The organism is Nocardia yamanashiensis NBRC 100130, from assembly GCF_001613325.1.
Lineage (GTDB): Bacteria > Actinomycetota > Actinomycetes > Mycobacteriales > Mycobacteriaceae > Nocardia > Nocardia yamanashiensis.
Genome location: NZ_BDCD01000022.1, coordinates 1 through 57,091, shown reverse-complemented (window position 1 = coordinate 57,091; position 57,091 = coordinate 1). Strand labels below are relative to the sequence as shown.

Annotated in this window: 52 protein-coding genes, 1 tRNA gene and 1 pseudogene (1 of these 54 cut by a window edge); 26 read left to right on the top strand and 28 right to left on the bottom strand. The window is 67.7% G+C overall.

Features of this window, described 5'->3' with window-relative positions; all coding sequences use genetic code 11:
- Both NY1_RS25790 and NY1_RS25785 read left to right on the top strand, forming a co-directional pair.
- On the top strand, positions 1–714 hold the 3' portion of the coding sequence (locus tag NY1_RS25790) for a DUF8017 domain-containing protein (protein WP_067718545.1). It extends 339 nt beyond the left edge of the window; 714 of the gene's 1,053 nt are visible here — the last part of the coding sequence; the start codon falls outside the window, past its left edge; the stop codon is at positions 712–714.
- 65 nt (positions 715–779) lie between these two features.
- Positions 780–853, top strand: a tRNA-Pro gene (locus NY1_RS25785).
- A 135-nt stretch (positions 854–988) separates the two neighbouring features.
- On the opposite strand, the gene NY1_RS25780 is transcribed toward NY1_RS25785, so the two are convergent.
- The 3 genes from NY1_RS25780 to NY1_RS25770 form a co-directional block, all read right to left on the bottom strand.
- Positions 989–1,411: a hypothetical protein gene (locus NY1_RS25780; RefSeq protein ID WP_067718542.1), complete on the bottom strand. Its 423-nt coding sequence runs from the start codon at positions 1,409–1,411 to the stop codon at positions 989–991.
- A gap of 188 nt (positions 1,412–1,599) precedes the next feature.
- Positions 1,600–3,369, bottom strand: coding sequence for a TerD family protein (locus tag NY1_RS25775; RefSeq protein ID WP_233434484.1), 1,770 nt, complete (start codon positions 3,367–3,369; stop codon positions 1,600–1,602).
- A 174-nt stretch (positions 3,370–3,543) separates the two neighbouring features.
- The gene (locus NY1_RS25770; protein WP_218028424.1) at positions 3,544–4,587 is read right to left on the bottom strand and encodes an Lrp/AsnC family transcriptional regulator; all 1,044 of its coding nucleotides are present in this window, start codon (positions 4,585–4,587) and stop codon (positions 3,544–3,546) included.
- Between the two features lie 87 nt (positions 4,588–4,674).
- On the opposite strand from NY1_RS25770, the gene NY1_RS25765 reads away from it, so the two are divergent.
- Positions 4,675–5,838: an alpha-hydroxy-acid oxidizing protein gene (locus NY1_RS25765; protein WP_067718539.1), complete on the top strand. Its 1,164-nt coding sequence runs from the start codon at positions 4,675–4,677 to the stop codon at positions 5,836–5,838.
- Between the two features lie 83 nt (positions 5,839–5,921).
- On the opposite strand, the gene NY1_RS25760 is transcribed toward NY1_RS25765, so the two are convergent.
- The gene (locus NY1_RS25760; protein WP_067718536.1) at positions 5,922–6,743 is read right to left on the bottom strand and encodes a crotonase/enoyl-CoA hydratase family protein; all 822 of its coding nucleotides are present in this window, start codon (positions 6,741–6,743) and stop codon (positions 5,922–5,924) included.
- A gap of 141 nt (positions 6,744–6,884) precedes the next feature.
- Here NY1_RS25760 and NY1_RS25755 point away from each other — a divergent pair, with 141 nt between their 5' ends.
- Positions 6,885–8,489 carry a succinic semialdehyde dehydrogenase gene (locus NY1_RS25755; protein ID WP_067718533.1) on the top strand — a complete coding sequence of 535 codons (1,605 nt, stop codon included), beginning with the start codon at positions 6,885–6,887 and terminating at the stop codon, positions 8,487–8,489.
- Positions 8,490–8,603: 114 nt separating this feature from the next.
- Positions 8,604–9,440 (top strand): hypothetical protein, encoded by an 837-nt coding sequence (locus NY1_RS25750; protein WP_067718529.1) that lies wholly within the window; start codon positions 8,604–8,606, stop codon positions 9,438–9,440.
- Here NY1_RS25750 and NY1_RS25745 read toward each other — a convergent pair.
- A complete protein-coding gene (locus tag NY1_RS25745; RefSeq protein ID WP_067718526.1) occupies positions 9,437–10,123 on the bottom strand; it encodes a GntR family transcriptional regulator in 687 nt (228 codons plus the stop codon). The two genes, NY1_RS25750 and NY1_RS25745, sit on opposite strands and share 4 nt — an antisense overlap.
- A gap of 151 nt (positions 10,124–10,274) precedes the next feature.
- Here NY1_RS25745 and NY1_RS25740 point away from each other — a divergent pair, with 151 nt between their 5' ends.
- On the top strand, positions 10,275–10,718 hold the full coding sequence (locus NY1_RS25740; RefSeq protein WP_233434483.1) for a hypothetical protein: 444 nt from the start codon (positions 10,275–10,277) through the stop codon (positions 10,716–10,718).
- A 26-nt stretch (positions 10,719–10,744) separates the two neighbouring features.
- Here NY1_RS25740 and NY1_RS25735 read toward each other — a convergent pair whose 3' ends face one another.
- From NY1_RS25735 to NY1_RS25695, 9 genes are all read right to left on the bottom strand, one after another.
- A complete protein-coding gene (locus NY1_RS25735) occupies positions 10,745–12,526 on the bottom strand; it encodes an ABC transporter ATP-binding protein (RefSeq protein ID WP_233434482.1) in 1,782 nt (593 codons plus the stop codon).
- Positions 12,527–12,714: 188 nt separating this feature from the next.
- The gene (locus NY1_RS25730; RefSeq protein ID WP_067718524.1) at positions 12,715–13,485 is read right to left on the bottom strand and encodes an SDR family NAD(P)-dependent oxidoreductase; all 771 of its coding nucleotides are present in this window, start codon (positions 13,483–13,485) and stop codon (positions 12,715–12,717) included.
- Entirely contained in the window at positions 13,482–14,186 is a 705-nt protein-coding gene (locus tag NY1_RS25725; RefSeq protein ID WP_067718521.1) for an acetoacetate decarboxylase family protein, read from the bottom strand. Before NY1_RS25725 ends, NY1_RS25730 begins: the two co-directional genes overlap by 4 nt.
- 99 nt (positions 14,187–14,285) lie before the next feature.
- Positions 14,286–15,881, bottom strand: a complete 1,596-nt coding sequence (locus NY1_RS25720; protein ID WP_067718517.1) for an acyl-CoA synthetase — start codon at positions 15,879–15,881, stop codon at positions 14,286–14,288.
- Positions 15,882–15,898: 17 nt separating this feature from the next.
- Positions 15,899–17,149 carry a hypothetical protein gene (locus tag NY1_RS25715; RefSeq protein WP_067718514.1) on the bottom strand — a complete coding sequence of 417 codons (1,251 nt, stop codon included), beginning with the start codon at positions 17,147–17,149 and terminating at the stop codon, positions 15,899–15,901.
- A complete protein-coding gene (locus tag NY1_RS25710) occupies positions 17,143–17,691 on the bottom strand; it encodes a nuclear transport factor 2-like protein (protein WP_067718512.1) in 549 nt (182 codons plus the stop codon). The genes NY1_RS25715 and NY1_RS25710 overlap by 7 nt, the downstream gene beginning before the upstream one ends.
- Before the next feature lie 6 nt (positions 17,692–17,697).
- Entirely contained in the window at positions 17,698–17,907 is a 210-nt protein-coding gene (locus NY1_RS25705) for a ferredoxin (protein ID WP_067718509.1), read from the bottom strand.
- Positions 17,904–18,704, bottom strand: coding sequence for an SDR family oxidoreductase (locus tag NY1_RS25700; RefSeq protein WP_067718506.1), 801 nt, complete (start codon positions 18,702–18,704; stop codon positions 17,904–17,906). The genes NY1_RS25705 and NY1_RS25700 overlap by 4 nt, the downstream gene beginning before the upstream one ends.
- Positions 18,704–19,909, bottom strand: a complete 1,206-nt coding sequence (locus tag NY1_RS25695; RefSeq protein WP_067718503.1) for a cytochrome P450 — start codon at positions 19,907–19,909, stop codon at positions 18,704–18,706. The genes NY1_RS25700 and NY1_RS25695 overlap by 1 nt, the downstream gene beginning before the upstream one ends.
- 243 nt (positions 19,910–20,152) lie before the next feature.
- Between NY1_RS25695 and NY1_RS25690 the strand changes: the two genes are divergently transcribed.
- The 6 genes from NY1_RS25690 to NY1_RS25665 all read left to right on the top strand — a co-directional run bounded on the left by NY1_RS25690 (position 20,153) and on the right by NY1_RS25665 (position 26,046).
- Positions 20,153–21,625, top strand: a complete 1,473-nt coding sequence (locus NY1_RS25690) for an aldehyde dehydrogenase (RefSeq protein WP_067718500.1) — start codon at positions 20,153–20,155, stop codon at positions 21,623–21,625.
- Positions 21,626–21,637: 12 nt separating this feature from the next.
- A complete protein-coding gene (locus NY1_RS25685) occupies positions 21,638–22,390 on the top strand; it encodes an SDR family oxidoreductase (protein WP_067718498.1) in 753 nt (250 codons plus the stop codon).
- Complete coding sequence (locus NY1_RS25680) at positions 22,387–23,271, top strand: NAD(P)-dependent oxidoreductase (RefSeq protein WP_067718495.1); 885 nt, start codon at positions 22,387–22,389, stop codon at positions 23,269–23,271. The genes NY1_RS25685 and NY1_RS25680 overlap by 4 nt, the downstream gene beginning before the upstream one ends.
- Positions 23,268–23,627, top strand: a complete 360-nt coding sequence (locus NY1_RS25675; protein WP_067718492.1) for a carboxymuconolactone decarboxylase family protein — start codon at positions 23,268–23,270, stop codon at positions 23,625–23,627. The genes NY1_RS25680 and NY1_RS25675 overlap by 4 nt, the downstream gene beginning before the upstream one ends.
- 73 nt (positions 23,628–23,700) lie before the next feature.
- Positions 23,701–25,173 carry an FAD-dependent oxidoreductase gene (locus NY1_RS25670; protein ID WP_067718489.1) on the top strand — a complete coding sequence of 491 codons (1,473 nt, stop codon included), beginning with the start codon at positions 23,701–23,703 and terminating at the stop codon, positions 25,171–25,173.
- A gap of 15 nt (positions 25,174–25,188) precedes the next feature.
- Complete coding sequence (locus tag NY1_RS25665; protein ID WP_067718487.1) at positions 25,189–26,046, top strand: LLM class F420-dependent oxidoreductase; 858 nt, start codon at positions 25,189–25,191, stop codon at positions 26,044–26,046.
- A gap of 166 nt (positions 26,047–26,212) precedes the next feature.
- Here the strand turns inward: NY1_RS25665 and NY1_RS25660 are convergent, their stop codons facing one another.
- Positions 26,213–26,611, bottom strand: coding sequence for a hypothetical protein (locus NY1_RS25660; RefSeq protein ID WP_067718484.1), 399 nt, complete (start codon positions 26,609–26,611; stop codon positions 26,213–26,215).
- Between the two features lie 118 nt (positions 26,612–26,729).
- Here NY1_RS25660 and NY1_RS25655 point away from each other — a divergent pair, with 118 nt between their 5' ends.
- A complete protein-coding gene (locus NY1_RS25655; RefSeq protein ID WP_067718992.1) occupies positions 26,730–27,293 on the top strand; it encodes a TetR/AcrR family transcriptional regulator in 564 nt (187 codons plus the stop codon).
- 121 nt (positions 27,294–27,414) lie between these two features.
- On the top strand, positions 27,415–28,767 hold the full coding sequence (gene cyp51 / locus NY1_RS25650) for a lanosterol 14-alpha demethylase (protein WP_067718482.1): 1,353 nt from the start codon (positions 27,415–27,417) through the stop codon (positions 28,765–28,767).
- A 23-nt stretch (positions 28,768–28,790) separates the two neighbouring features.
- Here cyp51 and NY1_RS25645 read toward each other — a convergent pair whose 3' ends face one another.
- Together NY1_RS25645 and NY1_RS25640 are read right to left on the bottom strand one after the other, a co-directional pair.
- Positions 28,791–29,255 carry a glutathione peroxidase gene (locus NY1_RS25645; RefSeq protein ID WP_084535361.1) on the bottom strand — a complete coding sequence of 155 codons (465 nt, stop codon included), beginning with the start codon at positions 29,253–29,255 and terminating at the stop codon, positions 28,791–28,793.
- 63 nt (positions 29,256–29,318) lie between these two features.
- Complete coding sequence (locus NY1_RS25640; protein ID WP_067718479.1) at positions 29,319–30,551, bottom strand: cytochrome P450; 1,233 nt, start codon at positions 30,549–30,551, stop codon at positions 29,319–29,321.
- Positions 30,552–30,858: 307 nt separating this feature from the next.
- Here NY1_RS25640 and NY1_RS25635 point away from each other — a divergent pair, with 307 nt between their 5' ends.
- The 3 genes from NY1_RS25635 (at position 30,859) to NY1_RS25625 (ending at position 34,783) form a co-directional block, all read left to right on the top strand.
- The gene (locus tag NY1_RS25635) at positions 30,859–32,487 is read left to right on the top strand and encodes a GMC family oxidoreductase (protein WP_067718476.1); all 1,629 of its coding nucleotides are present in this window, start codon (positions 30,859–30,861) and stop codon (positions 32,485–32,487) included.
- Between the two features lie 146 nt (positions 32,488–32,633).
- The gene (locus NY1_RS25630; protein WP_067718473.1) at positions 32,634–33,755 is read left to right on the top strand and encodes a phosphotransferase; all 1,122 of its coding nucleotides are present in this window, start codon (positions 32,634–32,636) and stop codon (positions 33,753–33,755) included.
- A 26-nt stretch (positions 33,756–33,781) separates the two neighbouring features.
- Complete coding sequence (locus tag NY1_RS25625) at positions 33,782–34,783, top strand: TIGR03617 family F420-dependent LLM class oxidoreductase (RefSeq protein WP_067718984.1); 1,002 nt, start codon at positions 33,782–33,784, stop codon at positions 34,781–34,783.
- Here the strand turns inward: NY1_RS25625 and NY1_RS25620 are convergent.
- Positions 34,770–36,353 (bottom strand): PKD domain-containing protein, encoded by a 1,584-nt coding sequence (locus NY1_RS25620; RefSeq protein WP_157762478.1) that lies wholly within the window; start codon positions 36,351–36,353, stop codon positions 34,770–34,772. The genes NY1_RS25625 and NY1_RS25620 overlap by 14 nt on opposite strands.
- A gap of 240 nt (positions 36,354–36,593) precedes the next feature.
- On the opposite strand from NY1_RS25620, the gene NY1_RS25615 reads away from it, so the two are divergent.
- The 3 genes and pseudogenes from NY1_RS25615 to NY1_RS25605 all read left to right on the top strand — a co-directional run bounded on the left by NY1_RS25615 (position 36,594) and on the right by NY1_RS25605 (position 39,359).
- On the top strand, positions 36,594–37,376 hold the full coding sequence (locus tag NY1_RS25615) for a (Fe-S)-binding protein (protein WP_067718470.1): 783 nt from the start codon (positions 36,594–36,596) through the stop codon (positions 37,374–37,376).
- Positions 37,373–38,709, top strand: a pseudogene (locus tag NY1_RS45425) (lactate utilization protein B). Before NY1_RS25615 ends, NY1_RS45425 begins: the two are co-directional and overlap by 4 nt.
- Entirely contained in the window at positions 38,706–39,359 is a 654-nt protein-coding gene (locus tag NY1_RS25605; RefSeq protein ID WP_174567221.1) for a LutC/YkgG family protein, read from the top strand. The pseudogene NY1_RS45425 and the gene NY1_RS25605 overlap by 4 nt, the downstream one beginning before the upstream one ends.
- Before the next feature lie 346 nt (positions 39,360–39,705).
- Here NY1_RS25605 and NY1_RS25600 read toward each other — a convergent pair whose 3' ends face one another.
- On the bottom strand, positions 39,706–40,338 hold the full coding sequence (locus NY1_RS25600) for a TetR/AcrR family transcriptional regulator (RefSeq protein WP_233434481.1): 633 nt from the start codon (positions 40,336–40,338) through the stop codon (positions 39,706–39,708).
- Between the two features lie 116 nt (positions 40,339–40,454).
- Here NY1_RS25600 and NY1_RS25595 point away from each other — a divergent pair, with 116 nt between their 5' ends.
- A complete protein-coding gene (locus NY1_RS25595; protein ID WP_067718465.1) occupies positions 40,455–41,570 on the top strand; it encodes an Rv3169 family protein in 1,116 nt (371 codons plus the stop codon).
- On the top strand, positions 41,571–42,599 hold the full coding sequence (locus NY1_RS25590; RefSeq protein WP_067718463.1) for a phosphotransferase family protein: 1,029 nt from the start codon (positions 41,571–41,573) through the stop codon (positions 42,597–42,599).
- A gap of 106 nt (positions 42,600–42,705) precedes the next feature.
- On the opposite strand, the gene NY1_RS25585 is transcribed toward NY1_RS25590, so the two are convergent.
- The gene (locus NY1_RS25585; protein WP_233434480.1) at positions 42,706–44,241 is read right to left on the bottom strand and encodes an MFS transporter; all 1,536 of its coding nucleotides are present in this window, start codon (positions 44,239–44,241) and stop codon (positions 42,706–42,708) included.
- A 153-nt stretch (positions 44,242–44,394) separates the two neighbouring features.
- Between NY1_RS25585 and NY1_RS25580 the strand changes: the two genes are divergently transcribed.
- On the top strand, positions 44,395–45,123 hold the full coding sequence (locus NY1_RS25580; protein WP_067718975.1) for a TetR/AcrR family transcriptional regulator: 729 nt from the start codon (positions 44,395–44,397) through the stop codon (positions 45,121–45,123).
- Positions 45,124–45,142: 19 nt separating this feature from the next.
- On the opposite strand, the gene NY1_RS25575 is transcribed toward NY1_RS25580, so the two are convergent.
- Both NY1_RS25575 and NY1_RS25570 read right to left on the bottom strand, forming a co-directional pair.
- Positions 45,143–46,306 (bottom strand): low temperature requirement protein A, encoded by a 1,164-nt coding sequence (locus NY1_RS25575; protein ID WP_169815398.1) that lies wholly within the window; start codon positions 46,304–46,306, stop codon positions 45,143–45,145.
- 28 nt (positions 46,307–46,334) lie between these two features.
- Complete coding sequence (locus NY1_RS25570; RefSeq protein WP_067718457.1) at positions 46,335–47,060, bottom strand: SDR family oxidoreductase; 726 nt, start codon at positions 47,058–47,060, stop codon at positions 46,335–46,337.
- Positions 47,061–47,182: 122 nt separating this feature from the next.
- On the opposite strand from NY1_RS25570, the gene NY1_RS25565 reads away from it, so the two are divergent.
- Entirely contained in the window at positions 47,183–47,755 is a 573-nt protein-coding gene (locus tag NY1_RS25565) for a TetR/AcrR family transcriptional regulator (protein ID WP_067718454.1), read from the top strand.
- A 52-nt stretch (positions 47,756–47,807) separates the two neighbouring features.
- Here the strand turns inward: NY1_RS25565 and NY1_RS25560 are convergent, their stop codons facing one another.
- From NY1_RS25560 to NY1_RS25545, 4 genes are all read right to left on the bottom strand, one after another.
- Entirely contained in the window at positions 47,808–49,283 is a 1,476-nt protein-coding gene (locus NY1_RS25560; protein WP_067718451.1) for a catalase, read from the bottom strand.
- Between the two features lie 12 nt (positions 49,284–49,295).
- The gene (locus NY1_RS25555) at positions 49,296–49,718 is read right to left on the bottom strand and encodes a Fur family transcriptional regulator (protein ID WP_067718448.1); all 423 of its coding nucleotides are present in this window, start codon (positions 49,716–49,718) and stop codon (positions 49,296–49,298) included.
- 145 nt (positions 49,719–49,863) lie between these two features.
- Positions 49,864–50,901 (bottom strand): tetratricopeptide repeat protein, encoded by a 1,038-nt coding sequence (locus NY1_RS25550; RefSeq protein WP_067718446.1) that lies wholly within the window; start codon positions 50,899–50,901, stop codon positions 49,864–49,866.
- Positions 50,902–50,919: 18 nt separating this feature from the next.
- Positions 50,920–52,269, bottom strand: a complete 1,350-nt coding sequence (locus NY1_RS25545; protein ID WP_067718443.1) for an AAA family ATPase — start codon at positions 52,267–52,269, stop codon at positions 50,920–50,922.
- A 417-nt stretch (positions 52,270–52,686) separates the two neighbouring features.
- Between NY1_RS25545 and NY1_RS25540 the strand changes: the two genes are divergently transcribed.
- Entirely contained in the window at positions 52,687–54,039 is a 1,353-nt protein-coding gene (locus tag NY1_RS25540) for a serine hydrolase domain-containing protein (RefSeq protein WP_067718440.1), read from the top strand.
- 44 nt (positions 54,040–54,083) lie between these two features.
- Here the strand turns inward: NY1_RS25540 and NY1_RS25535 are convergent, their stop codons facing one another.
- Positions 54,084–55,319 (bottom strand): helix-turn-helix domain-containing protein, encoded by a 1,236-nt coding sequence (locus NY1_RS25535; RefSeq protein WP_067718438.1) that lies wholly within the window; start codon positions 55,317–55,319, stop codon positions 54,084–54,086.
- Between the two features lie 438 nt (positions 55,320–55,757).
- Here NY1_RS25535 and NY1_RS25530 point away from each other — a divergent pair, with 438 nt between their 5' ends.
- A complete protein-coding gene (locus NY1_RS25530) occupies positions 55,758–55,958 on the top strand; it encodes a hypothetical protein (RefSeq protein ID WP_067718435.1) in 201 nt (66 codons plus the stop codon).
- A 91-nt stretch (positions 55,959–56,049) separates the two neighbouring features.
- On the opposite strand, the gene NY1_RS25525 is transcribed toward NY1_RS25530, so the two are convergent.
- The gene (locus NY1_RS25525; RefSeq protein ID WP_067718432.1) at positions 56,050–57,084 is read right to left on the bottom strand and encodes an aspartate-semialdehyde dehydrogenase; all 1,035 of its coding nucleotides are present in this window, start codon (positions 57,082–57,084) and stop codon (positions 56,050–56,052) included.
- Positions 57,085–57,091: the final 7 nt, after the last annotated feature.

Genomic DNA, 57,091 nt, shown 5'->3' with positions numbered 1-57,091 from the left:
AGGAACCGGGTGTGGTTGTACGCCGGGATCGGGGCGCTCGTGGTGGCGCTCGTCGCGGTGGTCGCGGTGGTGCTGGTGACCCGGGATTCCGGGACCGGCGCGCTGCCCGCCACCTCGACGTCGGTCGCCGCCACCACCACTTCCAAGCCGCGCAGCAGTGCCGCGACCACCACGCCGTCGTCGAGTCAGTCGCCGCGCATCCCCGGCTATCAGGTGGTGGTGCCGACGGGCGTCCAGGCGGCCTGGGATGTGCCGTCCGACTGGACCATCGATCAGACGGCGGACGGCTGGGGCAGCGGCGCCGACCGGATCTCGGTCGCGGGCCTGGCGCAGGAGGGCGTGAACTACTGCCCGAACTTCGTGCGCAGCAATATGTTCCTGAGCACCAGCACGCTGTCCGATCCGGCGGCCGCGGCCACCGATATCGGCAAGCGCATGGCCAAACTGGGCTGGGAAACCCTCACCACGCTGAATTCGGGCGCTCCCGAATCGTTCAGCTCCTCCGACGACACCCTGCACGGCACGTTCGTGGAGACCTCGGGGGCCTTCACCCCGCCCGATCCCAGCTGCGCCAAGACCTACTCGATCTACACCTTCGCGGTGTCCGGCGGGACCGGCTCGCTGGTCCTGACCATCGCCGCCGACACCGGCGTGGATCGGGCCGTGGACCGGGATTTCGGACGCCGCCTACTGGCCACTTTTCGGCTGCTTTAGGGCATCTGACCAGCCGATTTAACTGTTCCGCCGACCGTGCGCTAAGCTACTTCACGTTCACTTCACGGGGTGTGGCGCAGCTTGGTAGCGCGCTTCGTTCGGGACGAAGAGGTCGCAGGTTCAAATCCTGTCACCCCGACGTGTTGGTTGAGACACAGCTGAAAGGCCCTGGCCATTGGTCGGGGCCTTTCCTCGTTTCCGGGCTCCGCTGAAACGAAAACCGGCGGCCGAATTGGATTCGACCGCCGGTATCGGATTCTTTATGCCCGAGGGATCAGGGCAGCACCTGCGGAATGACATCCGGGGCGACCGCGCCGACGATCAGGCCGACCAGGGCGCCCTGGAACGCCGGGCCGATAATGCAGAGCGGGATCAGCGGAATGGTGACGATCGGCAGGGCGCACATGACGGCGCCGAACGCGGCGCCGACGATCGCGCCGGCGGCCGCGCCATTGCCGAGCGGATCATGGTTGGCCGCATTCGGATTGGTGGCGATCTCCTCCGCGGTGACGATGGCGGCCGGCTGCACGGCCACGGGGGCGACGGGCTGCGCGATATCCGCGACCACGACGGTCTGCGGGGCGACGGCGGGGGCCTCGGCGGTGGCCGTGCCGGCACCCGCGAAGGTCACCGCGACGGCCAGCGGCAGTGCCGCGATGAGAGCCTTACGACCGAAGTTGCCGATAGTGCGACGCATGATTTTTCCTATCCTCCCGACCCCCCTGCGCGCGGAATTGTCATCGCGCGCAGAACGATTAAGCATTGCGAATTACAACGAACCAATTTGTATCCGATCGGAGTCGGCGAATCAAGTCCGGACGGCGTTATGCCCGTACCGCTGAATTGTGTTGGACAACACCGGCAATGACCGATACGACGACCGATTCAGTCATCCACTTCTACGCCGTAATGTCGAGCCAGTGCGGCCAGGCCGGTGGGATATCCCTGGCCGACGGCGCGCAATCGCCAATCCTCGTCGCGTGGATACAGTTCGGCCAGCAGCAGCGTGCGTTCCTCGGTGGCGGCATCCAGTGTGGCGCGGGCGAAGACACCCGCTTGCGGCCGCGGTTCGACTTCGATTTCGATGGCGCCGACATCGCCGAATCGACGCTCCGGATCGGCGAGCGCCGCCGCGATCACAATGCGCCGGCAATGCCCCGGTAGGTCCTCCAGATCGACGCTGACGGCCTGCTCGCTGGGCCCGTCCACGGTCAGTCGCGCGCCCCGGGTTTCGGGCTGGTTGTAGAACACGAAATCGGAATCCCCGGCCACCCGGTCCTGCCCGTCCACCAGGAACGCCACCAGATCGACCTCGGCGGTGCCGTGCTGCGGCCAGGTGGCGCGCACGGTCCAATCGGAGCCGTGGGTCGCGACCGGCAGGTCCACGACCTGCCCGCGTTCGAGAACGACCGTCTCGCGGGGACTTTCGCCGGAGGTGCTGTGCATTGCTGACGCCTGGTTCGTCGGAGGCTCGGGATCACCGGCGGAATCCAGCAATTCGAGCCCCCACACCGGAAGCCCGATATCGGCCGCTTTCTTCCACCGCGGATCATTCTCCGCACCCGGAAGCGCGAGCACATCGGTGACCCCGGCGGACATGTTCACCGCCGACGATCCCCCGAGTTCGGTTATTCGCCGCCGCGTTTGCGCCGCCTGCTCATGCGTGCCGCCGAGCACCAGCACCCGCCGACCGCTCAACGGGCCGTCCGCCGCGCCAACCGCCGCTTTTCGCGGCTTCGAATCCCGCTGTCCGGCATCCCCTTTCCGCACCCCCGGTCCGACATCCGCGAGCAGTTCCAGAAATCGCGATTCACTCACGATCGGCGTCCCGTGCTGCCGTGCCTTCACCGCTTTACCGGAACCCGACCCGGGATGATTGGTCACCAGCAGACTCGTCAACCGGCTCACATTCCCCGTCACATCGAGCCCCGCCGCCTCCGCCCGATCCACCAATTCGTTCCGGTCGATCCCCGTTTCCCCCGTGAAAGCGACCTTCATTCCCCGTACCAGCACGCCACCCGGCTCCAACCGCCCCGGATAGGCAAACCCGCACGGCGCCTTCGTCTTCCCCCGCCACAAATGCCGATTGGCGTCCTTCGGCGGACATTCCAGCAATGGCGGCATCACCCCCAACCGAGCCGCATCCCCGATCAGCCCACGCAACACCCCCGCCAGCACGCGCGTGTCATCGAGCGCATCATGCGCCCGCACCTGCCGAATCCCGTAATGCGCGGCCAAACTCCCCAATTTGTAGTCCGCCGTCGGCGGCGCGACCCGCCGCGCCAACGCCAACGTGCACAACCGCGACGAAACCGGCAGCACCGCCCCCACCCGCCCGAATTCCCGTGCCAGAAAGTCGTAGTCGAACCGCGCATTGTGCGCCACCATCACCCGCCCTTCGAGGAACCCGGCCAGCCGCCTGCGCACTTCCCCGAATTCCGGTGCGCCCCGCAGCTTCTCCCGCGTCAGCCCGTGCACATGCACCGGCCCCGGATCACATCCGGGATCCACCAGCGAATAGAACTCCTCCGCCACACCCCCATCAGCGTCCAACACCAACGCCGCCACCGACAGCACCCGATCCGTCCCCGAACTCAACCCGGACGTCTCGACATCCACCACCGTGACCGACTCCAGCCCGAACCCGCCAACCACCGTTTTCCCCTGCACGAGCCACCCATCGCCATCCCGGGCCGACACGTTGCCCACCCACCGGCAACACGCCGGACAGCCGAGGTTATCGCACGTCCGATCTCCGGTTTACCACCGAAAATGCTTGGCAAGCAGAGTAATTGGACAAATCGGAAATCAGCCCGACGAGTTCGCTGGTTACACCTCGGCCCAGATATCCGGTGGTACCACGGCGCGAGTACGGCCGAACTCATCGAGCACGCGGCCGAGTAGCTTCTCGTGCCGGAGCGTGATGGTGCGTTCAGCGACTACCAAGTCGGGATGGATTGCTGCCAGCTGGCTTTCGAAGCGGGAGACCTCGGCCACCGAATGCAGGTTGGCTTGGACCACGAGATTGTGGGTGCCGCTGACGGCGGCGCAGTTCCTGGTCTGTGGCAGGCGGATCAGGGCGTAGCCGATCTCGGGCAGGGCGGCGGCGGGGGCGGTCGCCCAGAAGGTGACCGCCACCGGCCAGCCGCCGAGCGGGCGGGCGAAATCGCAGCGGAAGCCGAGTAGGCCCAGACGGGTGAGTTCGTCGATGCGGCGTTTCACCGTCGAACCGCTGGTGCCCACCGCCGTGGCGATGGCGCTGTGGGTGGAGCGGCCGTCGTGGGCCAGATGGGTGACGATCGCGCGGTCCACATCGTCGAAGGTCCGGCGCTCGGGGCGGGGCGCGGCCGGCGGCACGGGGGTACGGAGTTGGCTGCGCTGACCTGGGGCGAGGGCGTCGATGCGCCAGCTGCCGCCCTCGGCGAACCAGTGCGTGACAATCCTGGTCCGGACGGCGGCGAGGTGGGGCAGGGTCGGCAGTACGTCGAGGGTGTAGCGGGAGAGCTGGGTGAAATCGCGGGTGGCGACGGTGGCGAGGATGCGGTCGCTGCCGCCGGAGCGTTCGAGGGTGAGCATTTGCGGGTGCCGGGCCAGTGCGCGGACGACGGCATCGGTTTCGCCAGCGGCGCAGTCGATCTCGATGAAGGCGGCGCAGCAGAGATCGAACAGCGCGGGGCCGGGTGAGACGCACACCCAGGCTTCGCCACAATCGCTGAGCCGCTGCCAGCGCCGTGCCACGGTCACCGGATCAACATCCAGGACGCCGCCGAGTTCGGTCCAGGAGGCGCGAGGGCGCAATTGCAGGGCATTGATCAGCGCCAGGTCGTCCTCATTGAGCAGCTCGGCGGAATCCTGCATATTGAGCGCCTCCACGATCACATCCTGCGATTCAGGTGCATTCGATGGCCAGTATTTCACGATTGTCGGAGCAGCCATCCACGAGAGGGAGACAGCGGCGTCATGGCGTACGGCGACTATCAGAACGAGATTTACTTCAATGGCCTGCGTGGCGTGATCCCGAAATGGCCGGTGAGTTTCGCCGAACTGGCCGCGCGTGCCGAGACGGCGCTGCCGCCGTCGATCTGGTCGTATGTCGCCGGTGGCGCGGGTGATGAGCGGACGCAGCGCGCGAACGTCGCCGCCTTCGATCAGTGGGGGCTGATGCCGCGCATGTTCGTCGGCGCGAAGGAGCGCGACCTGTCAGTGGAGCTGTTCGGAAGCACATGGGCTGCACCGGTTTTCATGGCTCCCGTCGGTGTGATCGCCCTCTGTGACCGCGATGGCCGCGGCGACCTCGCCACCGCGCGCGCAGCGGCACGCACCGGGGTGCCGATGGTGGCCTCGACGCTCATGGAAGACCCCCTGGAAGACGTCGCCGCCGAATTCGGCGACACCCCAGGCTTTTTCCAGCTCTACACCCCCACCGATCGCGACCTGGCCGCTTCGCTCGTATCGCGCGCGGAGAAGGCGGGCTACAAGGGCATCGTCGTCACTCTCGACACCTGGATCACCGGCTGGCGCCCCCGCGATCTGTCCACCGGCAACTTCCCCCAGCTGCGCGGCCACTGCCTCGCCAACTACTTCACCGACCCGGTCTTCCGCGCCGGTCTCGCGCAATCGCCCGAACAGGATCCGCAATCGGCGATCCTGCGCTGGATCCAGCTCTTCGGCAACCCGCTCACCTGGGACGATCTGCCCTGGCTGCGTTCGCTGACCACGCTGCCGTTGATCGTGAAGGGCATCGGTCATCCCGATGACGCCCGCCGCGCCCGCGACTTGGGCGTGGACGGCATCTACTGCTCGAATCACGGTGGGCGGCAAGCCAATGGCGGTCTCCCCGCCCTCGATATGCTCCCCGGCGTGATCGAAGCGGCCGACGGCCTGCCGGTGCTCTTCGACTCCGGAGTCCGCTCCGGCGCGGACATCATCAAAGCACTGGCACTCGGCGCGTCCGCGGTCGGCATCGGCCGCCCGTACGCGTACGGCCTCGCACTCGGCGGCGAGGACGGCATCGTGCACGTCCTGCGCAGCCTGCTCGCCGAAGCCGATCTCATCATGGCGGTCGACGGCTATCCGACCCTGAAAGACCTGACGCCCGAAGCCCTTCGGCCGGTCAAGGTCTGACTGATTGCAGCGGCGCCGGGTTGCGGGGGCGGCTGCCCCCGCAACCCCTCTTCGGGGGTGTGGGGGTGAAACCCCCACTTCCCTTACTTCCCTTGGAAGTTCGGCTTCCGCTTCTCGGCGAAGGCGCGCGGCCCCTCCTTCGCGTCATCGCTCAGGAACACGGGCAGACCCACCTTGGCGTCGATCTTGAACGCCTCTTCCTCGTGCAGCCCCTCGGTATCGCGAATCACCTTCAGGATCGCCTGAACCGCGAGCGGCCCATTGTTATTGATCAGCTCGGCGATTTCGAGGGCCTTGTCCAGCGCGGTCCCGTCCGGCACCACGTGCCCGATCAGCCCGTACTCCTTGGCCTCGGCCGCCTTGATGTGCCGTCCGGTCAGCAGCAGGTCCGCCGCCACGGTGTACGGAATCTGGCGCGGCAGCCGCACCGCTGATCCGCCCATCGGGAACAGGCTCCACTTGGCCTCGGAGATGCCGAACTTGGCGCTCTCGCCCGCGATGCGGATATCGGTGCCCTGCAGGATCTCGGTGCCGCCGGCGATGGCCGCGCCCTCGACCGCGGCGATCAGCGGCTTGGTCAGGCGACGGCCCTTGAGCAGGCCGGGCATGCGGGTGGGATCGAAGGCGCTGCCCGCCTTCATGCCCTCGGCCGCGCCGCGGTTGTTCATGTTCTTCAGGTCCGCGCCCGCACAGAACGCCCCGCCGGCACCGGTGAGGATGCAGGACCGGATCTCCGGATCCGCGTCGACCTGGTCCCAGGCGTCGGCCATGATCGCGAGCATCTCGCCGGTGAGCGCGTTCTTGCGCTCGGGGCGGTTCATGGTCACGATCAGCGTCGCGCCACGCTTCTCGACGAGAGCGTGAGCCTCGGTGTTGCTACTTGTTTCAGCAGTCGCAGCGGTCATCGCCGACCTGTCCTTCCACGTGGCCAATCCTGGGATTCGGGGACGAAACTACCCCGCACCGTTGTCCTGAACAATAACGTGTTCTAGTTTGGATCATGGTGACCGCCGTCACGGGCGGCAAGTAATGGAGAGACGACGACCATGAGCACAACGAGCACGCAGAGCGGCTCCCGGGCGAAGCTGCCGCCCCGCGTCACGGAATCCCTCATCAACCGGCTGACCGCCATGGTGACCGCGGGCAAGGCGGGCGAGGCCCGCGACCCGTTCGAAATGATCGAGGTCTACACCGGCGATGTGGTCGGCTACCTGCCGCAGTCCTCGCCCGAAGATGTCGCCAAGGCCGTCGAGATCTCGCGCGCCGCCCAGAAGGAATGGGCCGCTCGTCCACTCGAGCAGCGGCTCGCCGTCTTCGAACGCGCCCACGAACTCATTCTCTCCGAGATCGAGACCATTGCCGACCTGATTCAGATCGGCTGCGGCAAGGCGCGTCGCATGGCCATCGAAGAGGCGTGCGATACCCCGATGGTCATCGCCCACTACCTCAAGACCGCGGCCAAGACGCTCAAGCCCAAGAAGCGCAGCGGGCCGATGCCGATCATCACCAGCTCCACCGAGGAGCACCGCCCCAAGGGCGTCGTCGCGGTGATCGCGCCGTGGAACTTCCCGTTCGCCATCTCCATGTCCGATTCGACGCCGGCGCTGATCGCGGGCAACGGCGTGGTCATGAAGCCGGACAACAAGACCGCGCTGTGCACGCTGTACGGCATCGAGCTGCTGCATCAGGCGGGCCTGCCGCGCGGTCTGGTGCAGGTCGTCACCGGCATGGGCCCGGACGTCGGCCCGACCCTCATCGACAATGTCGACTTCGTCATGTTCACCGGTTCGACCGCGACCGGGCGCACCATCGGCGAGCAGTCGGGTCGCAATCTCATCGGGTGCAGCCTGGAACTGGGCGGCAAGAACCCGATGATCGTGCTGGACGACGTGAACCTCGACGAGGCCATCCCGTCGGCCATCTTCGCCGTGTTCGGCAATACCGGCCAGGCGTGCATGCACATCGAGCGGATCTACGTGCAGGAGCGCATCTACGACGAATACCTGCGCCGATTCGTCGCCGCCGCAGAGGAACTCGGTTCGAAGATGGGCGCTACCTACGACTTCGATCCCGAAATGGGTTCCCTGGTCTCGGTCGACCACATGAAGCGCGTCGCCTCCCACGTCGACGAGGCCCGCGAGAAGGGCGCGACCGTCGTCACCGGCGGCAACCCCCGCCCCGACATCGGCCCCGCCTTCTTCGAGCCCACCGTGCTCACCGGCGTCACCAAGGACATGGCGCACGCCACCATGGAAACCTTCGGCCCCGTAGTCAGCATCTACAAGTACAAGACCGAAGACGAGGCGATCGCCCTCGCCAACGACACCGCCTACGGCCTCAACGCCAGCATCTGGACCGGAAACATCGACCGCGCAACCAAACTCGCGGAGCGGGTCGAGGCCGGGGCCATCAATATCAACGATGGTTTCGTGACCAGCTACGCCGCCAAGGGCACCCCGTCGGGCGGCGTCAAGCAGTCCGGCGTCGGCACCCGCCACGGCGCGGCGGGCCTGCTCAAGTACACCGACACCATCAATGTCGGCGTGCAGAAGAAGCAGATCATGGCCGCCCGCGCCGGCATGCCGTACGAGAAGCAGCTCAAATCGACACTGGTGACCCTGCGCCTCATGCGCCGCCTGCACCTGGGCTGAAATCCGTTCCGATGCAACGACCCCGGCCGAGTCGGCCGGGGTCGTTCGTTTTCGGCGGATCGGAGAGCGGTGAAAACGCGCCGGAACATTCCGGGTGCGGCGAGAATCGAGAGCATGACGGATTCCGGACTGACCGCTGGACGTCGAGACGAGCTGGGCGCACTACTGGCCGATGAGCATCGTCTCCGCACCGAATATCCGAAGGTCGCGGACTATCTGGACACCGCTCCCCGCTTGCCGGGAACCGGAGATCCACAGGCCGACGCCGCGTTCGATCTGCGATTCGTGAACTATCTGACCGGTGGGGCGTCGCCTACCGGAAACCCCTACTGGGACATCGTCGGCCCCTCGGTAGCCGCGCACGATGGCCGTCGTGTCGTCAACGGTGGGCGCGCCTCCGGTAGCGCGCGACTCGGCTATGCCCAGACCATCCTGCAATCGGTCTACGCGTACGCCATCCCGTCACCGGAAACGCTGAATTGGATCGCGGACTGTTGCGATGGAGTGCCGATCGTCGAACTCGGTGCAGGTCGAGGCTATTGGGCAGCCCAGCTTGCCGCCCTCGGATGCAGCGTCGACGCCTACGACTCCGAACCTCCGGACGCGGCGGAGAACCTGTCCTTCCCTGGCGCCGCAGGCCAACCTGATACCTGGTGCGGCGTCGGTGATCTCACCGAATACGCCACTCGCACAGCGCATATCGAGGAGCACGCGCTGTTCCTCTGCTGGCCTCCGGGTTGGGGAAACCCAATGGCTTCGGAGGCCTTGGCCGCTTACGAGAAAGCTGACGGCGATCGCGTGGTCTTCATCGGTGAGCCGAAGGGCGGCAAGACTGGTGACGACGCCTTCTTCGAAGCTCTGGACACTCGGTGGCGACTGGAATCCCAGGATTCACAGTACGTTTCGTGGTGGAACCTCAGTGATGTCGCGCAGATCTGGGTACGGCGCTAACCCGAGCTCTGATCGTCGGTATTCAGCGCCATTCGAAACACGAACGCGTCGTACCGATCCAGTGGATACGACACGTTCGACACCATCAGAACTCGATCATCGCTCCCCAGGAAGCGTTGCCGGACGGTCTTGACCAGGTCGCCCGGCGAGACACCCAGCCAGTCCGCATGCGACGGATCCGGCATGCGGTCCGCGACGGTCTCCTCCAAGAACGCCGCAGTCGAGGTGCCTTCGACACCCAGCGGTTGATAAGAGTCCGAGATCGAGATCGCCCGGCCATCCTCCGAAGCTCGGGTGATCACATGGGTTACCTCCACTCCCTCGTCGATTCCGAGCGCTTCCGCGATCTCCGCTCCGGCGGCACTACGGTGAGTCTCCCTGTGAACCAGAACATCTCGGTCGGATTCGTTTGCGAACGTATCCTCCGCGCTCTCCAACTGCCGTTCCGGTGAAACGCGAACAAGATTGGGACGGGCGGAGACGAACGTGCCCCGGCGCTCGACCGTCCGCGCCAAACCCTGACTGATCAGCAGCTTGATGGCGCGCCGGATCACGATGTCCGAAACTCCGTGCCGCGCCGCCAGCTCGGAGAAGCTCGGCAATTGCGTCCCCGCCGGCAGCTCGCCAGTGCGGATCCGCCGAGCGAAATCGCCTGCTATTACGACGTATTGGGGTTCTGACATGAGGAGAACTCCTCCGGATCGCACGGCAAAAATGACAACCATGGTCAGTATACGCAGATGGGTATACGCATACTCCACACAATCCATTGTGCGTATACACAACTGCGTATACGCTAGCTGAACTAGTTGACCGTCACTGAATGGAGCCGAGATGACCTGGCGAACAAGGCTCGCGAGTTTTCCCGGCGGCATGTTGGACCTCCGCGACCGCGAGGGGGAACCCGCGGCCACCGGCTTCTATCTGGAATCCCACCTGCCATCCGACGAACGAACCCAGGAGCCCGAAATGCGCTACAAGCCCACCGCCCTGGGCTACCTGCGGACCGACGTCTCGGGTATCGGCCAACTCTGGGACGAAACCTGCATCCGCAACCTCGCCGTTCAGCTCGGTTACGACTTCTCGGGAATGCTCATCCACGACCCGCGCACCGGCAGACCCCCATTGGCGCGACTGCGTTCGCAAGCCACCAGACTCGGCGCGGAAGCCGTCATAGTTCCGAGCACCGCACACTTCCCGGATGGACAGGTCCCTCCGGAGCTGATTCGCCAGCTCGATGTCATCACGGTGTCGCCCAAGGCGACCTTCGCGAGGTGAGGTCCTGCCCATCTGCGGCAGGTCCGTCAGCGCGCCCCGACCTCCTCGCCCAGGAACCCACCCGACTGATGCCGCCACAATTGCGCGTAAGCGCCTTCGGCATTGAGCAATTCGTCGTGGCTGCCCTGTTCCACGATGCGGCCGCGGTCCAGCACCACCAGCTGGTCCATGCCCGCTACGGTGCTCAGACGGTGGGCTACCACCAGTGCCGTGCGGCCTTCCATCAGCTCCCAAAGCGCCTGCTGGACAAGCAGTTCGCTTTCCGAGTCCAGTGCCGAGGTGGCCTCGTCCAATAGGAGGATGGGGGCGTCGCGGAGGATGGCCCGGGCCAGGGCTACGCGCTGGCGTTGGCCGCCGGAGAGTTTGACGCCGCGTTCGCCGATGAGGGTGTCGAGGCCCTGGGGTAGGCCTTCGGCGAATTCGGTGACGTGGGCGGCTTTGGCGGCGCGGACTATTTCCTCGTCGGTGGCTTCGGGGCGGGCGAAGCGGATGTTGTCGCGGAGGGAGCGGTGGAACATGGCGGGGTCTTGGGGGACGTAGGAGAGCTGGCTGCGCAGGTCGGCTTGGCGGAGGCGGGCGATGTCCTGGCCGCCGATGCGGATGTGGCCGTCCTGGATGTCCATCATGCGCAGGAGTAACTGCGTGATGGTGGTTTTGCCGCCGCCGGAGCGGCCGACCAGGCCGAATTTGGCGCCGCTGGGGACGTACAGGTCGAGGCCGTCGAACAGGCGGGACGCGCCCGCGTGCGCGAAGGTGACGTGGTCGAAGTGGATGGCGGAGCCCTTGGGCCGCAGGGGTTCCGGTTCGGCGACGTCTACGACGGTGGGCTTGTCGATGAGCAGGTCGGTGAACTGGGCGGCTTCGGTGAGGGTGGATTCCAGGCGGCGGTAGATCTGGTTGAAGCGGAACATGATGCCGGTGGCGTTCCAGTAGTAGGTGAACGCCACGATGATCACCTCCACGCTGGCGTGACCGCCGCCGATACCCAGCGCGATGACCAGGCCGACCATATTGGTGACCACGACCAGCGGCGTCACCACGGTGTCGATGCGCAGGTTGGCGTAATCCCAGGAGAGCAGGGATTTGCGGCGCGATTCGGCGACCCGGCGCCGATGTTCCTCCGCCTCTTGGGGTTCGGCGGCGAAGGCGCGCACCACCTGCATATTGGAGAGGCTGTCGGCGACGTGCCCGGAGACCAGCGCGATGGCGGCCTCGCGATCGTCGACGAGTTTCTGCCGGCGCTGGATGAGCGGCGCGATGACGAACGCGGTCGCCACCAGCATGCCGAGCAGCACCACCACCAGCATCGGGTCGTAGCGCCACAGCACCACCGACGCGAACGTCAAAGGCACCAGGGCCGCGAGGATTTCGAAGGCGAAGGTGTCGACGAACTCCTCGAAGCGCGCCGCGAAGCTCAGCGACCGCTTGGTGAGCGAGCCGGCGAAATTGTCGTGGAAGAACGCCGCGTCCTTGGCGAGCAGTTCGTCCATGGCCTCGATGTAGAGGTGTTCGATGCCGTAGGCGTCGAGCCGGTTCAGGCAGTGAATGCCGATGCGCCAGAACACCTCGGCGACCAGCAGCAGGCCGCCGAAGGCGAGAACGTAGGGCGCGAGCGTGCCGAAACTCGAGTCACCGGTGCCGGCCACCTTGCCGACCACGACGGCGACCAGCAGCGGCGCCACGTAGAGCTGGCAGGTATTGCCGATCGCGGGTGACAACAGGGCCGTGGCGGTGAGGCCTTTCCGCCTCGCCATTTCCCGGCCGTAATAGCGCAGTACCAGCATGATCGCGGGCGCGCGGGATTTCATCCGTCCCCTCTCGAATCGTGTTCGAGTAGTGCAGAACAGACATCGTGCCCGGTCAGGGAACTTTCCCGCCACTGATTTTCCGGCGGACGGCCGGATGTTCGGCGCTGGGCAACCGCAGAGCCTCGGTTGCCCAGCGCCGGGGTTTGGGCGTCGATCGGAGCACGTGCCGACGCCCAAGCTGGGGATCGTCAGTCGGTGGGGTGGATCGACTTCTTGACGATGAAACGGGCCACGCCGGGCAGGAAGCGGCGCATCAGATAGGCGGGACGGGCCTGGCCGGGGAAGACGAAGAGCGGCGTCTTCGGTTTGGCGAGCGCCTTTTCCAGCGCATCGATGATGGATTCCGGTGACACCCCGCCGCTGCCGCCGAGCACGCTGGCGTTCTCCGCGCGGACCTTGTCGAGGAAGGCCGTCTCCACCATGGGCGGGCACAGGGTGAGCAGCCGCACGCCGGTGCCGTCGAGTTCGTAGGAGAGGCTGTCGGCGAATCCGATGACCGCGAACTTGGACGCCGAGTACCCGGCCAGTCCGGGCGAGGGCAGCCAGCCCGCGAGCGAGGCGAACAGCACCACGGTGCCGCGGCTCGCCGCTTTCATGGCGGGGATGACGGCCTGGCAGAGATTGACCGTGCCCAGGTAGTTGACGTCGATCATCTTCTTGATCTGGCGCACATCGTGATCGAGCGCGCTGCCGTGCACGTGCGCCATACCGGCCGCGTGCACCAGCTGTTCGATGGCCCCGAGCTCGGCGCGCACCTTGTCCACCACCGCCGCGACCTGTTCCGGATCGGATACGTCGCAGGTGTAGGTGTGCATGTTCGGCGAGCGGGCGGCGGTGGCCGCCAGCCCTTCGGCATTCAGGTCGACGGCGGCCACCCGATGTCCCGCCGCGGCCATGCGCTGCGCGACGATGCGGCCCATGCCGCTGGCCGCGCCGGTGACGAGAACGGTCTGGGTCATCGGGCCTCCCGGGTCTGCAGGACGGTGGCGGCGTCCTCGAAGGTCATTGCGAGCGCACCGATCCGGCTGGAGAACAGCGCGGCCTTGGGCAGGCCGAGCGCGCGCAGCTGATCGGCGACGGGGTGATCGCCGAGCTCCACCCGGGCGCCGCCGGGCCGCATGCGCACCTTGGCGGGGTTCATGATCCAGGGTGTGCGCCGCAGCAGACCGTTGCGCGCGGTGTAGGCGTCGATGGACGCCCCGCCCGCACTGCCCGGAACGGGCAATCCGTCACCTATCCGCAGCCCGATGACGAATTGCCCGTCCACCCGCACCTCACAACGCCCGCCGGGCGTTATGTCGATGTCGGCCATGAGCTTGGGGAAGCCCCAAATCGATTGTCCCGCTTCGCAGGTGAAGCTCTGGTTCACCGGCAGCCAGTGAATGTAGGCCCCGGTGCTGTTGCGCCGGCCGGGCTGGCGGGCCATGAGCGAGAAGGCGAACTCGTGGTAGGGCCCGAGGTCGCCGTCCACGTAGCGGACGAAAGCGAGTGAGAGCACGGCCTTGCCGGGCAGCACCTTCAGCGGTTCCAGCCCGGTGCCGTCCAGCAGCTCGGCCGCGGCCGCCGCATCGACCAGGAAGAGCGCGGAGGCGGCGTCGGCATGCCGGATCTCGACCGGCATACGTACTTGCTCGCCGAGTACCGAATGTGCCGCTGCCATTTCCAAATTAGAACAGGTTCCCATAATTCTCGTAGTCGTTTCGGCCCAGGAAACCCGTTGAACGGGTGCCGGGCTGGAGGGAAATTCCAGAACGGGTTATTACGCCTCGTGATCGGGTTCGCGGGCCGCCGCGTACGCCTTGGCCCAGCGATAGTCGGGCTTGCCGCTGGGCGTGCGGGCGACCACGTCCGCGACCCAGATGCGGCGCGGCGCCTTGTATCCGGCGAGGTGGGCGCGCACATGACGGTCCAGCGCGGCGAAGTCGATGCCGTCGCCCGCCGCCGAGATCACCGCCGCCACCTGGTGTCCCCAGCGCTCGTGCGGCACCCCGATCACGATCGCGTCGTACACGTCGTCGTGCGCTTTGAGAACGGCCTCGACCTCTTCCGGGAACACCTTCTCGCCGCCGGTGTTGACGACCATGTTCCCGCGCCCGATGAGCGTCACAGAGCCGTCCGCCTCGACCCGCGCCCGATCGTCGGTGATGACCATGCGCACCCCGTCCACCGTGCGGAACAGCTGCTCGGTCTTTACCGGATCCTTGTAGTACCCGATCGGCACATTGCCGGTCTTGGCCACCCAGCCCTCCCCGCCGGGCGCGACCGGCTGCCCGGCATCGTCCACCACGAGCGCGCCGCGACCGGTGTTCACCCGCGGCCCGCGCGCCGGATCGTCGTCCTTGGCCGCGAATCCGATACCGCCGAAGCCGGTTTCGGAGGATCCGATGGATTCGGTGAGCAGCACGTTCGGGAACAGTTCCAGCAGCGCGTTCTTCACCGGCTGCGTCAATTGCGCCGCCCCCGAACCGATGGAGAACAGCGAGGAGGCGTCCACCGGTGCGGCGCGGAAGGCGTCCACGAGCGGGCGAGCGATCGCGTCACCGGTGATGACGAGGATGTTCGCCCGCTCGCGCGCCACCGCCTGCCAGATGCGCGCGGGTTCGAAGCGCGGTTCGAACAGCACGGTGTTCCCCGACCAGAGCGCGGTGAAGGTCGGCATCATGGCGGCGGCGTGAATGAGCGGCGGCAGCACGAACCAGCGCAACGGCTGGTTCTGCGCGCCGGCGCGGGATTGCTGGTATTCGTCGGCGACGGGTTCGCCGGTGTAGAAGTCGATGCCGCCGCCGAGCACCCGCCACATGTCCTCCTGCCGCCACATCACGCCCTTGGGCAGGCCGGTGGTGCCGCCGGTGTACATGATGAACAGGTCGTCGGCGCTGCGCGGGCCGAAATCCCGCTCCGGGGAGGCGTTTTCGAGCGCTTTCTCGTACGGCGTCGAAGCGCTGCCGGAGTCGTCGCCGTCCTCGACCACCAGGGCGTGCCGCAGTTTCGGGAGCTGCGGGCGCACCGCTTCGATGAGCGGGGCGTAGCAGCGGTGATGCACCACCATCTCGAGGTCGGCATTGTCGTAGACGTAGCGCAGTTCCTCGGCCTGATACCGGTAGTTGATATTGACCGGCACGGCGCGAATCTTGAAGCAGCCCAGCAGGGTTTCCAGGGTTTCGATGCCGTTGTGCATGTGGAAGCCGATATGGGTGCCGGGGCCCGCGCCCGCACCGGCCAGATGGTGCGCGAGCCGGTTCGCGCGGGTGTCGAGTTCGGCGAAGGTGAGCCGGCGCTCGTCCTCGATCACGGCGAGCCGATCGGGGACGGCGTCGGCGGCGTGTTCGTAGAGGTCCGCGAAATTGCTGGCCATGGCTGCTCGCTTTCTGGCTACCGGACGGTGAGCGGCAGGGGGATGCCTCGATCGGTGAAGGTGAAGGCGGCCCCGGTGCTGAAGCGGGTGATGGCGACCTCGACGGCTTCCGGGAAAGCCCGCTCGGCCAGGCCGATCTCGACGGTCAGCGCGCACTCCGCCGCCTCCCGGACGCGACTGCGGAAGCGCGGGTTCACGCCGCGCACCAGGGCGTCGAGGGGTTCGAGATGGTCGGCGTCGAGCAGCATCGGCCAGGCGTTGTCGTCCCCGCCGGCGCAGGCGCGGCCGATGCGCAGTTCCACGATCTGCTCGCCGCCGCTGGTCTCGGTGGCCACCTCGATATCGAGGTAGGCGGCCGGATTGAGCGCCGGATGCAGGCGCAGCACCTTCGCCAGCGCGGCCGCATCGTCGCCGAGACCCAGTGCCTTGCAGAGCCTTTCGGAGGTCAGCCCGGCGATACCGGTGAACTGTTTGCGCACGATGTCCAGGGCCGCGTCGGTGCGTGCCTCGACCGCGCACCGGAATCCCAGCGCGAGCAGATGGTGTTGCAGGCACACCTCGTCAGCCATCCGGATCAGCGCCGAGCGGGAGAAGTCCGTGAAGCGCAGGTCGTTCAGCAGCGGACCCGAATAGTCGTGCAGCCCTTCCCCTTCGGGCACGATCGGGTCCAGCGCCACCCCGGCGGCCTGGCTGCCGGCGACCAGGTGGGCGGTGGCGATCGGCTCGGGCGGTTCATGCGACGGATCGATGACGACCGTCCACGCGCACACCGGTTTCCGGTCCGAAGGCACCCGCGGCGGCCGATGCACCGGCCGCACCCGCGCGTGCGGGTTCGTCGCCAGCGCGCTGCCGTCGAAGGTCGGGTCCTCGATGTGATGGCACATGGCCACCACGAACTCCTCCCCCATCGGCTCCACATCGGCGAGCGCGCCGCAGTGATCGAGATGGAATTCCCCGTGATCGTGATCGTGCACCCGGTACCGGAAGTCCATGAACTGCGGCGGCGCGCCGATATCGAGCTGGAAGCCCTTGAAGATGGCGTCCACCCCGTCCCCGGTGATGCCCAGGGCTTTTCGCATGCGCCGGGTGTAGACCGGACTGGCCAGCAGCCATTCGTCGATGGCCACCTCGGTCATGCCCTCCCGCCCGAGCGCGGCGATCACATGCGCCATCCCGGACCGGTCGATGAGATGCCCGCACAGCAGCAGTTCGGGCACCAGCACCGCGAGTTCGGCGCGGCCCAGCGCCGCGTATCGGCTCGTCACCACTGCGGTACCGGCCCCTTCCCGGTCGGGTACCAGCCGGCCAGGGGCTGCCCGGACACCGAGCGCTCGATACGCTTCTGCATGCCCGGCGAGAGCGCGTTGTCGGTCATCATCTCGACGAAAAGCGCTGTCACATTGCCGAAGTCGAAGAAGTCGCGCTGCCAGGACCATTGGAAGTCGCCCGCGTAGCGGAACCAGCTGCCGCCGATGCCTTCCGGGCTGTACGGGCGGCCGTCGGGGCGGTGTTTCTCGTTGATCTGCTTCCAGAATCCGATGACGCTGCCACTGCGTTCGTCGACCACGAACTCCTGGTATGGGTAGGTCCAGCCTTCGAGGCCGAACATCTCCTGACCGAGCGCGATATCGCGGATCTCGTCACGTCCGACGGCCATGAACTCCTGCTGCGGGCCGTAGTTCCAGCCGTAGGTGGCGTCCTCGGTGTAGAAGTGCGCCAGCGGCTTCCAGTCACCGAGCGCTTCGCAGTCGCGGTTCTCCTCCACCCAGCGGCGGATCATTTCGTCGAGTTCGTCACGGGACCAGGACATTTGACGTCACCTTCGCTCTTCGGAGCTGTCGTCGACCAGCGACAGCGCCTGGGTGGGGCAGTAGCGGACGGCGAGGCGGGCGGCCTCGAGATCGGTCCCGGGATCGGCGCGCAGGATTTCCACCTGCCCGGTCTTGGGGACCTGGAAGAGTGCGGGCGCTTCGTCCTGGCAGACGGCGTGCCCCTGGCAGAGATCGAGATCGACGACGAGCCTCACGGCTCCTCCCCCGGTTCGTCGCGCGGACGCAGCGGGGCTTCCGGCTGCACCTCGATGAGCACCAGATGCGCTCCGCGCGGGGTGGATACGACGGCGGCCACCGCGGCGGCGATATCGGCGGCGCGCAGGAAGTAGGGGTGGCGGGCGAAACCCCACTTCACCCATTCCTCCAGCATGGGGCCCACCACTTCGGGTTTCGCCTGCATGCCCATGCCGGTCAGGGTCTGGCCGGGACGGACGATGGAGGAGCGCACGCCGGTGCCCTCGAGTTCCATGCGCAATTGCCGCGCATAGGCTTCCAGCCCGGTCTTGGCCGCGTTGTAGGCGCCGGCGAACGGGCGTACCCGGTCGGCGCAATCGGAGCCGATGAAGACGAAATCGCCGCGCTGCCGCTCCACCATGCCGGGCAGCACCCGGTGCGCGAGCCGCTGCGCACCGGTCAGATGCACATCGATCTGGCTCGCGAACAGCTCCGGGTCCATGGCCCAGCCTGACCCGAACTCGAGGTCGCCCGCACCGGAAACGACGATTTCGCATGCGCCCAGGGCGTTTTCGGCAGCGGTGACGAACTCGTCGACCGAGGTGTTGTCGGTGACGTCCAGCCGGTGCGCGAACGCCTCGCCGCCGTCGGCGCGGATCTTCTCGGCCATGGTTTCGCAGATCTCCACCCGGCGCGCGCCCAGCGCCACCGGATGCCCGAGTTCGGCCAGGGCGATGGCGGTGGCGGCGCCGATCCCGGAGGACGCGCCCGCGATGAGGACCGGCCGCCGGGCCGGATGCGGTTCGAAGCGCGGCATTACCGGACCTCCACCGCGACCGGGAGTTTCGCGAAGCCGCGCACGTTCACCGAGTGCACGCGCTCGCTACCGGTTTCCCGCAGGCCGTAATCCTTTACCCGATCCGCGAATTCGCGCAGCACCACCGACGCCTCCAGCCGCGCCAGGTGCGCGCCGAGGCAGAAGTGCACGCCCCGCCCGAAGCTGATCAGCCCGCCCTTGTCGCCGCGTTCGATGTCGTAGCGGTCGGGTTCGTGGAAGACCGCGGCATCGCGATTGGCGGAGCCGACGAGCAGCAGCACCTTCGAGCCCTGCGGAATAGTGCGGCCGTAGTACTCCAGGTCCTCGGCGGCCGTGCGGGCCAGGATCTGGCTGGAGGCGTCGAAGCGCAGCGTCTCCTCCACCCAGTCGTCCACCAGTTCCGGATGCGCCGCCACCTTGGCGTACTGCTCGGGATACCGTCCGGCCCAATACAGCGAATTGCCCAGCAGTTTGGTGGTGGTCTCGTTGCCCGCCACCACCATCAGGAACATGAAGCCGAGGATCTCCTCGTCGGCGAGGCGGTCCCCGTCGGCTTCGGCCTCCAGCAGCGCCGAGGTCAGATCGGCCGTCGGCTTGCGGCGGCGTTCGGCGATCATCTCGTGGTAGTAGCCCATCAGGTGGATCGCGGCTTCCATGGCCGCCACCGGCACGTCCAGCACGCCGTCCTCGCGGTGCACCAGCAGATCGGCCATGCGGCGCAGTTCGGCGCGATCGGCCTCGGGGACGCCGAGCAGTTCGGAGATGACGTCCATGGGGACCTTGCCCGCCACGTCGTCGATCCAGTCGAAATCGCCACTGGCCAAGGCGGGTTCGAGATAGTGCAGGGTGATCTCGCGAATGCGCTCGTGCATCTCGGTGACCCGGCGCGGGGTGAAACCCTGATAGACGAGCTTGCGCAGCCGCAGATGCGCGGGATCGTCCATGGCCAGGAAGGACATGGTGCGATGCGCGTGCGGGCCCCAGGCGGCCGGGTCCAGGGACACCCCGTTGGCGCTGGAGAGCCGCACATTGTCGCGGAAGCCCGCGGCCACGTCGGCGTGCCGCGAGAGCGCCCAGAAATCCAGGTCGGGATTGTAATACACCGGCTGCTCGGCGCGCAGGCGCTGATAGACCGGGTACGGGTCGTCGTGCACGCGGTAGTCGTAGGGGTCGAAGAGCAGCGGCTCGACGGAGGCTGCGGTCATCGTCTCGGCACCTCGTATTCGGTAACGCGTTCATCGGCTCTGACGAACGGCGGGCAGCCGCGAAGGACACGCGGCTGGACACGTGTCTGTACGGTACTAGCGGTGCGCTGAGCTGACAATGGAATGCGGAATTTGGATTGCGGCGGGGCGGCGCAGCAGCGCCATTCTGAAACATGTTCTTGCGCGTCCGGAAGCTCCGAACTTATAGTCCGTACACGTGTCCGGACAGCATGGGAGCTACCGATGAGCCCGAACGATCTCATCCCTGACGGCGGGTCGGGACTGCTGATCGGAGGCAAACTCGTACCCGGCGGCGACGGTGTGTTCACCACGTCGAATCCGGCCACCGGAGCAGTGCTCGGGTATGCCGCCGACGCCGACGCCGCCGATATGGACGCGGCCATCGCCGCCGCCCGCACCGCCTTCGACGAGACGAGCTGGTCCCGCGATCCCGGATTCCGGGCCGCGTGCCTGCGGCAGCTGCGGGACGCGCTGCGCGGGCATATCGAGGAACTGCGCGAGATCACCATCGCCGAGGCCGGCGCGCCGCGCATGCTGACCGCCGGGCCGCAGCTGGAAGGGCCGGTCGGGGACCTCGGCTATTTCGCGGACCTGGCCGAAAACTATTCGTGGGAAACCGATCTCGGCATCGCCTCGCCCATGGGCATCAAGAGCAGCCGGCGGGTGCGGCGCGAGCCCATCGGGGTGGTGGGGGCGATCACGCCCTGGAACTTCCCGCACCAGATCAATTTCGCCAAGCTCGGGCCGGCGCTGGCGGCGGGCACCACGGTGGTGCTCAAGCCCGCACCCGATACGCCGTGGTGCGCGGCGGCGGTGGGGCGGATCATCGCCGAGGAGACCGATATCCCGGCCGGGGTGGTCAATATCGTCACCTCCGACGATCACGGACTGGGCGCGCAGCTGGTCACCGATCCGCGGGTGGACATGGTGTCGTTCACCGGGTCCACGCAGACCGGGCGGGCCGTGATGAGCGCTGCCGCAGCGTCTTTGAAGAAGGTGTTCCTGGAACTGGGCGGCAAATCGGCGTTCATCGTGCTGGACGACGCGGATATCGCGGCGGCGGCGAGCTACGCGGCGTTCGGGGTGTGCGTGCATGCGGGACAGGGGTGTGCGATCAGCACCCGGCTGCTGGTGCCGCGGGCGCGCTACGACGAAGCCGTGCAGGCGGCGGCGCGGACCCTGGCCAATATCAAGCCGGGCGATCCGTCCGAGCCCGGAACCGTCTGCGGGCCTTTGATTTCCGAGCGGCAGCGGGCGCGCGTCGAACGCTACCTGGAGATCGCGCGCGCGGAGGGCGGCACCATCGTCACCGGCGGCGGGCGGCCGGATGGGCTCGGCGGCTGGTTCGTCGAGCCGACGCTCATCGCGGGACTGGACAACAGCTCCACCGTGGCCCAGGAGGAGATCTTCGGGCCGGTGCTCGTGGTGATGCCGCATGACGGCGACGCCGATGCCGTGCGCATCGCCAACGACTCCCCCTACGGCCTGTCCGGATCGGTGTGGGGCGCCGACACCGAGCGGCTGCGCGCCGTGGTGGAGGGCGTGCGCACCGGCACGCTCAGCGTGAACGGCGGCATCTGGTATTCGGCCGACGCACCTTTCGGCGGTTACAAGCAGTCCGGCATCGGCCGGGAAATGGGCGTCCTCGGCTTCGAGGAATACACCGAGACCAAACTCATCGCGACCGGCTGCTGAAGGAATACGGACATGGCCCGCTTCACCGATAGATCAGTCATCGTCACCGGAGCCGCGCGCGGCATCGGGGCGGAATACGCCCGGGCGCTGGCGGCGGAAGGCGCGAAAGTCGTTGTCGCCGATCTGAACAGCGAACTCGGCACGGAAGTCGCCAAGCAGATCACCGCGGACGGCGGGACGGCGGTGTTCCACGAAGTGGATGTGGCCTCGCTCGAATCCGCCGCTGCCGTAGCGGAATTCACGGTCTCCGAGTTCGGGGCGATCCATCATCTGGTCAACAATGCCGCCATCTACGGCGATATGAAGCTGGATGTGCTGCTCACGGTGCCGTGGGACTACTACAAGAAGTTCATGGGCGTGAACCTGGACGGGGCACTGAACATGACGCGCGCCGTGTGGCAGCCGATGGTGAAAGCCGGCGGCGGGTCCATCGTGAACCAGTCCTCCACGGCGGCCTGGCTGTATTCGGGGTTTTACGGGCTGGCGAAGGCCGGAATCAACAGTCTCACCCAGCAATTGGCGCGCGAGCTGGGCGGCTCGAACATCCGGATCAATGCCATCGCGCCCGGTCCGATCGACACCGAGGCCACCCGCAGCATCGTGCCCGAATTCATCGTCGAGAAGATGATGGACCAGCTCGCCATCAAACGCCTGGGCACGCCGGAGGATCTGGTCGGGGCCTGCCTCTACCTGCTGTCCGACGAGGCGCGGTGGGTTACCGGACAAGTATTGAACGTCGACGGGGGGCAAGTTTTCCGGCCATGAGTGAAACAGGCGAATTCTCGGTAGGTTTCATCGGTTTGGGCAATATGGGCGCGCCCATGGCCAATCGATTGCTGGAGTGGCCGGGCGGGCTGGTGGTGTGCGATATGCGCCCCGAAGTCGTGCAACCGTTCACCGACGGCGGGGCCACCGCGGCGGCCACGGCGGCCGAAGTGGCCGAGCGCTGCGCGGTGGTGTCCGTGGTGGTGCTCGACGATGCCCAGGTGCGGGCGGTGGTGAGCGGGGCGGACGGCATACTGCAGACCGCCGAGCCCGGCACCGTGATCGCGGTGCACTCCACCATCTCCGATCACACGGCCGTCGAACTGGCGGCCGAATGCGCCGAGCGCGGTGTGGAATTCGTGGACGCGCCGATCAGTGGCGGCGCGCCCGCGGCGCAACGCGGGGCGCTGGCCGTCATGGTCGGCGGCAGCGACACCGCCTTCGCGGCGGTGCGCGCGCCGTTCTCGCGATTCGCGTCGATGATCGTGCACGCGGGCGAGGTCGGGGCCGGTACGCGGATGAAGCTGGCGCGCAACCTTTTGCATTTCATCGCGTTCACCGCGGCCTCGGAATCGCAGCGGCTGGCCGAGGCGGCCGGGCTGGACATCACCGAGCTCGGCAAGGTCGTGCGGCATTCCGACTCGCATACCGGCGGGCCCGGGGCGATCATGTTGCGCGACACCACCGCGCCGGTCGAACCCGGCGACTTCTGGTTCCCGATCCTCGGCCACGTGCGGGATCTGGGCGAGAAGGATCTCAGCCTGGCGCTGGACCTCGGCCGGCGGCTGGGCATCGAACTGCCGTTGGCCGCACAGGCGCTCGACGGTCTCGGAAACGGGCTCGGCGTGGGGCCGGGTCATCTCGCCAAGGAGCAGCAGTGAGCGATGAACGCAGGCAGCGCGGGCTGAAGAAGATGAGCGAGGTCTACGGGTTCGAGCTGCCCGACCTCCAAGGGGATCCGTTCTACGAGGTCACCGTCGATCACCTCTTCGCCGATATCTGGAACCGGCCCGGGCTGTCGTTGCGCGACCGGCGGCTGCTGCTGCTCGGCGCGATCACGGCGCAGGGCAATGCGGAGATCGCCGAGATCCAGGTGGGCGCGGCGCTGCGCAACAACGAGCTCGACGCCGAGCAATTGCGCGAGATCGCGGTGTTCCTCGCCCATTACGTGGGCTGGCCCTCGGCCACCAAGCTCGACGGCGCGGTCCGCAAAGTGCTGGCCAAGAAGAAGTCTTAGTCCAAGGGGTTTCGGGGGCGAGGCCCCTGAGAGCCCGAGAGTTGTTTCCAACCGCAGTTAGGAATTCGGATCAATGGCTGAAACCGCTACCGTGCGACCGCTCCGGGCCGCTGAGGTCCAGACCTGGGACCTCGAGGCCGATGTGGTCGTCGTCGGATACGGCGTCGCCGGAGCGTGCGCCGCCATCGAAGCGGCCCGGGCGGGCGCCGACGTGCTCGTGCTGGAACGCACCGGCGGCTGGGGCGGTGCGGCCGCCATGTCCGGCGGGTTCATCTACCTCGGTGGCGGTACCGCCCTGCAGCAGAAGCTCGGCTTCTCCGACACCCCGGAGAACATGGAGAAGTTCCTGACCGCGGCGCTGGGTCCCGGCGTGGACAAGGCCAAGATCCACGACTACTGCCAGGGCAGTGTCGAGCACTTCGATTGGCTTGTCGCCCAGGGTGTTCCGTTCAACGAAGTGTTCTGGGGCGAACCCGGTTACGAGCCGCCCGCCGACGAGGGCCTGATGTTCTCCGGCGGCGAGAACGCCGCGCCCTTCAACACCATCGCCGATCCCGCCCCGCGCGGGCACCTGGCCTGGACCAAGGACAAGAAGCTGGGCGAGAAGGGCGGTGGCTACATGTTGATGGAGCCGCTCGCCCAGACCGCCGAATCCCTCGGCGTCCGGCACGAATACGACGTGCGCCTGCGCCGCCTGGTCGTCGACGACGACGGGCGCGTGGTCGGCGTCGCCGCCACCCGCTACGGCAAGCCGGTGCTGGTGCGCGCGCATCGCGGCGTCGTGCTGGCCACCGGCAGCTTCGCCTACAACCACGAAATGGTGGAGCGCTACGCGCCCAAGATCTCCGGCCGGCCCGCCGCCACCGTCGAGGAACACGACGGCATCGGCATCCGGGTGGCGCAGGCGCTCGGCGCGGACCTCGCGCACATGGACGCCACCGAGGTCGCGCTGGTCGCCGACCCGCAGGTGGTGGTGCGCGGGATCCTGGTGAACGGGCACGGTCAGCGGTTCATCACCGAGGACACCTATCCCGGGCGCATGGGGCAGGCCATTCTGCAGGAGCAGGGCAACAAGGCGTACTTGATCATCGACGAGGAAGCCTTGGAAGCGGCGTTCGAGACCAAGTCCTCCATGTCCTTCCTGCGTATCGCTCCCACCTGGGTCGCGGAGACGGTCGAGGAGCTCGAGAGCGAGATGGGTCTGCCCGCGAAGACTCTCCAGACCACACTGGAGCTGTACAACCACCACGCCGCCAATGGCGAGGACCCGTTCCAGCACAAGAAGCCGGAATGGGTGAAGCCCATCGGCACCCCGCTCGGCGCCTACGATCTGCGCGGCTACACCGGCGGTTTCACCCTCGGCGGCTTGCGCACCGACCTGGACTCGCGGGTGCTGCACGTCTCCGACGAACCCATCCCCGGCCTGTACGCCGCCGGCCGCGTCACCTCCGGCATCTGCGCGGGCGGCTACGCCTCGGGCTGCTCCCTCGGCGACGGATCCTTCTACGGACGCCGCGCCGGCGTCTCCGCTGCCAAACAGAACTGAAAGGGGCCACCGCACATGCGTTTCGGCATCGTCCAATTCACCAGCGACCGCGGCATCACCCCCGCCGCGGCCGCCAGAGCCGCCGAGGAACGCGGCTTCGAATCCTTCTTCGTGCCCGAGCACACCCACATCCCGGTCAAGCGGGAAGCCAACCATCCCGGCACCGGCACCTCGGAACTGCCCGACGACCGCTACATGCGCACCCTGGACCCGTGGGTGGCGCTGGCCACCGCGGCCGCGGTCACCTCGCGCATCGAATTGTCCACGGCGGTAGCGCTGCCCACCGAGAGCGACCCGATCACCCTCGCCAAAACCATCGCGACCCTCGACCACCTCTCCGGCGGCCGCGTCACCCTGGGCGCCGGATTCGGCTGGAACACCGACGAACTCACCGACCACGGCGTCCCCGGCAACAAGCGCCGCACCGTCCTGCGCGAATACGTCGAAGCCATGCAGGCCCTCTGGACCCAGGAAGAGGCTTCCTACACAGGCGATTTCGTCTCCTTCGGCCCCAGCTGGGCCTGGCCCAAACCGGTCCAGTCCCACATCCCGATCCTCATCGGCGCCGGCGGCACCGAAACCACCTTCAAGTGGATCGCCCGCTCCGGCGACGGCTGGATCACCACCCCCCAGGAATCCGACGTCTCCGCCTCCACCGCCCTGCTCATGAAGCACTGGAACGACGCCGGCCGCGAAGGCACCCCCCGCGTAGTCGCCCTCGGCTTCAAACCCGATGCCGGACAACTCGAGAACTGGTCCGAAGCCGGCGTCACCGACGTCCTCTACGGCATGCCCGACAAAGACGAGCCCGAAGTCCTCGCCTACCTGGACCGCCTAGCCGCCAAACTCGTCCCCCTGGGCCTGTCCGCCTGAATCGTCCACGGTCCCGCCCCTGTCGGCGGGACCGACTTCGCTCAACTGTTCCCGGACGACGTCTTCGACTTCATCCTCGGCGTCGATATCGAACTCGCCACCTGAGCGGGCCAGGGAAACTCACTCTGGGAGATCGACCGGTAGCGCGGTCATTCCGCTCGGCTTGTCAGTTGCAGGCGGCGGTGCGTTGCAGGATGCGGAGGGATCCGGCTGCGGTGAGCTCGCGGTATTTGCCGGAAACCGTTGCGCGATCGTAGATCTGGTCAGCGGGTGTGTTGCCGTCTGGAGTGATGCCGTGGATCGCCAGCAGGCCGCCGCCTGCGATCCAGTGTGCCCAGTTGTCGTAGTCGCGCTGGGCGGCTTCGCCGGGGAGCGTGCCGTCGAGGAGGAGCAGGCGGAGGGGGGTGCGCCAGGAGGTGGGGTCGGCTGTCGCGGGGGCGGTGAGAATCGCGCCGGTGGTGGCGTAGGCGCGGGCGGCTTCGAGGAGGGCTGCGGATTCGGCCGGGGACAGTGCGGGGAGGGCGGACAATTCGGGGGGATTGTCGGAAAGGGGGGCCGGGGGCATTCGAAAGCCTTTCTGGAGCATTCTCATTGATGCGGAAAAGGCATTGGTGAGTTGCTCGGCGGGTTTGGTCATAGTAGCATCTGGACACGTGTCTGATTCTAATTCTGCCCGGTCAGTGGTGAGCATGGAGGCCACTCGGCGGCGGCTTACCGAGAAGCAGGCGGATACCGTCGAGAAGTTGACCCGCGCTGCCATGGAGGTGTTGTCGCGGGAAGGGTTCGCGGGGCTGACCGTGCGGATGGTGGCGGCTGCCGCCGGGGTGGGCACGGCCACCGCGTATACGTACTTCTCGAGTAAGGAACACCTGGTCGCGGAGATGTTCTGGCGGCGGCTGGCGGGGAATCCACCGCCGGAGGCCGACGGGCTGGACAGTACGGCGCGGGTGGTGGCGGTGCTGCGGCAGGTCGCCATGCTGGTCGCCGATGATCCGGCGCTGGCGGGAGCGGTGACCAGCGCGCTGCTGGGGACCGATCCGGATGTGGCGCATCTGCGGTTGCGGATCGGCACCGAGATCCGGAGCCGGCTGGTGGACGCGCTCGGCGCGGACGCGGATCCGGCATTGGTGGATACGCTCGAAATGCTCTACGCGGGCGCCATGTTGCGGGCGGGGATCGGATACGGGTCGTACGCCGAAATTGCCGATCGGCTGGAGAAAGCCGCGCGGCAGGTCCTGCCGGAGTGAATTGCGCACCGGGTGAATCCGGTGCGCGCGAAGATTTCCCGTTTCGATGAAAAGCCTTGCCGGGCAATGACACCCGTAGTACCGTCCAGACAGGTGTCTACTCCAGTGCGGGAGGTTTCCGATGACCCTGGTCAAGCCGCGGCAGGTATCGGGTGGCGAACATGAACACGGCCATCTCGAGGAGTTCCGGACCGACCCCATCGCCCTGATGGCGCGGGTCCGGGCGGAATGCGGGGATGTCGGTTCTTTCCGGCTGGCGCAGCGCGAAGTGGTGCTGCTGTCCGGAGCGCAGGCCAACGAGTTCTTCTTCCGCGCGGCCGACGAGGATCTGGATCAGGCGGCGGCCTACCCGTTCATGAAGCCGATCTTCGGGGAGGGCGTGGTCTTCGACGCGCCGCCCGAGCGCCGCAAGGAGATGCTGCACAATTCGGCACTGCGGGCCGAGCAGATGCGCGGGCACGCGAGCACCATTGCGCGCGAAGTGGATCGGATGCTGGCGCGCTGGGGCGACGCCGGGGAGATCGACCTGCTGGAGTTCTTCGCGGAGCTGACCATCTACACGTCCTCGGCGTGCCTGATCGGCAAGAAGTTCCGGGAGGAGCTGGACGAGCGCTTCGCGCACCTCTATCACGAGCTGGAGCGCGGTACGGACGCCTACTGCTATGTGGACCCGCACGCGGATATCGAGAGCTTCCGGCGGCGCGACGAAGCGCGCTGGCAGCTGGTGAAGCTGGTGCGGCACATCATGGCCGGGCGGCTCGCGAATCCCCCTGGGGACAAGGACGATCGGGACATGCTCGACGTGCTCGTGTCGGTGCGCGACGAGCAGGGGCGACCACGGTTCTCGGCCAGTGAGGTCACCGGGATCTTCATCTCCATGATGTTCGCCGGGCACCACACCACCTCCGGCACCGCCGCCTGGACGATCATCGAGTTGCTACGCAATCCCGAGGTGATGGCGGCCGTCACCGCCGAGCTGGACGCCCTCTACGCCGACGGTGCGGACGTGAGTTTTCATGCGCTGCGCCAGATTCCGCAGCTGGAGGCCGTACTCAAGGAGGTGCTGCGGCTGCATCCGCCGCTCATCATCCTGATGCGGGTGGCGCAGGACGAGTTCGACGTGTGCGGGTACCGCATCGCACCGGGCGATCTGGTGGCCGCGACTCCCGCTGTCTCCAACCGGATTCCGGAGGATTTCCCGAACCCGGACGCCTTCGATCCGAGCCGCTACCTCGATCCGAATCAAGCCGATCTGGTGAACCGCTGGACCTGGATTCCGTTCGGCGCGGGACGGCATCGCTGTGTCGGCGCGGCCTTCGCTTTGATGCAGCTCAAAGCGATTTTCTCGATCCTGTTGCGGGACTGGGAGTTCGAACTCGCACAGCCATCCGACAGCTACCGCAACGACCATTCCAAGATGGTGGTCCAGCTGGAACAGCCGTGTGCGGTGCGCTATCGGCGTCGCGCGCGCTGACTAGAGCGCGCCCGCAGTGCTGACTAGAGCGCGCCCTCGATGGCCGCGATGACGCTCGCGTCCTTCGGCTCGGTGCGCGGCCGGATCCGGCTCAGCACCGTGCCGTCCCGCCCGATCAGGAACTTCTCGAAGTTCCACTGCACGTCCCCGGCCTCACCGGCGGCGTCCGCGACCTGGGTCAGCTCGGCGTACAGCGGATGCCGGTTCTCGCCGTTGACCTCGGTCTTCTCGGTCAGCGGAAAGTCCACGCCGTAGGTGGTGGAGCAGAATTCGGCGATCTCCTCGGCGGTGCCGGGCTCCTGGCCGAGGAACTGATTGCTCGGCACGCCCACCACGGTGAAACCGCGCGGCCCGTAGGTCTGCTGCAGTTCCACCAGGCCGCCGTACTGCGGGGTCAGACCGCACTTCGAGGCGACATTCACCAGCAGCACCACCTTGTCGCCGGCCAGTTCGGCCAGGGTGGTGGGCTTGTCGTCCAGCGTGCGCAGCGGAATTTCACGAAGGTTAGTCACGATCACGAATTCTAGAACGAGTTCGGGACCGGCACCGGTTCACCCGTAGCGCACCGGCCAATGTTTGATGCCGTTGATCCACCCGTGCCGCAGCCGCTGCGGCGGCGCCACCTCGGCGATATCGGGCATGGCGTCGGCAATGGCATTGAACATGAGCTCGATTTCCAGCCGGGCCAGATTCGCGCCCACACAGAAATGCGGTCCGGTGCCGCCGAATCCGAGCTGCGGATTGGGGTCACGGGTGACGTCGAAGCGGAACGGATCCTCGAACACGGTGTCGTCGAAGTTGGCGGAACTGTAGAACAATCCCGCCCGCTCCCCTTCCCGGATTTTCTGCCCGCCGATTTCGGTGTCGCACAGCGCGGTTCGCTGGAACGAGGTGACCGGCGTGGCCCAGCGCACGATTTCGTCGGCCACGGTGCGCGGCCGTTCCCGCTTGAACAGCTCCCATTGCTCCGGGTGATCCACGAACGCTTTCATGCCGTGCGTGATGGCATTGCGGGTGGTCTCGTTCCCGGCGACCGACAGCAGTATGACGAAGAAGCCGAATTCGTCACTGCCCAGGGCCTCCCCGTCGATATCGGCGTTCACCAGCTGGCTGACGATGTCCCCGGTCGGTTCGGCGCGGCGCTGCTCGGCCATGGTGTACGCGTAGCCCAGCAGCTCGGCATTGGCGGTCATATTGGCCCCGGCGAACTCCGGATCGTCGTAGTTGAGCAGCTGATTCGACCACGAGAACAGCTTGTGCCGATCCTGCTGCGGCACCCCGATCAGTTCCGCGATGGCCTGCAACGGCAATTCGCACGCCACCTGCTCCACGAAATCGCCGCCGCCGCTCGCCCTCGCCTCCGCCACGATCGCCGCCGCGCGTTCGGTGAGCGCCGCCCGCAGATTCTCGATGGCGCGCGGGGTGAATCCCTTGGAGACGATCCGCCGCACCTTGGTGTGTTTGGGCGGATCCATATTCACCAGCAGCGCGTCGAGGGTGAGTTCCATCTGCTCGGGCGCGGAATCGGCGGGCGGGCGGATGATGGATCCCTTGGTGTGCGAGGACCAGATTTCCGGCCTGCGGGATATCTCCTTGACATCCTCGTAGCGCGTTATCGCCCAGTAACCGGAATCGGTGAAGGGCAAAGCGGTTTCGGGGGTTTGCGCGATCCAGAACGCGGGCGCGTTGGCGCGCAGCGCGGCGAACTCCTCGATGGGCACGCGGTCGGCCCAGATCGCGGGATCGGTGAGATCGAATCCGGCCGGAAACGACGGAACAGACACTGTTCCTCCTCGGGCAGGTTGCCGCTATGATCACGAAATTGGAACGTGTTTCACAGTCGATTGAACCACGATGCAGCCCCGGTCGGGACAGGTTTCCGGACACCCATCTCCCGCCGCGAACCCCGGGGGCACCAGCTAACCGATAGCAGTCTTCTAGAACCCGTTCATACGCTTCGAGCCTGCGCGATATTTGCGCCCGCAAAGGCCCTGAACTTTGATCTTGTGACTGGACATGCCGTCCAGTGTGTGCGCAGACTAGAACTTGTTCTACAGTGATCAGAGGCACACTCGAGGATGAGGTACTGAAATGAGCGCTTCTCCGCGCTACGCGGACGCCACCGAAGCTGATTACGTCGTGATCGGCGCGGGCAGCGCCGGCGCCGTCGTCGCAGGCCGGCTCGCCGAGCGCGGCGAGAGCGTGATCCTGCTGGAGGCCGGCCGCAAGGACGACACCCGCATGGTCACCATGCCGGGTGCGATCAGCATGGTGCACACCGTCCCGCAGCTGAAGAAGCGCGTGACCTGGAAGCAGTACTCCATCCCGCAGAAGCACGCCAACGATCGCAAGATCCCGATGACCCGCGGCAAGGTGCTCGGCGGTTCGAGCTCCGTCAACGGCATGCTCTACGTGCGCGGCAACCGCGCCAACTTCGATTCCTGGGCCGCCGAGGGCAATACGGGCTGGAGCTACGACGAGGTCCTGCCCGCCTACAAGCGGCTGGAGAACTGGCAGGACGGCGCCAATGACGTGCGCGGCGCCGGCGGCCCCATCGAGGTCACCCGTCAGCAGGAGCTGACCCCGATCGCCCAGGAGTTCATGGTCGCGGCGTCCGAGACGCTCGGCGCGCCGATCATCGAGGACTACAACGGCAAGTCGCAGGAAGGCATCTCGATCTTCCAGCAGAGCGTGAAGAACGGTCTGCGCTACAGCTCCTCGCGCGGCTTCATCACCGATATGCCGGACTCCGGCCTGAAGGTGCTGACCCACGTGCACGTCACCCGCGTGGTGATCGAGAACGGCCGCGCCACCGGCGTCGAGATCGCGGAGAAGAACGGCAGCCGCCGCATCGTGCGGGCCGGCAAAGAGGTCATCGTCTCCGGCGGCGTCATCGGCTCGCCGCAGATCCTCATGCTCTCGGGCATCGGCCCGGCCGCGCACCTGCGCGAGCACGGCATCGACGTGGTCGCGGATCTGCCGGTCGGCCAGAACCTGCACGACCACCTGTTCGTGCCGATGACCTACATCTCCAAGAAGGCCATCCACCGCGGCATTCCGACCCACTTCGCCAGCGGCATCCTGCAGGAGCTGCGCCGCCCGGGCAGTTCGTGGATGGGCCGGACGGTGTTCGAGGCGTGCGGCTTCGTCAAGACCAAGTTCGCCGAGGGCGACTACCCGGACATGCAGATCCACACCCTGCCGTGGAGCTACCCGATCCCGAACCAGGACGAGGACAAGCTGCACCTGGTGGACCGCCGGCCCGGCTTCACCATCTTCCCGAGCCTCATCTACCCGAAGAGCCGCGGCGAGCTGAAGCTGGCCTCGAACGACCCGTTCGCCGCGCCGCTCATCGACCCGGGCTACCTGAGCGATCCGCGCGATACCGAATTCCTGGTCGAGGGCATCCGGATGATCCGGGAGATCATGGCGCACAGCAGCATTCGCGCCGACTGGACCGAGGAACTGGCCCCCGGGCCCGCGCTGGAGGACGAGACCGCGCTGCGCCGCGAGCTGCCCAACCGCGTGCACTCGATCTACCACCCGGTCGGCACCTGCCGCATGGGCGTGGACGAGCGCGCCGTGGTGGATCCGACGCTCAAGGTCAACGGCATCGAGGGCCTGCGGGTCGCCGACGCGTCGATCATGCCGAGCATCACCGGCGGCAATACCAATGCGCCGAGCTACCTGATCGGCGAGAAGGCCGCGGAATTCATCTGATCCCGCCGCGCTGAGACTTCGGACGCCGGACCACGACCACCGGCGTCCGGGACCGCCCCGGACCGACTCCCGTTAATCGGTCCGGGGCGGAGCGCTTTCCACCACCGGACTCGTCGCAGGACGGTGTGATTCGCCAGGAGACGCCGATGGGTGCGACGACAGCGCTGGGTGCGGCGCTGGTGAGCGAACTGCGTGATCGGTTCGACCGGCGTTCGCCGCTGCCCCGCCGGGCGGCGCAGCTCGACGCCGGATATCTGAGCCGGCTGCTCGGGACCGAGATCGAGGCGGTCGAACGGCTGGACGTCTCCGCCGGGACTACCGATCGGGCGCGCCTGCGGCTGTACGGCGCGGATTCGTCGCTGCCCGCAACGGCTTTCGTGAAGACCGCGCCGACCGCCGCCGGACCCCGGCTCTTCACACGGCTGGCCGGGCTCGGGCGCAACGAATGCGGGTTCTATCGCGCCGTGCGGCCGGGGCTGCGGATCGAGACGCCCGAGGTGCTGGGCATCGACCACGATCCACGGCTGGAACGGTTCACCATCGTCATCGAGGATCTGACCGCCCGCGCGGCGCGTTTCACCGATGCGGCCGCGGACATGAGTCCGGCGGATGCGGCGCTCGTGGTGCGAAAGCTGGCCGGATTGCATGCCACGCACTGGGATTCGCCCCGGCTGACCGATACCCGAGCGGGCGGGCTGGGCTGGATCACCACCGGTGCGCGGGACCCGATGCTGCCGCTCATCCGGCGGGCGATGGCGGGCAGCGCCCGGCTGCTGGCGCGCCGGCAGCCCGAACTGCTGCCCCGTGCGGGCGAGCGGATTCTGCGCCGATTCGGCGCCGTGACAGCGGAACTCGACGCCGGACCGCACACCGTGCTGCACGGCGATCCGCACCCGGGCAATGTGTACTTCACCGACGCCGCGGCGGGCCTGCTGGACTGGCAGGTGCTGCGGCGCGGGGACGGCATCCGGGACCTGACGTACTTCCTGGTGTTCGCGCTGTCCACCGAGGACCGGCTGGCGCACACCCCGGAGCTGCTCGCGGTCTATCTCGAAGAACTGGCGCGCTGCGGCGGGCCGCGGCAGCATCCGGCCGACGTCCGGCGGCGGCTGCGCGCCCATGCCGCGTACGCCTACGCGAGCATCGCCTTCACCGCCGTGTTCGCCGGACTGCAATCGGACACCATCGCCCGCAGCGGGCTGTGGAAGGCCGCGCGGGCCGTCGAGGACCTCGATACCGCGTCCGCGCTCGCCTGCCTCGCCCCGTGAACCCGGAGGAACCACCCGTGACCACCCTGCCCCTGGACCTGTGGCTCGATGCCCCGCTCGCCGAATCCGCTTCCCGCACCGCCGAATTGCGCGCGCTGGGCGTGGACGGCGTGTTCACCTTCGAAGGCCAGCACGATGTGTTCCTGCCGCTGGGGCTGGCCGCCACGGTCCCCGGGACGGCCATCATGACCAATGTGGCGATGGCCCTGCCGCGCAGCCCCATGCATCTCGCGCACACCGCCTACGATCTGCATCGCCTGTCGGGCGGGCGATTCCGGCTGGGACTGGGCAGCCAGATCCGGCCGCATATCGAACGGCGGTACGGGACGACATGGTCCGAGCCGGTGGAGCGGATGCGGGACTGCGTCGAGGCGACGCGGGCGATCCTGCGGGCGTGGCAGGACGCCACGCGGCTCGACTACCGCGGGCGGTTCTGGCAGCACACGCTCATGACGCCGCAGTTCGATCCGGGCCCGAATCCCTATGGGCTGCCGCCGATTCTGGTGGGCGCGCTCGGTCCGCGCATGACCGAGATGGCGGCCGCGACGGCGGACGGGCTGCTGGTGATGCCGTTCAACACCGAGCGTCATTTCCGGGAGCGGACGCTGCCGGCGGTGGCGCAGGGGCGGGCGGGCGTCGAGCGGCCGTTCGAGATCATCGTCGAAACCATTGTGGCCATGGGCGATACGGACGAGGAACTGGCGACCGCCCGGCGCGCGGTGCGGAAACTGCTGGCCTTCTACGGTTCCACCCCGTCGTATCGGCCGGTGCTGGACGTCGAGGGCTGGGGCGCGCTGCAACCCGAACTCAACACCCTCTCCAAGCAGGGGCGCTGGCACGAGATGGCCGAGCTGATCGACGATTCGATGGTCGACGCACTGAGCGTGAGCGGTACTCCCGCCCAGTGCGCCGACCTCATCCGGAAACGGTTCGGCGACAGCGCTTCCCGAGTGTGCGCGTACTTCCCCGGCTACGCGCCCGGCGACGGGGCCATCGCGGAACTGTCCGCCGGTCTCAATCGATCATGATCGGCTCGTCCAGCTCGTAGAGACTGCGGTGCCCGGTCATGTCGGTGACCACCAGCCGCGGCAGATTCGGTCCGCTGCCGTGGTAGACGTGCGAAACCGTCGCGGCCTGGGTGGTGGCGTGCGCGCCGTCGCCGAAATACCACTCGTACTGGCGGATGGCCGCACCGGCGGGGGCGGCGTCGAAACTCACGGTGGTGCCGGGCGGGCCCGCCTGCCGGGAGACGGTGAACCCCGCGCCGGCAGGCCCACCGCCGCCGAACCATTCGCGCAGGCGGGGGTTCATCAGGAAGGCGTCGGCGTAGGGCCGGGCGTCGGCCAGGCTCAGGTGCGAGACGGCGGGCATCCGGCACTGCGGCGGGAGATCGCCCAGCGGCGGGCAGGCGAGCAGGCGCAGGGCGAAGGATTCGTCGCCGAGCGGATTGAGCGCGGGCTTGCGCGCCGCGCCGGCCCCGCCGGTGTCCTCGGTGAACAGGCCGTCCGCCGCGACCGCGTAGGGTTCGGGCGCCGCGGCGTTGGCGTCGGTGGCGGCCCGGCGGAACACCTCCGCGGAGGCGCGCACGAATTCCGACCAGCGCTCGCGCAAGCCCGCCGGCGTATCGGCGTCCCCGTCGTGGAAGTAGTTGGCCACCACCACTTTCGGATTGCCCGGCAGCGCGTGCGCGAGTTCGATGGCCTGGCGCATGCCGCGCCCGCCGTAACCGCGGGTGGCGCCGCTGAAGTACGGCACATGGGCGGCCGGATTGGTGGCCTCGGCGCCGACGCCGCCGCATTCGCGCTCCACCGCCGCGGTCAGATCCTCGGTGCCCGGGGTGACGCCCACCGGAATGCCGAAGAAGGGGTCGAGATCGTTCATGCAGCCGTCGAGCAGCACCACATCGAGGCGATAGCCTTGTTCGCCGGCCTCGTCGGCGGCCTGGTGCAGCTGGCAGAACACGTCCGCGACGGCATCGGCGGCGGTCTCGGCGCACTGCGCGCCCTCGGTGCCCGGCGCGTCCAGCAGCGCCCCGGATTGCGAATAGTCGTGTACCTGCACGGCCCGGCCGGTCTCCGCGCCCAGCGCCTCGGCGGTCAGGTGGGCGAATTTGCGTTCCAGATCCAGGCCCTGCCCCCAGAGCACCGAATCGCCGATCGAGGCCACGTGCAGCGGCCCGCATTCGCGGGTGACGCGGAAGTTCCAGGGCTTGCCGTAGGCCCCGGCCTGCCCGCCCTGCACCCTGGTGCGGGCGTCCACCCGTAGTCGGCCGTCCCGGGGTAGCTCGTCGCGGCGCAGATCGAACCCGATGGTCACCACGTCATTGGTCACCGCGGTGATGCCGGAGCGAATCGGCTGTTCCCCGGCCAGGATTCGCCACTCCACATCGGATTGCGCGGGCAGGCCCGGCGGTACGTACACGGCGGTGGTGCCGCGTAGCGCGCCGTTGCAGAGCCCGTCCGGCGGGGTGCTGACGTCGATGATCAACGGGTAGTCCGCGGGGAAATCGGCGGCCGCGGGCACCGGCCCGGCCACCGCGATCGCACCCGCGAGGGCCGGCAGCATCACCGCGCGAGAGCGGGATCGCCACACCTTCACATGCTCCTCCTAGGGAGTTCCGCAACTTGACAGCAGACATAGAAGAGGGCCGCGCGCGCAACGCCCCGGCAGCCACGCCGAAATGGCCGAATTTAGTCCGTTCTACCTGCGGATCTGCTAGACAAATGGGATGAAAGCGAGAAATCGCACGCTCACTTTCGCCCACCTGCGCGCCCGGCTGCCGGGTGCGTCCTCCGGTCGATTCGCTACCCGATAGCTACACCGACGGTAAGGGGCCGTATGCGCACCGCCTTGTTCGTCACCTGCATCAATGACGTGCTCTTCCCCGGCACCGGCAAAGCCGCGGTCACGCTGCTGCGGCGGCTGGGCGTGGAGCTCGAGTTCCCGATGGCGCAGAGCTGCTGCGGGCAGATGCACTGCAATACCGGCTATCGCGCCGATACCGCAAAGCTGGCAAGGCATTTCGTGCAGGTGCTCGGGGAGTACGACCGGATCATCATGCCGTCGGCCTCCTGCGGGCAGGCGCCGCGCGAGTTCTACATGAAAGCCGCCGAGGCGACCGGAGATTCGAAGCTGGCCCTGGACACCCAGGCCATCCTGCCCAAGATCCGCGAGCTGACCGAGTTCATCACCGACGATCTGGGCGTGCACGAGGTGGGCGCGTACTTCCCGCACCGGGTCACCTATCACCCGACCTGTCATTCGCTGCGCATCCAGCACATCGGGGAACGCCCCCTCGAACTGCTGCGGGCGGTGGCGGGCATCGATCTGGTGGAACTGCCCGCCGCGAACGAATGCTGCGGCTTCGGCGGCACCTTCTCGGTGAAGAACGCGGCGGTATCGGGTGCGATGAACGGCGACAAGGCCGCGCACGTGCGCGAGACCGGCGCGGATGTGCTCACCGCCGTGGACAATTCGTGCCTGATGAACATCGGCGGGCGGCTCGCCAAGGACAAGACGCCGGTACGCAGCCTGCACCTGGTGGAGATCCTGGCGCGGACCCGCGCGGACGGGCCGATGCCCGGCATACCCGTGGCCGCGGCGGCGGGGAGGTCGGCGTGAGCAAGAGTTTCGTGGGGTGGCCGCCGTTCCCGCAGGCCGCCCGGCGCTCAACCCGGGACGAGCAATTGCGCGCCAATGTGCACCGGGCCACGCACACCATTCGCGGCAAGCGCGACAAGCTGGTGGACGAGCGACCGGACTGGCAGCGGTTGCGGGACAGCGCCGCCGCGATCAAGGACACCGTGCTGCACCATCTCGATTCGTACCTGGTGCAATTCGAGGAAGCCGCCGAGCGTGCCGGAGCGGTGGTGCACTGGGCCGTCGACGCCGAAGAGGCGAATCTGATTGTGGCCGAACTGGTCCGGCGCACCGGCGAGCGCGAGATCGTCAAAGCCAAGTCCATGCTGACCGAGGAGATCGGGCTGGACGACGCATTGACCGCAGCCGGAATCGACACTCGCGAAACCGATCTCGCGGAAATCATCCTGCAGCTCGGCGACGATCTGCCCTCGCACATCGTGGTGCCGTCCATGCATCTCAATCGCGGGCAGATCCGGGACATCTTCGTGCGCGAGATGGGCAAGCACGGGCGGCCTGCACCGGCCGGGCTCACCGACGACCCCAACGACCTGGCCGATGCCGCGCGCCTGCATCTGCGCGAGAAGTTCCTGCGCGCGCGGGTCGGCATCACCGGCGCGAACTTCCTGATCGCGGAGACCGGCACCGTGGTCATGGTGGAATCCGAGGGCAACGGCCGCATGTGCCTGACGCTGCCGGAGACGCTGATCTCGGTGGTGGGTGGACCGGGGTGCACGCCGGGGACGGGCCGCGCGAATTCCACATCGTGCTGGTCGACAACGGCCGCACCCGGGCGCTGGGCGATCGGCTCGGGCGGCAGGCGCTGCGCTGCATCCGGTGCGGGGCCTGCATGAACATCTGCCCGGTGTACGAGCGCACGGGCGGGCAGACCTACGGGTCGGTGTATCCGGGGCCGATCGGGGCGATCCTGAACCCGCTGCTCGAGGGCGCGGACGACCCGCAGACCGCGTCGCTGCCGTACGCGTCCTCGCTGTGCGGGGCCTGCAACGAGGTGTGCCCGGTGCGCATCGACATCGTGGGGAACCTGCTCGAGCTGCGGCACGACGTGGCCGAGGGGCCGGCCGCGGTGAAGCATCCGGCCGAGCGGGTGGCCTTGGACGCGGTGGAGCGCATCATGTATCACCCGCACGTCTGGGCGGCGGCGGTGAGAGCGGCGGGCATCGCCGGGGTGGTGGCGCCGAAAAAGCAGCTGCCGCCGCCGCTTTCGGGGTGGACGGAGAGCCGGTACGTGCCGGAGGTGCCCCGGGAATCCTTCCGGTCCTGGTGGAAGCGCACCGAAGGGGGCCTGCAGTGAGCGCCCGGGAAACGGTGCTGGGCCGGATCCGGGCGGCGCTGTCGGATCTGCCGGCCGACGAGCGGGCGGTGACCGTGCCGCGTGAATACCTGCGCACGGCACCGGGAATCGACGCCGCCGATCGCGCGGCCGTGGTGTCGCTGTTCGTCGAGCGGCTGAAACACTATGGTGCGCAGTCGCATCGGGTGCACGAGTCAGCGCTGCCGGAGATCATCGCCGCCGCGTTGCGGGAGCACGGGGCGCACAGTGTGCTCGCGCCCGCCGGACTGCCGCAGCCCTGGCTTGCGGTGTGGGCGGCGGACTCCGGAAATCGGGTCGTCTCGGATGATCCACAGTTATCCCCAGGCGAGCTCGACGCTATGGATGCCGTGGTGACCAATTGCGCTGCCGCGATTGCCGATTCCGCCACCGTGGTGCTCGACGGCGGCCCGGGGCAGGGTCGGCGCGCACCGACGCTGGTGCCGGACTGTCACGTGTGCGTGGTGCGCGCCGGCCAGATTTCCTCGGCCATTCCGGAAATGATCGGGAGCCTGGACCCCCACCGGCCGCTGACCTGGTTCAGCGGCCCCTCCGCCACCGTGGATATCGAGATGATCCGGGTGCAGGGCGTGCACGGCCCGCGGCGACTGGTGGTCGTCGTTGTCGAATGAGATCACGAAAATGGGCCGCCACCAGCCGGTTTCACATTTGCAAGATCTTGTTAAGGCGGTGCCAAGCGCCGGCCCGCATTGTTGCTGTCAACACCGGAAGGTGTCAGGCCAGGGTCCGGCCCGTCCAACGAGGGGTGTCGGGTCGGACCCAGCAAAAAGCCGACCGGTTCTCGATAAGGGAGGATGCCCTGCCGCGAAGGGGGCGGCAGGACATTCGTTACCGATCTTGCGCCGTCATAACCTGGCCGAGGTCCCACTCGGCGGCGCATCATGGATGGTAAGTGCGCCACGGAGATTGGGAGTTCACGATGGAAACGGTGGTCGTCTTCGTGCTGGCTTGCCTGTTCTACTGGTGGGGCCTGCTCTGACCTCGCCGCTCCGGCGTACCGCGCTGCGCCACCGCCAGTAGCGCGTCGGCGATCCGGCGGCAGAACTCGTCTTCGGCCTCGGTGCCGTGCGTGAGCGCCCGGATCATGGTCGCGCCGCGCAGGAACTCGAAAACCGCCTCGGCATCGCAGTCCGGGGCCGCCTGACCGGCCGCCGCCGCGGCGTCCAGCAGTTCGCGCAGCGCCTCCACGGTGGGGCGTTCCCCGCGATCGAGCAGCCTGCGGTAGCTCTCCGCGTCGTCGTGATACTCCGAGAGCAGCCCCGGAATGGCCGAGCGGGCCGCCGGATGGGCGGCCGCCGACAGGAACAGCCGGGTCCAGGCCAGCAGATCGGCCGCCAGATCACCGCTGGGGACCGGGTGGTTACCGGTGTCGAGGGCGAAGATCGCGTCCTCCACCAGGGCGCGTTTGCCCGGCCAGCGGCGGTAGATCGACGTGGTGACGACCCCGGCCCGGCGCGCCACCGCGGCAATGGTGGTGGCCTGATATCCGTCGCTGACCAGCAGTTCCTGGGTCGCGGCCAGCACCTGGGCATCGAGCTGCGGGTCACGCGGGCGACCCGGGCCGGGCCGATTCCCCACGGATGCGGTCACGGATCTCTCCTTCGGGTCGCCGGAAGTTTTTTCCTGAAACAGGTTACAACTCCGCCATGATTGAAATACGCTACGGCCCGTATTCTAATTCACTGCTCCACCGAGAGGCCCGGTCGATGTTGACGCCCCAGGACGAACTCCTCTGCCATCAGCTGCCCACCACGTTCGATCACGTTCAGCAGAGCGATCTGCGCTGGACCGAGCGCGTCGTGCTGTACGGCTTCGACACCACGGGCACGGTGAGCGTGATGACCGGCATGGCGCGGTATCCGAACCGGAATGTCAGCGACGCGTACGCCATGATCACCATCGGCGGCAAGACGGCGCACGTGGTGCGGCTGTCCCGCGAAATCGGCGGGCGCTATGACGGATTGGGCTCCTGGCAGGTCGGGCCTTACAAGTACGAGATCGTCGAACCGCTGCGCAAGGTGCGCGCCACCCTCGATGACAACGAGTCCGGTATCACGCTGCAGCTCGACTTCGAAGGCGAATTCCCCGCCTACGAGCAGGAACCCGCGTTCTTCCGGACCCGCGGCCGGGTACGCGAGGACGCGCGGCGGTACTACCAGAACGGCCGGATCAGCGGCTGGGTCGAAGCCGACGGCGTGCGGTACGAAATCGATCCGGAGACCTGGTGGTTCGGGCGCGATCACTCCTGGGGCACCCGGCACGGCGGTGGCGGCGGCAGCCTCGGCGAGGGAGATCACCTGCAGCCCAGCGAGATTCCCGACGGCGTCCTCTACTACATGGGGATCTTCCAATTCGAGGACGAGCTGGTGCATTTCGCGCAGCGCGAGACCGCGGACGGGCAGCGCTGGCACTTCGAGGGCACCGTGCTGCCCAAGCTGGACTCCGGCCGGGCGGCGGTGCCGGTCGTCGACGCCACGCACGACCTGACCTTCCGCGACGACTTCCGCATCGTGAGCGGCGGCAGTTTCACCGTGCGGGCCGCCGACGGGAGCGATCGGGAGTTCACCATCACGCCGGTGTCGGATTTCTGGCCGGGCATCGCGGGGTACGACACCTATCGCGGGTACGGGTCGGGCATGTGGCGCGGTGAGCAGTGGATGGATCACTTCACCGTCGACCTCACCGATGTCGCCGACCTGAAGCAGGCCAGCATGCTCAGCGAGACCTTCTGCCGCATCGAAAGCGCGGGCAAGGTCGGGTACGGACTGGTCGAAATGGTGTTCCTGGGCCGCAATGCCCGGTACGGCTACCAGGGGTACTGAATGAACGGCACCCGGCTGCCCGCCGAACACCTGCCCGCCGCGCTCGAACCCGAACTGCGGCACCGGCTCCCCGGCTCCGGGAAGGCGCGCATCAGCGAATTCGCGCGCACCACCCGGGGATTCGCGACCGAGACCTACCTGTTCGAGATCGAGGACGAATACGGCCGGCTGCCGATGGTCATGCGGCGGCCCCCGGAAATGTCGCTGTTCCCCGATTACGACCTGCTCCGGCAGGTGCTGGTCATGCAGCGGCTGGCGCAGACCGCCATCCCGGTGCCGGTGGTGGCGTGGCTGGAGCGCGGCGAAAACGCCTTGGGCAGTCCGTATTTCGTGATGAACCGGCTCGAAGGAGAAGCGCCCAGCGACTATCCGTCGTATCACGCGGCGGGCAATTATTTCGAGGCCACACCGCAGCAGCGGCAGCGCATGTGGTGGGGGTGCATCGACGCCATCGCCGATATCCACGCGCTGGACTGGCGGAGCCTGGGCTTGGATTTCCTCACCCTGGCCCGGCACGGTGGCGACGGCCCGGTCGCGCACCTGGTCAACTACCTCGACGCGGCGCTGAGCTGGGCAACCGGCGGGGAGCAGCCCGAGACGTACCGGCGGGCCATCGCCTACCTGCGGGAGCACGTGTACCAGCCGGAACACGTCGTCCTGTGCTGGGGCGACGCCCGGATGTCGAATATCCTGTACGACAAGGATTTCCGGGTCAGCGGCGTACTCGACTGGGAGATCGCCTATCTGGGCGATCACGAGGCGGATCTGGCGTGGATGCTGTTCCTGGACTGGGCCAGCAGCGAATTCGAGGGCCATGACCCGTTGCCCGGTACGCCGTCGCGGGCGGAGACCATCGCGTACTACGAGCGGCGGACCGGAATGCCGGTGCGCAACCTGCGGTACAACGAGATCCTCGCCGCCGTACTGCTCTCGGTTCCCCTGCTGCGCATGGCCAATCGCGTCCAGCTGCCGCCGGAGATGAACATCACCGGCTTCTGTACCACCCGAATCGAGCAGCTCCTGGGCTAGCCCCGCCCACGCTGCTCCGGTCCGGCCGCGTCGCGTGCCCGGCCGGGCCACCAACGAAAATGCCGCCCCCGGTTGCAGGCCGGGGGCGGCATTTCTCGTTCCGGGCTCAGTGCGCGTCGGCCATTTCCGCCTCCGCGGCCGGAATGCCCTCGCCGGTGGCGGCTTTCGCGCCCTTCATCAGGAAGAAGGCGAGCACGGTAGCGGCCAGGACGCTGATCCCGCCGGCGATGAAAGTGGCGGACATGGCGTCGGTGAAGGCTTCGCGGGCCGCAGTGATCAAGGTGCTGTCCCCGGTCAGCAGGGCCCCGCCGATGCTCTCCTTGACGGCTTCCGACGCATCGGCCGGCATGGCATCGCGGTAGGTGCCGGCCAGGATCGCGCCCAGCACCGCCACGCCCAGCGCGCCGCCGGTCTGCTGAATGGTGTCGTTCAGCGCCGAGCCGACGCCGGCCTCCTCCGGCGGCACCGCACCCATCAGCGCGCCGATGGCGGCGGGCATGGCCAGGCCCGCCCCGGCGCCGACCAGCGCCATGGCCACGGCGGGAAGCCAGAAGCCGGAATCGGTGGTCAGGATGGCCAGCACCGCGGAACCGGCGGCCAGCACCAGCAGACCGGTCAGCACCATCGGGCGGACGCCGAGCTTCTGCACCAGGCTCGCGCCGACGCCTTGGGCGAGCAGCGCGGCGAAGGCCATCGGGGTGAAGGCCAGGGCGGTCTTGACGGGCGAGTAGCCGAGCACGAACTGCAGGTACTGGGTGAGCACCAGCATCAGACCGGCATTGGCGAAGGTGACCAGCACCAGGGAGAAGCTGGAACCGGTGAAGACGCGATTGCGGAACAGCTGCAGCGGGACCATCGGGTGTTCGGTCTTCAGTTCGCGAATCACGAAGGCGGTCAACGCGATCACGGTCAGCACCAGCGAAGGCCACACGCCCTCGAAGCCCTTGGCGGGGAATTCGATAATGGTCCACACCAGGGCGGTGGTGCCGATGATGGACAGCGTCATACCGGGCAGGTCGGTCTTCTTGGCCGGGCCCTTGGACTCCGGCATGAGCGCCAGGGCGGCGATGATGGCGACGATCGCGATCGGCACGTTCAGCACGAACACCGAACCCCACCAGAAGTGGTTCAGCAGCAGGCCGCCCGCGATCGGGCCGCCGACCATGCCGATCATGGCCACCGCGCTCCAAGCCGCGATCGCCTTCGGGCGCTCCTGCTCGTCGAACACGGTGATCAGGATGGACAGCGTGCTCGGCATGATGAGCGCGCCGCCGATGCCCATGATCACGCGACCGGCGATCAGGGTTTCGGGGGTGGTGGCGTAGGCCGCGAGCAGTGACGCCGCGCCGAAGAGCGCGAGGCCGATGACCATCACCAGCCGGCGGCCGAAGCGGTCGGAGAGGCTGCCCGAGGTGAGCAGCAGGCCGGCGAACACCAGGATGTAGGAGTCGATCACCCACTGGATGTCGCGGCCGGTGGCGCCGAGGTCGGTGGCGACCTGCGGGATGGCCACGTTCAGCACCATATTGTCGATCACCAGCACCAGTGAGCTCAGGCAGAGCACCACCAGGATCAGCCAGCGTTTCGGATTGCGTTCGGCGGTAAGCGAATCCGTCGCCCGCGCCATATCGTTCTCGGTCATTCCCAGTCCCCTTCGGAAGCTTCGCCGTACACTGTGCGGCGTTGTCGAACACTGTACGGTCTACGTACAGTGTTCGCAATAGGGAACGGTGTACGTGCCATCGAACAGCGTTCTAGCAGCGGTTATGCTGATGCAGACGAAGGAGGAATGGCCATGGCAGCCAAGGCCGAGGAGTTCGCGACGGTATGGGCCCGGCCCCAGCGACAGCGGCGCGACTCCCCCACGCTGAGCCGGGCGCAGATCATCGCCGAGGCGATCGCGCTACTCGACAGCGAGGGATTCGAAGCGCTGAGCATGCGGCGGCTCGGGACGCGTCTCAATGCCGGGGCCACCTCGCTCTATACGCATGTGGCGAACAAGGAGGAGCTGCTCGAACTGGTGGTGGACCAGGTGTTCGGGGAGATCCGCCTGCCCACCGAGTACGTCGCCGACAACTGGCGCGAGGACCTCAAGGGCATCGCGAGCAGCGTTCGCGCCACCATGCTGGCCCATCCGTGGATCTCGGTCGTGCTGAGCACCGCCGGGCTCATCTACCTCGGCCCGAACGTCATGCGCATGTCCGAGGCCATGCTCGGGGTGCTGGAGACGGCCGGCTTCAGCGAAGACGCCACTGATCGCGCCTCGAACGCGATCTTCGCCTATCTCATCGGCTCCGGCACCACCGAAGCCGCCATGCTCACCACCGTGGCCCGCAGCGGACTCACCGAGCAGCAGTGGATGGAACAGATCATGGCCACGTCCGTGGAGATGTCCAAACCGTATCCGCGCCTGCACAAGCGCTATCTGGCGCACCTCGGCATCGACTCGGCCAAGGCCCGCGACGATGTCTTCGACCACGAGATCGGGCTCATCCTGGACGGTCTCGACGCCCAGCGGCCCTGAGCGGGCACCGCCGGCCGGATCACTTTGCCGCGCTGCGCATTCGGCGGCGGTGCGCCGAGGTCTCGGCCACGGCCGACACCGCCATCAGGGCGGCCAGTGCGGTCAGCAGCGCCGCGACCGGGACGTGCACCGCGACCGGCAGCAGGGCCAATACCAGTGCGGCGGTGGCGAATCGGATGAGCACCACACGCTCGCGCAGGCCGGTGAAGGCCGCGCGCACGGCGGCGACCGCCAGCAGGTAGAGGGCGACGCCGCCGATGATGCACGCGGCCGAAGTGGCGTTCAGATGGCTGCCGCCGCCCACCACCGCGATGCTCATGGACGCACCGGTCAGCGCCAGGCCCAATTGCACCGGCAGATGGCCGAATACGTAGATGTTCAGCAGTCGCCCGCCGCGGGCCAGCTGGGTGTGCGCGCCCGCGCGGGTACTGCTGGCATTGAAGTACGACCACCACAGGCCGGCGGTGAGCGCGAACGCCGCCGCGCCCGTCACCACCGCCCAGCCCGCGGTGCGCGCCTCCACCAGGCCGTTGGTGAAGCCGAGCACCGCCTCGCCGAGCACGATGATCGTGAAGAGCCCGAAGCGTTCGCGCAGATGCTCCGGTTCCTGCTCGACCCGGGCCAGGCGGGGTCCGGCGAGCAGCGGCAGCACCAGTTCCACGACCATGGCGATGCTCCACACGACGTAGCGCCACGGCGCGTCCAGCAGCAGGCCGCCGAGCCAGCCGACGGCGGTCAGGGCGGAGACCGAGGCGAAGACGCCGAACACCGGGCGCAGCACGGGTTTTCGCCGGGTGTCCCAGCCGTACAGCGCGGCCACGCCGGCCCGCGCGACCAGGTAGGACAGGACGAATCCGGCGTCCATGGCGGTGTCGTGCCCGACCGTGCCCGCGAACACCGCCATGCCGACCACACCGGTCAATCCGGCGGTGGTGAGCAGGCGGTGCGCGGTGTTGTCGCGGTCCGCGCGATTGGCGTGCACCGCGTACAGCACCCACGCCCACCACAGCGGGACGAACAGACCCGCGGCCGCGGCCACCGCACCGGCGTCCGGGTGTGCGCCGACCCGGTGCATGATCTGCCCCACCGCCGCGACGAAGACCAGATCGCCGAAGAGTTCGAACCAGGTGGCGCGGCGCGGCGGCGCGGATTCGGCGGACGCGGCGGTGAGCGGATCGAGCATGCCCATCAACCTACTGAGGGAACGGTTTTCAGCGGCCGGTGGCCAGGGTCGCGCCGCCGGTGACCTCCAGCACGTGGCCGGTGATGAAGGGGTTGTGGGCCAGCATGTGGATGGCGCGGGCGATTTCGTCCGGATGGCCCGGGCGGCCGGCGGGGGTGGCGGCGGAGATGCCGTCGAAGAGCTCGCGGCGCTGCGCCTCGGGCACCCGGTCCCACCACGGGGTGTCGACCAGGCCGGGCGAGACGGCGTTGACGCGCAGCGGGGCGAGTTCTACGGCCAGCGGCGGGACCATGGCCTCCAGGGCGCCGTTGATGGCGGCCAGACCGGCGCTGCCGACGAAGGCGGCGCGGGCGGACGCGGCGGTCACCAGGGTGACCGAGCCCCGCGGATTCAGGTGCGGGAGTGCGGCTTTGAGAATTCGGACCTGCGGCCAGAACTTGCCGTCGAACCCGGCGACGAGCTCGTCCAGGTCCAGATCGGCGAAACCGCCCGCGCCGGACGAACCGCTGACCGAGATCACCAGGTGATCGAACTGTCCTGTCTCGGTGAAGAATTCGGTGACGGCGGCCGGGTCGGCGGCGTCCACGCGGTGGGCGGTGACCTTGCCTTCGATGCGGGCGCGGGCGGCGTCCAGCTTGTCCTGGGAACGCCCGGTGATGATGACCTCCGCGCCCTCGGCGGCGAAGGCGGCGGCGGTCGCCTCGCCGATGCCGGAGCTGCCACCCATGACTACGACGCGCTGTGCTGTGGTCATTGCGAACTGCCTTCCTCTGCGATGTCCCGTCTATTATTACGAGACCGTCAGTCTCGACAACAGAGTTATCGAGACTTTTAGTCTCGACAAAGCGGTGAGTTGAGTCACAGGGAAGGGCAGGCATGGGAGAGCGGGCGCACACCGGGCGCAAGCGCAATGAGGAAGCGCACCAGGCGATTCTGGATGCGGCGCGGCGATTGCTCGCCGAATCCGGGGGTGCGCCGATCACCATCGACACCATCGCGAAGACCGCGGGGGTCGGCAAGCAGACGGTCTACCGATGGTGGCCGTCCAAAGGCGCGGTACTGCTCGACGCGCTGACCGAGCTGGCGACCGAGGAGGTGCCGACTCCCGATACCGGGTCGCTGCGCGGTGACCTGCTGAGCATCATCGGCTCGACTTTCGCCGGGGCACAGCACGAAACGACCGCGTCGACCCTGCGCACGCTGGTCCGGGAAGCGGCCTCGGATCCCCAATTGGCGGAATTGGTGAAGACGTTCACCGCGCAACGGCGGGCGGCGGTGCGCGCCTTGCTGATCCGCGGGCAGGAGCGCGGCGAACTGAGCGCCGGCGCGGACCTCGCGCTGATCATCGACCAGTTCTACGGCCTGTTCTGGTACCGCTTCCTGATCGGCAACGAACCGCTCGATCAGCCGGCCGCCGAGCGGCTGACCGACGCGCTGCTCCGGGAATGAAGACGGCCCCCACCACGAAAGTGGTGGGGGCCATCCGGTTTCGCTCCGAGGCTCAGGCGGAAAGCCCGGCGCGAACACCCTCTTCGATGCGCTTGCCGAGTTCGGTGTCGACGCTCTTCCAGTACTCGAAGACGCGGCTCAGCACCGGCTCGCGGACGCCGCCGAGCACATGCCCGACCACATTGCCCACCAGGCGATCTCGCTCGCCGTCGTCGAGGACCTCGCGCACCAGGGTGCCCGCCTGGGTGAAGTCGCCGTCCTCGGCGTGCTGGATGTAGCCCGCGCGGACGATGGTGGGATCGAACTCCCACTTGCCCTCGTCACCGGCGCGCTCCGGATCGGCGTGCGGGCCGCCGAACGAATTCGGTGCGTAGACCGGCACATCCGCCGGGTTGTAGTCGTAGCGCATCGGGCCCTCCTTGGAGTAGGAGTTCACCTCGGCGGCCTTGGCGCGGTTCGGCGGCAGCTGCGCGTAGTTGGTGCCGATGCGGTAGCGGTGCGCGTCGGCGTAGGCGAAGACGCGGCCCAGCAGCATCTTGTCGGGCGAGAAGCCGATGCCCGGAACCAGATTCGACGGTTCGAAGGCGGCCTGCTCGATCTCGACGTGGAAGTTGCCCGGGTTGCGGTTCAGCGTCCAGCGGCCGACCTCGATGAGCGGGTAGTCCTGCTGCGACCAGACCTTGGTCAGGTCGAACGGGTTGAAGCGATAGCCCTCCGCCTCGGCGACCGGCATGACCTGCACCTTGAGGGTCCAGCTCGGGAAGTCGCCGCGCTCGATGGCCTCGAACAGGTCGCGCCGGTGGTAGTCGGCGTCCTTGCCCGCGATCTCGTCGGCCTCGGCCTGGGTCAGGAACTCGATGCCCTGATCGGTCTTGAAGTGGTACTTCACCCAGAAGCGCTCACCGGCGGCATTGACCCACTGGTAGGTGTGCGAGCCGAAGCCGTCCATATGACGGTAGGTCTTCGGGATGCCGCGGTCGCCCATCAGCCAGGTCACCTGGTGCGCGGTCTCCGGGCGCAGGGTCCAGAAGTCCCACTGCATATTGTGATCGCGAAGTCCGTTGCCGGGCAGGCGCTTCTGGGACCGGATGAAGTCGGGGAACTTGATCGGGTCCTTGATGAAGAAGACCGGGGTGTTGTTGCCGACGATGTCGTAGTTGCCCTCGGTGGTGTAGAACTTCACCGCGAAACCGCGCGGATCACGCCAGGTGTCGGGGCTGCCCTGCTCACCGGCGACCGTGGAGAAACGCACCAGCGACTCGGTGCGCGCACCCGGCTGGAACAGCTTCGCCTTGGTGTAGGCGCTGACGTCACCGGTGACCACGAGCTCGCCGAAAGCGCCGGCCCCCTTGGCGTGCACGATGCGCTCCGGTACGCGCTCGCGGTTGAACTGGGCCAGCTTCTCGATCAGGTAGTGGTCGTGCAGCAGGATGGGCCCCTGTGCGCCCGCGGTCAGCGACTCGTCATCGCTGGAGACCGGGATACCGGTATTGGTGGTGGTCGGCTTGGTCTTACCGGCAGTCGTCATGCGAAGCCTCCTTTAGGTGAGTTGGCAACGTGGGCAGCGCCCCCAGAACACAACTTCGGCTTCGTCGATCACGAAGCCGTGGGACCGATCGGGTTCCAGGCAGGGCGCGGCGCCGACGGCACAGTCGATATCCACGACCGTCCCGCAGCTCCTGCACACCAGATGGTGATGGTTGTCCCCGGTGCGGGCCTCGTACAGCGCCGGCGAGCCCGCCGGCTCGATCCGCCGCAGCAGCCCGGCTCCCACGCAAGCCTTCAACACGTCGTAAACGGCCTGCGTGGAAACCGACCCGAGCGATTCCCGCACCTTCACAGCCACCCCGTCGGCATCCGAATGCGGGGCCTGCGCCACCGCGTCCAGCACCGCGACCCGGGGAGCGGTAACCCGCAGGCCAACGGCCCGCAACTGCTCCCGTGCGTCGTATCCGGAGTGCATGCCAACCACCCTGCTCCCTTTTCTGGAATTAGTCAAGAAAACTTTCTGGAATAATTCCAGAAAGACCATTCTCGCACGTCAGACTGCATGTCCACGCTCCGGCCCGGCCAGGATTCGCGTTGTCGTCCTTCCTCTCCGCTGTCGTTCACTGGAAGGGATTGACGCCGGCGGGGACGGTGGCCCGGGGTGTGGCCGGGGCGGCGGGCGCTGTTGGGCGGGCCGGTGGGCGCGGCACATTCGAAGTGAAGTACTTCTCCAGGTCCGGGGGGATGGTCGGGATCGCCGGGAAGCTGGGGCGTTGGTAGAAGGTGGGGGGCCGGTAGTAGTTCGAGGGGATGGCCGGGTTGGGGGTGTAGTGCTGGCGGTCGGCGGGTGAGTCGCTGTCGGTGGCGGCGATCACCAGGCGGATCACGAGGAATGCCGCGGCTACCCCGGCCCAGCGGGCGAAACGCCTGCCGCCGGAAGTGGTTTCGGGTTTGCCGCCGCGGCGGGCGTCGGCGGCGAGTTTGGGCAGGTGGCCGCGCACGGCGTCGGCGTAGGCGACCGGATCCAGTTGGGCCACGCGGCGCAATTCCTGTTCGGCCACCGCGTAATTGCGGCGGTCCCATTCGACCAGGGCCAGGTGGTAGAGGGCTTCGACGCGTTCGGGGTCGAGTTCCAGGACCTTGCGGAAGGCGGGTTCGGCGCGGTCCGGTTGCAGGAGGTTCTCGCGCAGGATCATGCCGCGCAGGAGATGGACCGAGATGTCGTCGGGGTCGAGTTCGAGGGCACGGCCGGTGGACGACAGGGCCGCTTTCGGGTTCGTGTCGCGCTGGGTCGCGGCCAGTACGCGGTGGTTGTCGGCGTACTTCGGCTCCAGTTCGCACGCGCGGCGGGCGGCCGCGATCGCCGCGGTGCGGTGCTCGCGGGCGCGGGCGGAATTGCCTTCGGCGCGGGCCAATTGCAATTCGGCCAGGGCGCGCACGCGCCAGGCGTAGGTGTCGTCGGGGGCGTGCCGGAGGGCGGACGTGCTCACGTCCAGGGCCTGCCGGTAGTCGCTCAGGCGGAGATGGGTGTTGGCCAGTTCCGCGAGCAGATCGGCATTGTCGGGTTCGGTGGCCAGGGCTTCGGCCAGGACGCCGCGGGCGGACTCCAGCCGGCCCAGCTCGGCCAGCGTGCGGGCCTTGTCGAGCTGTGCGCTCATTCGTCGAGATCCTGCTGTCTAGCGCATGTTCCGCTGTCTCATATAGGCGGCCAGCTCGTCGTAGGTGCCGTCGTTATTGGCGAATTCGACCACATTGCGGGCGGATTCGAACCAGGCGCCGGTGCTCGGGCGGATCTGGGACAGGGCCTGCTGCATATCGGCCATGGTGACCGGGCGGACGGTGCCGGAGCGGATGGAATCGGCCATGGCGAACTGGGTGGCGGACTTGCAGACGTGCGCCAGATCCGCGCCGGACAGGCCGTCGGTGCGGACGGCGAGGGCATTCAGGTCGATGCCGGCGACGGGACGGTCCCTCAGGTGATGCCGCAGGATCGAGGCGCGCGCCTCGGCATCGGGCAGGGTCACCAGGATCATGTGATCGAAGCGGCCGGGGCGGCGCAGCGCCACATCCACATCCCACGGATGATTGGTGGCGCCGATGACGTACACGCCCTCGTTGTCGCTGGTCATCGAATCCATCTCGGTGAGCAGCTGATTCACGGTGGTGCGCATGCTGGAGGAGTTCGACAGCTGGCTGCGCTTGTGGCCGAGGGCATCGATCTCGTCGAAGAACAGCACGCACGGGGCCTTGCGGCGGGCGGTCTGGAAGACCTGCTGCAGGTTCTTCTCACTGCGGCCCACGTACAGATCGAGAATGTCGGCGATATCGATGGCGTAGAAGTTCGCGCCCAGCTCGCCCGCCACCGCCGAGGCCAGGAAGGTCTTGCCGCAACCGGGCGGGCCGTACAGCAGCAGGCCGCCGCGCGCACTGGTGCCGAAAGCCTTGGCCAGCTCCGGATTCCGGATCGGGCCCAGCAGCGAGAGTTCCAGCTGCCGCTTCACCGCGTCCATGCCGCCGACATCGGCGAGGGTCAGCTTGGGACGTTCGAACAGCCCGACATCGCCTTCGGCGTAGAGCACCGGCTGCTCGTTCACGAACGACGGCGCGATGATGTCGCCGACCTGCTCCTCGGCCTTGTCCCAGTCGTAGCCGGCGCCGCGCTGCGCCGGCGGATTCCGGTCCGCGCCCGGCGGCACGTCGGCTTCCTCCCCCGCGAATTCGGTTCCGGACGGGGTGGTTCCGGGCGCGGATCCCCCGGCGACGGGTGGCGTGGTCACGGCCGCCGGGCTCGCGGATACCGGACTCGGGGTGGCCGCGCCGGTCAAAGCGGCGGTGCAGCGCGCGAGCAGTGCGGTGGCCTGAGCGTGGTGCGGATCCTGCGCGAGCGCGGTCGCGCAGTGCGACAGCGCTTCGGTGTGCCGGCCATTCGAGAGCAGCAGTTCGATGACGCTCACCCGCAGGGGCAGCAGTTCGGGATTGCGGTCCAGGACCGCCAGCAGTTCGGTGATCGCCGGATCGTCGCTCAAAGCTCCCCCATCGGTGTGCGCGCTCTCCCCATCGGCATGTGCGCCTTCGTTGCGAATGCTAAACGCTGCGGGTGACACGGCACACCCCGGTTTCCGAGGCACCCGGACGGCGTCACGCACATCACACCCGGGGGTCCGGAATACATCCGCGGGGGTCGCCGTTGAGACACATTGCCGGCGTCGGAACAGCCCCGGGCCGCACCCCATCTGTCGTTTCGAACGACCACTCGCCGAGAGGCGCTTGTTGGGCGTCGGCGCTCACTTCGCAGCCACGCTGCGAGCGAATGCCGCCAGGACTCCCCCCGCCTGGCGGCTTTCTGCTGCCGGGCCATATTTCTTCTGCCCGATCGCATTTCGCCACGCGGCGAGCACTCGTTCGACCGCTGCTCAGCGAACCGGCCGGTTAGCCTGAAACGCATGTTGCGCAAGCGCAGGGGGTTGGCCGGCGCGGTGGCGGTGGCCTTGGCAATGAGCAGCGTGATCTTCGGCGGCGGCTTCGCGGGCGCGACGACGCCGGAATTCCGGTGCTCCGAACCGACCGGACGCCAATTCGAGCGGGCCGCGCCCGAGGACGCCGGACTCGATACCGCGCGACTGACCGCGGCCTTGAACTTCGCGGCGAGCCGGAATCGCTTGAACGTGCAGGTCTTCCGCCACAACTGCCTGATCGGCGCCGGGCCAACCAATGCCGAGACCGGGAAAATCCCCTGGAACGTCTGGAGCGTCACCAAGAGCATCGTCTCGCTGCTCGCCGGAATCGCCTGGGACCGCGGGCAACTCGATATCGCCGCGCCCATCGACCGCTATCTGCCGCCCGGCCTCGGCGATCCGGAGCACCGCGCGATCACCGTCGAGAACCTGCTCACCGAGACCTCCGGGCTGCGGGTCGGCGTGGTGACCGAGGGCATCACGGCGATCGTGCCGGTCGATCCGTTCAGCGCGGTGCAGGCCCTGGGCGTGCCGTTCGAGGATCCGCCGGGCACCGCCTTCCAGTACAGCCAGCGCAATGTGGACCTGCTGTCGTATGTGATCGAGCTGGCGGTAGGCGAACCGCTCCAGGAGTTCGCGCAACGAGAGCTGTTCGGGCGCATCGGCATTGCGCGCGAGGACTACTACTGGGCGCGGGATCGATCCGGCCACACCTACGGCTACGCGCATCTGCTGATCCCGCCCGACGATCTGGCGCGGCTCGGCATGCTGGTCGCCAACCAGGGCCGCTGGGGCGACGAGCAAGTGGTGTCCAGCGAGTATCTGCGCCGCGCCACCGCCGAATCCGAGCACAACAGCTGCTACGGCTATCTGTTCTGGCTCGGCCCCGACTGCGCGGAGAACCCGGACTTCATGCCCGCCGGCACCTATGCCATGTCGGGCTTCGGGCTGCAGCACGTCTTCATCGTGCCCGGTCTGGACCTGATGGTGGTGTGGACCGGCGTGTTCGGCGTGCACACCACGCAGGGCCCGACCGGGATCCTGACCTACAGCGTGGAACCGGCCTACGAGTTCTTCCGGCAGCTCTTCGCCGCCTTCGACGACCCCCCGATCCCCGATCCGGGCGGTTACGTCGAGCCGGCCTCCACCTTCGACAGCAGCAAGTACTACAACACCGATATCGCGCTGGCGATCTTCGGCATCGGCCCGGCCGCCTATCCGGGCTGCACCTTGCTGTCCTGCCTGGACCTGCCGCTGCGCGCGCCCTTCACCGACGCGCCGCCGGGTTGCGTGCTGGTGGCATGCGTCGGCCCGGATCCACGCACGCCGGGCATCCGCTGACCACCGGGTCCGCCCGCCGCACGTGACCGCGGGCGGACCCGGGGTCAGGGTGTCACGGCCGCGCGACCCGCCAGGTCCCGCAGCTCGTCCGCGGGTCTGCGGCCCGCGAACTGCAATAGATCGCGCACCACCTCCCGCGCTCGATGATCGTTGTGCACGAGTTCGGGGGTCAACCGTTCGGCGGTGAGCAAGGCGTCCAAGGCTTCCCCGGCCTGCCGTCGCTGCGCGTGCGCGCGAGCCACGTCGACCAGGAATCGAGCCTGCCGCTCCGGCGAGAGCACCGACGCGTCCACCGTGCGGGCGGTGTCGAGCGCCTCTCCGGCATCACCCAATTCGACCGCCACCGCCACCGCGTGCACGGCGACACTGGTCGGACCGAATTCGGTGTCGAAATCATTGCGGCCCTCGCCTAGTCGCTCGGCGGCATGCCGCGCCGCGGACAAACCCGCGCGCGCCGCCGTGCGATTGCCGTCCGTCGCCGCGATCACCGCCAGCATGAGCTGGAGGGAACCGTAGAGCGACAGCACTTCCGGACGGCAGCGCGCCTCGTCGCGAACCTGCGGCGCGAGTGCCGTGGCCGACACCCGGGCCGCCTGCCCGGCCTGCTCCAATCGCTGCAAGCGCAGGAAAGCCTGTGCCATGCGGTAGGTCCCGGCCACCACGCTGAGCGGGTCACCGGATTCCTCGGCCGCCGACAGGGCCCGATCCGCCGCGACCCAGGCCGCGTCGACTTCCTCCTGCCGCGTGAACGCGGTCGCCGCGACCTGGTAGGCGCGCGACAGCAAGGCCAGCGCCTCCGGCCGTTTGGACGACGTGCGCGCCGCGTGCTCCAGATCCGGAATCAGTTCCAGCAGACTGCTGCCCACTTCGACGAGCCTGGATTCGTGTGCCAATTGCCAGGCGAGATCCACTCGCTCGCGCAGCTCCGGCAGGACGTCGGCCGACTCGCGATCGACCTCGTCGCCGAAGAGTTGCTCGAGCGCCGGATGTCCGGTGAGCAGCAAGCGCAGCTGCTCGAAGACGGCCGAGCCCGGTCGATGCCCGTCACCGCGGTGGTCGGCCATCGGTTCGGCCGCTTCCGGCCGCAGATCTCGTACCGCCACGCCGAGCACGTCCGCCAGCCGCTGCAACACCGAAAGGCGCTCCACCGGAAGCACGTCCCGCTCGACCTGTGACACCCAGCTTTCCGAGCGCCTGATCGCCGCGCCCAACTCTTTCTGCGATAGTCCCCGTCTCCGGCGTAACTCCGCTACCCGTGCCCCAAGGGTACTTTCGGCCACCGGGTCAAACTCCTTCTGCCTGATCGGCTTTCCCGGCCGTCACCGCCCGCTTGTTTCGCCGATGTCTCCCATGCCCTTCTCCTTCCCGATGGGATCTGCCGACAAGGATTCCAGACCAGGCGAGCTTACGGCGCACAGTATGGAACATGGATTTTTCTTATTGCACCGCAATTTTTCTGTGTTTAACGTTTGTAGAGGACCCGTCGAACCAATCCGACGACAAGAGGTGGCCATGCCCGGCGAACTCTTCTTCTTCCTTCTAGGCGCCGGAATCGGCGGTGCGGCAATGTGGTTCGCGGCTACAGCCGTCACGGCCACCAAGTATTCCAGTTCCGCCGGCGGGCCGACGGTGCAAAGCATCAAGGCTCGTCTGGAACGTGAAGGTACCCGCTACTCACGGTTGCCGAAAGGACAATCCGCCCATCGGGCAGCACCACGATGACGACCACCCCCGAAACCACGGAAGTTCATGTGCGCCTGCGTTTTCCGGGCGGCATGATCCTGGACTACCGCGCCGACCGCGCAATTGCGGAGCGGCTGGCGGCGCATTTGCGCCCGCACTCCATCGAAGTGACCATCAATGGACAACTCGGGGCAAATCTCCGCCCCCTCCCCTGTGCCGAACTTTGGGTCGATTGACCAACTTATAGCCTGGAAACTCAACGCAAATATGAAAATCGGGCCGTTCAATCCTTGTGGATAGAGCGGCCCGATTTTCGGCTGTGTTACCTCAGCGGTTCTGCAGCAGAACCTCGGCGATCTGAATGGTGTTGAGCGCCGCGCCCTTCCGGAGGTTGTCGCCGGAGATGAACAGCGCCAGTCCGCGACCGTCCGGCACGCCCGGATCCTGGCGGATGCGGCCGACGAGGGATTCGTCGATACCGGCGGCCGCCAGCGGGGTGGGGACGTCGACCAGCTTGACGCCGGGAGCCTTGGCGAGGAGTTCCTCGGCGCGCTCCACCGAAATCGGTTCGGCGAATTCGGCATTGATGGACAGCGAGTGGCCGGTGAAGACCGGGACGCGCACGCAGGTGCCGGAGACCAGCAGGTCGGGCAAGCCCAGGATCTTGCGGGACTCGTTGCGCAGCTTCTGGTCTTCGTCGGTCTCGCCGGAGCCGTCGTCCACCAGCGCGCCCGCGAGCGGGATCACGTCGAAGGCGATCGGGGCGACGTACTTGTTCGGGGCCGGGAAGTCCACGGCGGAACCGTCGTGCACCAGCTTCTCGGCATCGCCGATCACCGCGCGCACCTGGGTCGCCAGCTCTTCCACGCCGGCCAGGCCGGAGCCCGAAACCGCCTGGTAGCTGGACACGATGAGCCGCTGCAGGCCCGCCGCGTCGTGCAGCACCTTGAGCACCGGCATGGCGGCCATGGTGGTGCAGTTCGGGTTGGCGATGATGCCCTTGGCCAGGTTCCGGGTGGCCTCGGGGTTCACCTCGGAGACGACCAGCGGGACGTCGGGGTCCTTGCGCCAGGCCGAGGAATTGTCGATGACGGTGACGCCGGCCGCGGCGAAGCGCGGGGCCTGCACGCGGGACATGGTGGCGCCAGCGGAGAACAGCGCGATGTCGAGCCCGGTGGGATCGGCGGTCTCGGTGTCCTCCACGACGATGTCCTTGCCGCGGAACGGCAGGGTCTTGCCGGCGGAGCGCGCGGACGCGAAGAACCGCACCTCGTCGGCCGGGAAGTCGCGCTCCTCCAGCAGCTTCCGCATGACGGCGCCGACCTGACCGGTCGCGCCGACGACGCCTACGCGTACGCCCATGTCTATC

Coding starts and splice junctions, on each gene's coding strand:
- NY1_RS25670 (WP_067718489.1), top strand. CDS start 23,701: ATGGCTGAAACCGCTACCGTGCGACCGCTCCGGGCCGCTGAGGTCCAG.
- NY1_RS25575 (WP_169815398.1), bottom strand. CDS start 46,306: ATGCTCGATCCGCTCACCGCCGCGTCCGCCGAATCCGCGCCGCCGCGC.
- NY1_RS25550 (WP_067718446.1), bottom strand. CDS start 50,901: ATGAGCGCACAGCTCGACAAGGCCCGCACGCTGGCCGAGCTGGGCCGG.
- NY1_RS25530 (WP_067718435.1), top strand. CDS start 55,758: ATGACGACCACCCCCGAAACCACGGAAGTTCATGTGCGCCTGCGTTTT.
- NY1_RS25570 (WP_067718457.1), bottom strand. CDS start 47,060: ATGACCACAGCACAGCGCGTCGTAGTCATGGGTGGCAGCTCCGGCATC.
- NY1_RS25740 (WP_233434483.1), top strand. CDS start 10,275: ATGACCTGGCGAACAAGGCTCGCGAGTTTTCCCGGCGGCATGTTGGAC.
- NY1_RS25635 (WP_067718476.1), top strand. CDS start 30,859: ATGAGCGCTTCTCCGCGCTACGCGGACGCCACCGAAGCTGATTACGTC.
- NY1_RS25720 (WP_067718517.1), bottom strand. CDS start 15,881: ATGGCCAGCAATTTCGCGGACCTCTACGAACACGCCGCCGACGCCGTC.
- NY1_RS25560 (WP_067718451.1), bottom strand. CDS start 49,283: ATGACGACTGCCGGTAAGACCAAGCCGACCACCACCAATACCGGTATC.
- NY1_RS25755 (WP_067718533.1), top strand. CDS start 6,885: ATGAGCACAACGAGCACGCAGAGCGGCTCCCGGGCGAAGCTGCCGCCC.
- NY1_RS25660 (WP_067718484.1), bottom strand. CDS start 26,611: ATGCCCCCGGCCCCCCTTTCCGACAATCCCCCCGAATTGTCCGCCCTC.
- NY1_RS25595 (WP_067718465.1), top strand. CDS start 40,455: ATGTTGACGCCCCAGGACGAACTCCTCTGCCATCAGCTGCCCACCACG.
- NY1_RS25745 (WP_067718526.1), bottom strand. CDS start 10,123: ATGTCAGAACCCCAATACGTCGTAATAGCAGGCGATTTCGCTCGGCGG.
- NY1_RS25750 (WP_067718529.1), top strand. CDS start 8,604: ATGACGGATTCCGGACTGACCGCTGGACGTCGAGACGAGCTGGGCGCA.
- NY1_RS25590 (WP_067718463.1), top strand. CDS start 41,571: ATGAACGGCACCCGGCTGCCCGCCGAACACCTGCCCGCCGCGCTCGAA.
- NY1_RS25690 (WP_067718500.1), top strand. CDS start 20,153: ATGAGCCCGAACGATCTCATCCCTGACGGCGGGTCGGGACTGCTGATC.
- NY1_RS25780 (WP_067718542.1), bottom strand. CDS start 1,411: ATGCGTCGCACTATCGGCAACTTCGGTCGTAAGGCTCTCATCGCGGCA.
- NY1_RS25725 (WP_067718521.1), bottom strand. CDS start 14,186: ATGGCAGCGGCACATTCGGTACTCGGCGAGCAAGTACGTATGCCGGTC.
- NY1_RS25700 (WP_067718506.1), bottom strand. CDS start 18,704: ATGCCGCGCTTCGAACCGCATCCGGCCCGGCGGCCGGTCCTCATCGCG.
- NY1_RS25615 (WP_067718470.1), top strand. CDS start 36,594: ATGCGCACCGCCTTGTTCGTCACCTGCATCAATGACGTGCTCTTCCCC.
- NY1_RS25665 (WP_067718487.1), top strand. CDS start 25,189: ATGCGTTTCGGCATCGTCCAATTCACCAGCGACCGCGGCATCACCCCC.
- NY1_RS25555 (WP_067718448.1), bottom strand. CDS start 49,718: ATGCACTCCGGATACGACGCACGGGAGCAGTTGCGGGCCGTTGGCCTG.
- NY1_RS25680 (WP_067718495.1), top strand. CDS start 22,387: ATGAGTGAAACAGGCGAATTCTCGGTAGGTTTCATCGGTTTGGGCAAT.
- NY1_RS25540 (WP_067718440.1), top strand. CDS start 52,687: ATGTTGCGCAAGCGCAGGGGGTTGGCCGGCGCGGTGGCGGTGGCCTTG.
- NY1_RS25580 (WP_067718975.1), top strand. CDS start 44,395: ATGGCAGCCAAGGCCGAGGAGTTCGCGACGGTATGGGCCCGGCCCCAG.
- NY1_RS25695 (WP_067718503.1), bottom strand. CDS start 19,909: ATGACCGCAGCCTCCGTCGAGCCGCTGCTCTTCGACCCCTACGACTAC.
- NY1_RS25730 (WP_067718524.1), bottom strand. CDS start 13,485: ATGACCCAGACCGTTCTCGTCACCGGCGCGGCCAGCGGCATGGGCCGC.
- NY1_RS25710 (WP_067718512.1), bottom strand. CDS start 17,691: ATGTCCTGGTCCCGTGACGAACTCGACGAAATGATCCGCCGCTGGGTG.
- cyp51 (WP_067718482.1), top strand. CDS start 27,415: ATGACCCTGGTCAAGCCGCGGCAGGTATCGGGTGGCGAACATGAACAC.
- NY1_RS25685 (WP_067718498.1), top strand. CDS start 21,638: ATGGCCCGCTTCACCGATAGATCAGTCATCGTCACCGGAGCCGCGCGC.
- NY1_RS25585 (WP_233434480.1), bottom strand. CDS start 44,241: ATGACCGAGAACGATATGGCGCGGGCGACGGATTCGCTTACCGCCGAA.
- NY1_RS25630 (WP_067718473.1), top strand. CDS start 32,634: ATGGGTGCGACGACAGCGCTGGGTGCGGCGCTGGTGAGCGAACTGCGT.
- NY1_RS25735 (WP_233434482.1), bottom strand. CDS start 12,526: ATGAAATCCCGCGCGCCCGCGATCATGCTGGTACTGCGCTATTACGGC.
- NY1_RS25525 (WP_067718432.1), bottom strand. CDS start 57,084: ATGGGCGTACGCGTAGGCGTCGTCGGCGCGACCGGTCAGGTCGGCGCC.
- NY1_RS25765 (WP_067718539.1), top strand. CDS start 4,675: ATGGCGTACGGCGACTATCAGAACGAGATTTACTTCAATGGCCTGCGT.
- NY1_RS25565 (WP_067718454.1), top strand. CDS start 47,183: ATGGGAGAGCGGGCGCACACCGGGCGCAAGCGCAATGAGGAAGCGCAC.
- NY1_RS25760 (WP_067718536.1), bottom strand. CDS start 6,743: ATGACCGCTGCGACTGCTGAAACAAGTAGCAACACCGAGGCTCACGCT.